General features: G+C 71.4%; 49 protein-coding genes and 2 tRNA genes (2 of these 51 only partly in view). 37 read left to right on the top strand and 14 right to left on the bottom strand.

Annotation, left to right across the window (positions count from 1 at the left end; translation table 11 throughout):
- The 6 genes from CGL27_RS17885 to obgE all read left to right on the top strand — a co-directional run.
- Window positions 1-1308, top strand: the 3' portion of a protein-coding gene (locus CGL27_RS17885; protein WP_078641409.1) for a TIGR03960 family B12-binding radical SAM protein. Its footprint begins 615 nt before the window's first position; 1308 of the gene's 1923 nt are visible here — the last part of the coding sequence; the start codon falls outside the window, past its left edge; its stop codon occupies window positions 1306-1308.
- A gap of 149 nt (window positions 1309-1457) precedes the next feature.
- Entirely contained in the window at window positions 1458-2234 is a 777-nt protein-coding gene (locus CGL27_RS17880) for a TIGR03936 family radical SAM-associated protein (protein WP_119988362.1), read from the top strand.
- A gap of 222 nt (window positions 2235-2456) precedes the next feature.
- Entirely contained in the window at window positions 2457-6527 is a 4071-nt protein-coding gene (locus CGL27_RS17875; protein ID WP_240450540.1) for an Rne/Rng family ribonuclease, read from the top strand.
- A 243-nt stretch (window positions 6528-6770) separates the two neighbouring features.
- Window positions 6771-7091: a 50S ribosomal protein L21 gene (rplU, locus tag CGL27_RS17870; RefSeq protein WP_078641406.1), complete on the top strand. Its 321-nt coding sequence runs from the start codon at window positions 6771-6773 to the stop codon at window positions 7089-7091.
- A gap of 14 nt (window positions 7092-7105) precedes the next feature.
- Entirely contained in the window at window positions 7106-7363 is a 258-nt protein-coding gene (gene rpmA, locus CGL27_RS17865; protein WP_014060683.1) for a 50S ribosomal protein L27, read from the top strand.
- Window positions 7364-7502: 139 nt separating this feature from the next.
- On the top strand, window positions 7503-8936 hold the full coding sequence (obgE, locus tag CGL27_RS17860) for a GTPase ObgE (protein WP_119988359.1): 1434 nt from the start codon (window positions 7503-7505) through the stop codon (window positions 8934-8936).
- 164 nt (window positions 8937-9100) lie between these two features.
- Here obgE and CGL27_RS17855 read toward each other — a convergent pair whose 3' ends face one another.
- A complete protein-coding gene (locus CGL27_RS17855; protein WP_119988356.1) occupies window positions 9101-11212 on the bottom strand; it encodes a hypothetical protein in 2112 nt (703 codons plus the stop codon).
- 343 nt (window positions 11213-11555) lie between these two features.
- Here CGL27_RS17855 and proB point away from each other — a divergent pair, with 343 nt between their 5' ends.
- The 5 genes from proB to CGL27_RS17830 all read left to right on the top strand — a co-directional run bounded on the left by proB (window position 11556) and on the right by CGL27_RS17830 (window position 16793).
- Window positions 11556-12734 carry a glutamate 5-kinase gene (gene proB, locus CGL27_RS17850; protein WP_119994437.1) on the top strand — a complete coding sequence of 393 codons (1179 nt, stop codon included), beginning with the start codon at window positions 11556-11558 and terminating at the stop codon, window positions 12732-12734.
- 272 nt (window positions 12735-13006) lie between these two features.
- Window positions 13007-13468, top strand: coding sequence for a hypothetical protein (locus CGL27_RS17845; protein WP_078641402.1), 462 nt, complete (start codon window positions 13007-13009; stop codon window positions 13466-13468).
- 91 nt (window positions 13469-13559) lie between these two features.
- Window positions 13560-14858, top strand: a complete 1299-nt coding sequence (locus CGL27_RS17840; protein ID WP_119988353.1) for a glutamate-5-semialdehyde dehydrogenase — start codon at window positions 13560-13562, stop codon at window positions 14856-14858.
- A gap of 106 nt (window positions 14859-14964) precedes the next feature.
- Entirely contained in the window at window positions 14965-15594 is a 630-nt protein-coding gene (locus CGL27_RS17835) for a hypothetical protein (protein WP_240450539.1), read from the top strand.
- A 116-nt stretch (window positions 15595-15710) separates the two neighbouring features.
- The gene (locus CGL27_RS17830; protein ID WP_119988349.1) at window positions 15711-16793 is read left to right on the top strand and encodes a hypothetical protein; all 1083 of its coding nucleotides are present in this window, start codon (window positions 15711-15713) and stop codon (window positions 16791-16793) included.
- A gap of 47 nt (window positions 16794-16840) precedes the next feature.
- Here the strand turns inward: CGL27_RS17830 and CGL27_RS17825 are convergent, their stop codons facing one another.
- On the bottom strand, window positions 16841-18091 hold the full coding sequence (locus CGL27_RS17825; protein WP_119988346.1) for a M48 family metallopeptidase: 1251 nt from the start codon (window positions 18089-18091) through the stop codon (window positions 16841-16843).
- Window positions 18092-18196: 105 nt separating this feature from the next.
- Here CGL27_RS17825 and CGL27_RS50100 point away from each other — a divergent pair, with 105 nt between their 5' ends.
- The 15 genes from CGL27_RS50100 to CGL27_RS17760 all read left to right on the top strand — a co-directional run bounded on the left by CGL27_RS50100 (window position 18197) and on the right by CGL27_RS17760 (window position 33161).
- The gene (locus tag CGL27_RS50100; RefSeq protein WP_156107794.1) at window positions 18197-18349 is read left to right on the top strand and encodes a hypothetical protein; all 153 of its coding nucleotides are present in this window, start codon (window positions 18197-18199) and stop codon (window positions 18347-18349) included.
- A gap of 98 nt (window positions 18350-18447) precedes the next feature.
- Window positions 18448-18615, top strand: a complete 168-nt coding sequence (locus CGL27_RS50095) for a hypothetical protein (protein ID WP_162953016.1) — start codon at window positions 18448-18450, stop codon at window positions 18613-18615.
- Between the two features lie 59 nt (window positions 18616-18674).
- Complete coding sequence (gene nadD / locus CGL27_RS17820; RefSeq protein WP_060944022.1) at window positions 18675-19286, top strand: nicotinate-nucleotide adenylyltransferase; 612 nt, start codon at window positions 18675-18677, stop codon at window positions 19284-19286.
- Between the two features lie 10 nt (window positions 19287-19296).
- Window positions 19297-21141 (top strand): LCP family protein, encoded by a 1845-nt coding sequence (locus CGL27_RS17815; protein ID WP_119988343.1) that lies wholly within the window; start codon window positions 19297-19299, stop codon window positions 21139-21141.
- Between the two features lie 177 nt (window positions 21142-21318).
- Window positions 21319-21759 (top strand): ribosome silencing factor, encoded by a 441-nt coding sequence (gene rsfS, locus CGL27_RS17810; RefSeq protein ID WP_078641396.1) that lies wholly within the window; start codon window positions 21319-21321, stop codon window positions 21757-21759.
- Window positions 21756-22409, top strand: a complete 654-nt coding sequence (locus CGL27_RS17805; protein ID WP_078641395.1) for a histidine phosphatase family protein — start codon at window positions 21756-21758, stop codon at window positions 22407-22409. The genes rsfS and CGL27_RS17805 overlap by 4 nt, the downstream gene beginning before the upstream one ends.
- 72 nt (window positions 22410-22481) lie before the next feature.
- Window positions 22482-22554 (top strand) — tRNA-Ala (locus CGL27_RS17800).
- Between the two features lie 446 nt (window positions 22555-23000).
- Window positions 23001-23195: a hypothetical protein gene (locus CGL27_RS17795; RefSeq protein ID WP_119988340.1), complete on the top strand. Its 195-nt coding sequence runs from the start codon at window positions 23001-23003 to the stop codon at window positions 23193-23195.
- Window positions 23196-23437: 242 nt separating this feature from the next.
- On the top strand, window positions 23438-23671 hold the full coding sequence (locus CGL27_RS17790; RefSeq protein ID WP_044575402.1) for a hypothetical protein: 234 nt from the start codon (window positions 23438-23440) through the stop codon (window positions 23669-23671).
- Window positions 23672-23772: 101 nt separating this feature from the next.
- A tRNA-Ala gene (locus tag CGL27_RS17785) sits at window positions 23773-23845 on the top strand.
- A gap of 278 nt (window positions 23846-24123) precedes the next feature.
- Window positions 24124-27000, top strand: a complete 2877-nt coding sequence (gene leuS / locus CGL27_RS17780) for a leucine--tRNA ligase (protein WP_119988337.1) — start codon at window positions 24124-24126, stop codon at window positions 26998-27000.
- 160 nt (window positions 27001-27160) lie between these two features.
- On the top strand, window positions 27161-27931 hold the full coding sequence (locus CGL27_RS17775; RefSeq protein WP_119988334.1) for a hypothetical protein: 771 nt from the start codon (window positions 27161-27163) through the stop codon (window positions 27929-27931).
- 167 nt (window positions 27932-28098) lie between these two features.
- Window positions 28099-28944, top strand: coding sequence for a DegV family protein (locus tag CGL27_RS17770; protein ID WP_014060664.1), 846 nt, complete (start codon window positions 28099-28101; stop codon window positions 28942-28944).
- Window positions 28945-29100: 156 nt separating this feature from the next.
- Window positions 29101-30357, top strand: coding sequence for a ComEA family DNA-binding protein (locus CGL27_RS17765; protein WP_119988332.1), 1257 nt, complete (start codon window positions 29101-29103; stop codon window positions 30355-30357).
- A gap of 116 nt (window positions 30358-30473) precedes the next feature.
- Window positions 30474-33161: a ComEC/Rec2 family competence protein gene (locus CGL27_RS17760; protein ID WP_119994436.1), complete on the top strand. Its 2688-nt coding sequence runs from the start codon at window positions 30474-30476 to the stop codon at window positions 33159-33161.
- A gap of 73 nt (window positions 33162-33234) precedes the next feature.
- On the opposite strand, the gene CGL27_RS17755 is transcribed toward CGL27_RS17760, so the two are convergent.
- The 5 genes from CGL27_RS17755 to CGL27_RS17735 all read right to left on the bottom strand — a co-directional run bounded on the left by CGL27_RS17755 (window position 33235) and on the right by CGL27_RS17735 (window position 37312).
- Window positions 33235-34017, bottom strand: coding sequence for an ABC transporter permease (locus tag CGL27_RS17755; protein WP_119988329.1), 783 nt, complete (start codon window positions 34015-34017; stop codon window positions 33235-33237).
- Window positions 34014-35000 (bottom strand): ATP-binding cassette domain-containing protein, encoded by a 987-nt coding sequence (locus CGL27_RS17750; protein WP_119988326.1) that lies wholly within the window; start codon window positions 34998-35000, stop codon window positions 34014-34016. Before CGL27_RS17750 ends, CGL27_RS17755 begins: the two co-directional genes overlap by 4 nt.
- Window positions 35001-35081: 81 nt before the next feature.
- Window positions 35082-35939 (bottom strand): DUF4097 family beta strand repeat-containing protein, encoded by an 858-nt coding sequence (locus CGL27_RS17745; RefSeq protein WP_119988323.1) that lies wholly within the window; start codon window positions 35937-35939, stop codon window positions 35082-35084.
- Between the two features lie 95 nt (window positions 35940-36034).
- Entirely contained in the window at window positions 36035-36565 is a 531-nt protein-coding gene (locus CGL27_RS17740; RefSeq protein ID WP_119988320.1) for a toxin-antitoxin system HicB family antitoxin, read from the bottom strand.
- A gap of 216 nt (window positions 36566-36781) precedes the next feature.
- On the bottom strand, window positions 36782-37312 hold the full coding sequence (locus CGL27_RS17735) for a GNAT family N-acetyltransferase (protein ID WP_078641371.1): 531 nt from the start codon (window positions 37310-37312) through the stop codon (window positions 36782-36784).
- 536 nt (window positions 37313-37848) lie between these two features.
- Between CGL27_RS17735 and CGL27_RS17730 the strand changes: the two genes are divergently transcribed.
- Window positions 37849-38553 (top strand): type 1 glutamine amidotransferase domain-containing protein, encoded by a 705-nt coding sequence (locus tag CGL27_RS17730; protein ID WP_119988317.1) that lies wholly within the window; start codon window positions 37849-37851, stop codon window positions 38551-38553.
- Here the strand turns inward: CGL27_RS17730 and CGL27_RS17725 are convergent.
- Both CGL27_RS17725 and CGL27_RS17720 read right to left on the bottom strand, forming a co-directional pair.
- Window positions 38528-39463 (bottom strand): polysaccharide deacetylase family protein, encoded by a 936-nt coding sequence (locus CGL27_RS17725; RefSeq protein WP_119988314.1) that lies wholly within the window; start codon window positions 39461-39463, stop codon window positions 38528-38530. The genes CGL27_RS17730 and CGL27_RS17725 overlap by 26 nt on opposite strands.
- A gap of 181 nt (window positions 39464-39644) precedes the next feature.
- Window positions 39645-39890, bottom strand: coding sequence for a hypothetical protein (locus CGL27_RS17720; protein ID WP_203348727.1), 246 nt, complete (start codon window positions 39888-39890; stop codon window positions 39645-39647).
- Window positions 39891-39977: 87 nt separating this feature from the next.
- Here CGL27_RS17720 and holA point away from each other — a divergent pair, with 87 nt between their 5' ends.
- Window positions 39978-40973: a DNA polymerase III subunit delta gene (holA, locus tag CGL27_RS17715; protein WP_078641367.1), complete on the top strand. Its 996-nt coding sequence runs from the start codon at window positions 39978-39980 to the stop codon at window positions 40971-40973.
- Window positions 40974-41035: 62 nt separating this feature from the next.
- On the opposite strand, the gene CGL27_RS17710 is transcribed toward holA, so the two are convergent.
- Window positions 41036-41848, bottom strand: coding sequence for a hypothetical protein (locus tag CGL27_RS17710; protein WP_240450538.1), 813 nt, complete (start codon window positions 41846-41848; stop codon window positions 41036-41038).
- A gap of 482 nt (window positions 41849-42330) precedes the next feature.
- Window positions 42331-42597 (bottom strand): 30S ribosomal protein S20, encoded by a 267-nt coding sequence (gene rpsT, locus CGL27_RS17700; protein WP_059147918.1) that lies wholly within the window; start codon window positions 42595-42597, stop codon window positions 42331-42333.
- 238 nt (window positions 42598-42835) lie between these two features.
- Here rpsT and lepA point away from each other — a divergent pair, with 238 nt between their 5' ends.
- The 4 genes from lepA to hemW all read left to right on the top strand — a co-directional run bounded on the left by lepA (window position 42836) and on the right by hemW (window position 50535).
- On the top strand, window positions 42836-44713 hold the full coding sequence (gene lepA, locus CGL27_RS17695; protein ID WP_119988311.1) for a translation elongation factor 4: 1878 nt from the start codon (window positions 42836-42838) through the stop codon (window positions 44711-44713).
- A 245-nt stretch (window positions 44714-44958) separates the two neighbouring features.
- The gene (locus CGL27_RS17690) at window positions 44959-46848 is read left to right on the top strand and encodes an AMP-dependent synthetase/ligase (RefSeq protein ID WP_119988309.1); all 1890 of its coding nucleotides are present in this window, start codon (window positions 44959-44961) and stop codon (window positions 46846-46848) included.
- A gap of 185 nt (window positions 46849-47033) precedes the next feature.
- Window positions 47034-49145, top strand: a complete 2112-nt coding sequence (locus tag CGL27_RS17685) for a SpoIIE family protein phosphatase (protein ID WP_119988306.1) — start codon at window positions 47034-47036, stop codon at window positions 49143-49145.
- Between the two features lie 157 nt (window positions 49146-49302).
- On the top strand, window positions 49303-50535 hold the full coding sequence (gene hemW, locus CGL27_RS17680; RefSeq protein WP_119988303.1) for a radical SAM family heme chaperone HemW: 1233 nt from the start codon (window positions 49303-49305) through the stop codon (window positions 50533-50535).
- Window positions 50536-50719: 184 nt separating this feature from the next.
- On the opposite strand, the gene CGL27_RS17675 is transcribed toward hemW, so the two are convergent.
- Entirely contained in the window at window positions 50720-51538 is an 819-nt protein-coding gene (locus CGL27_RS17675) for a DUF3097 domain-containing protein (RefSeq protein WP_119988301.1), read from the bottom strand.
- A gap of 85 nt (window positions 51539-51623) precedes the next feature.
- Window positions 51624-52346, bottom strand: coding sequence for an MBL fold metallo-hydrolase (locus tag CGL27_RS17670; protein ID WP_119988299.1), 723 nt, complete (start codon window positions 52344-52346; stop codon window positions 51624-51626).
- 164 nt (window positions 52347-52510) lie between these two features.
- Between CGL27_RS17670 and hrcA the strand changes: the two genes are divergently transcribed.
- The 4 genes from hrcA (at window position 52511) to CGL27_RS17650 (ending at window position 56679) form a co-directional block, all read left to right on the top strand.
- Entirely contained in the window at window positions 52511-53527 is a 1017-nt protein-coding gene (hrcA, locus tag CGL27_RS17665) for a heat-inducible transcriptional repressor HrcA (RefSeq protein ID WP_014060643.1), read from the top strand.
- Window positions 53528-54661, top strand: coding sequence for a molecular chaperone DnaJ (dnaJ, locus tag CGL27_RS17660; protein WP_078641360.1), 1134 nt, complete (start codon window positions 53528-53530; stop codon window positions 54659-54661).
- A gap of 186 nt (window positions 54662-54847) precedes the next feature.
- Entirely contained in the window at window positions 54848-55939 is a 1092-nt protein-coding gene (locus tag CGL27_RS17655; protein WP_119988296.1) for a nitronate monooxygenase, read from the top strand.
- Window positions 55936-56679 carry a 16S rRNA (uracil(1498)-N(3))-methyltransferase gene (locus CGL27_RS17650; RefSeq protein WP_119988293.1) on the top strand — a complete coding sequence of 248 codons (744 nt, stop codon included), beginning with the start codon at window positions 55936-55938 and terminating at the stop codon, window positions 56677-56679. The genes CGL27_RS17655 and CGL27_RS17650 overlap by 4 nt, the downstream gene beginning before the upstream one ends.
- A gap of 129 nt (window positions 56680-56808) precedes the next feature.
- On the opposite strand, the gene CGL27_RS50090 is transcribed toward CGL27_RS17650, so the two are convergent.
- Entirely contained in the window at window positions 56809-57096 is a 288-nt protein-coding gene (locus CGL27_RS50090) for a hypothetical protein (RefSeq protein WP_162953015.1), read from the bottom strand.
- Between the two features lie 485 nt (window positions 57097-57581).
- Between CGL27_RS50090 and CGL27_RS17640 the strand changes: the two genes are divergently transcribed.
- On the top strand, window positions 57582-57671 hold the 5' end (the start) of the coding sequence (locus CGL27_RS17640) for a histidine triad nucleotide-binding protein (RefSeq protein ID WP_078641357.1). 270 nt of this gene lie beyond the right edge of the window; 90 of the gene's 360 nt are visible here — the first part of the coding sequence; it begins with the start codon at window positions 57582-57584; its stop codon lies beyond the right edge, outside the window.

Below are 57671 nucleotides of genomic sequence, written 5' to 3'. Positions count from 1 at the left end.
AGCGTCTACGTCCCGAAGTTCTACGACGTGGAGTACCTGGCCGACGGGCGGATCGCGCGCGTCGTGCCGAACCGCTCGGGCGTGCCGTGGCGGGTGTCCAAGCACACCGTCATGGACCTCGACGAGTGGCCCTACCCGAAGCAGCCGCTGGTGCCGCTGGCCGAGACCGTCCATGAGCGGATGTCGGTGGAGATCTTCCGCGGCTGCACCCGTGGCTGCCGCTTCTGCCAGGCGGGCATGATCACCCGCCCGGTGCGCGAGCGGTCGATCACCGGGATCGGCGAGATGGTCGACAAGGGGCTGAAGGCCACCGGTTTCGAGGAGGTCGGCCTGCTGTCGCTCTCCTCCGCCGACCACACCGAGATCGGCGACGTGGCCAAGGGCCTCGCCGACCGGTACGAGGAGGACAAGATCGGCCTGTCCCTCCCGTCGACCCGGGTGGACGCCTTCAACATCGACCTCGCCAACGAGCTGACCCGCAACGGGCGCCGCTCGGGCCTCACCTTCGCCCCCGAGGGCGGCAGTGAACGCATCCGTAAGGTCATCAACAAGATGGTCTCCGAAGAGGACCTCATCCGTACGGTGGCCACCGCGTACGGCAACGGCTGGCGGCAGGTGAAGCTGTACTTCATGTGCGGTCTGCCCACCGAGACCGACGACGATGTGCTGCAGATCGCCGACATGGCGACCAAGGTCATCGCCAAGGGCCGCGAGGTGTCCGGCAAGAACGACATCCGCTGCACCGTCTCGATCGGCGGTTTCGTCCCCAAGCCGCACACCCCCTTCCAGTGGGCTCCGCAGCTGAGCGCCGAGGAGACCGACGCCCGGCTGGAGAAGCTGCGCGAAAGGATCCGCGGCGACAAGAAGTACGGCCGCTCGATCGGCTTCCGCTACCACGACGGCAAGCCCGGCATCGTCGAGGGTCTGCTCTCGCGCGGCGACCGCCGGGTGGGCGCGGTCATCCGCGCCGTCTACGAGGACGGTGGCCGCTTCGACGGCTGGCGTGAGCACTTCTCGTACGACCGGTGGATGGAGTGCGCCGAGCGGGCCCTGCCCCAGTTCGGCCTCGACCTCGACTGGTACACCACGCGCGAGCGCACCTACGAGGAGGTCCTGCCCTGGGACCACCTCGACTCGGGCCTCGACAAGGACTGGCTGTGGGAGGACTGGCAGGACTCGCTCGACGAGACCGAGGTCGAGGACTGCCGCTGGACCCCCTGCTTCGACTGCGGCGTCTGCCCGCAGATGCAGACCGAGATCCAGATCGGCCCCACCGGCCGGAAGCTGCTGCCGCTGTCGGTGAAGTAGCCGTCCGGCGGCCCTCCGCCACCGGGTTGCCCACAAAGTAGGCTGGAAGAGACCGGGGCCCTGCGGCCCTGGTGCTCGACCGCAAGGAAGTACAAGGAGACAGTCCCCTGGGCAAGCGACAGCCCGAAGGCCCGCCGCCCGCTCCCGCGGTGCAGCGCATCCGTTTGCGTTACACCAAGCGCGGCCGCCTCCGGTTCACCAGCCACCGCGACTTCCAGCGCGCCTTCGAGCGGGCGCTGCGCCGCGCCGAGGTGCCGATGGCCTACTCGGCGGGCTTCACCCCGCATCCGAAGGTGTCCTACGCCAATGCCGCACCCACCGGCACCGGCAGCGAAGCGGAGTACCTGGAGATCCAGCTGACCGAGACGCGCGACCCCGAGAAGCTCCGGGCGCTGCTCAACGAGTCGCTGCCCGCGGGGCTCGATGTGATCGAGGCCGTGGAGGCCCGCACCTCGGGGCTCGCCGACCGGCTGCAGGCATCCGTATGGGAGATCCGGCTCGACCAGGTCGCCCAGGCGGATGCCGAGCGTGCCGCCGCCGCCTTCCTCGAGGCCGACACGGTCGAGGTGGAGCGCCGGACGAAAAACGGGTTGCGAACCTTCGACGCCCGTGCGGCGGTGGCCCGGCTGGAGGTGCTTCCGCCTCGGGCCGATAGGCCCGGAGACGCTGGCTGTGCGATACTGCGGCTGGTGGTACGGCATCTGACACCTGCCGTGCGACCCGACGACGTCCTGTCCGGTCTCCGCGCTACGGCCGACCTGGCGCCGCCGGTCCCCGCAGCGGTGACCAGGCTGGCGCAGGGGCTGCTCGATGAGGAGTCCGGCACGGTGACCGACCCGCTCGCGCCCGATCGCGAGGCAGTTCAGGCCGCCCCAACCACGGCCGCCGAGCTGACCGCCGCGACGGCGCCGGGAGGTTCCGCGTAGGGCCGCCGTCGATGCGCCGCCGATGCACTTGGGAGCCACCCGGGTACGGCTGGCGCACTGACCAGGAGACTTTCGCCGGTCCCGACACATTCGGTCCCGGTGAGCGAGACGACAGCTCCCGTGCGGCGACCGCGCCCCGGGCGGCGGGACACGCGCACAGTGCGCGGGTGGCCGGCCGGAGGCAGGCGCGGCGCCCGGGAGCGTGACGGGAGAAACGCCCGCATGCTCGAACCAATTGAGCCGACCCAACCTGTCCAGCCCCTTGAGCCGTCCGCGCCGCGTGCCGCGGCGCCCGGGGATCCCATCGAGAGCACGCCCAGCGACACGCTGCCGCCGCGCCGCCGCCGTGCGGCCTCCCGCCCGGCCGGTCCGCCGGTCGGCGGAGTGAGCGGCGCCGAGGTCACCACGCCCTCATCGCCGGCCATACCGGCTGATCAGATCGTTGCCATCGCCGCGTCCGAGGCCGCTTCCGAGCCCGTCGCCGCCGGTGCCGCCGGGATCACCGCGAGCGGATCCACATCCGGGTCCGACACCGAATCCGCCGCTCCGCCCGCCCGTGCGCGGCGTCGGGTGGCGCGCAAGGCGACGGCTCCGGCGGGTTCGCCGGAGGCCGCGGAGACCGTGGTGACGGCCGATGCCGGCCATGGCGGCGAGGAGCCCCAGGCCGCCGCCGAGCCCGTGGCGGAAGCCGCCCCCGAGGCCGCTCCGCCCGCCCGTACGCGTCGCCGTGCGACCCGTAAGGCGACCGCTCCGACGGGTGCGCCCGCGGAGGCGGAGACCGTGGCGCCTGAGCAGGCCGAGGAGCCCGCTGCGGCTCCGGAGGCCGAGGCGGAGACCGCGCCCGCGGCCCCTGCCCGTACGCGCCGTCGTGCGAGCCGTAAGGCCACGGCCCCCGCGGGCCCGCCGCAGGCGGAGGCCGCCGACGCGGACGCGTCGTCTGCGGCGGCCGCTGGTGGCAGTGGTGACGAGGCCACGGCCCCAGCCGCAGTCGCAGCCGATGCCCCGGCCGATGAGGCCCCGGCCGACGAGGCCCCGCGTACCCGTGCGCGTCGTCGTGCGACCCGTAAGACCACCGCTCCGGCGGGTGCGCCCGCGGAGGCGGAGGTCGTGGAGCCGGAGGAGGCCGTGGAGGCCGAGGCCGAGGCGGAGACCGTGCCCCCGGCACCCGCCCGTACCCGTCGCCGTGCGAGCCGTAAGGCCACCGCCCCCGCCGGAACGCCCGCGGAGGCCGAGGCCGCCGAGGAGCCCGCCGCCGAGCAGCGGGGCGAGAGCGCCGAGGAGCCCGCCGGTGCGCAGGCCGAGGAGGCGCCGCGTAGCCGCGCCCGCCGGCGCGCCACCCGAGGCACCGCCGCCGAGGAGCCGAGCAGCGCTCCGGAGCCGCAGACCGCCGAGGCCGAGGCCCCGGCCGCCGAGGCCGAGCCCGCGCCCCGTTCGCGGCGCCGGGCGGTCCGCCCGCCGACGGCCGTGTTCCAGGCGCCGGTCTTCACCGAGCCGGTCTTCCAGACGCCGGAGAGCGCCGCCGCCGAGGCCGCCGCCGCGCTGGAGGAGACCGAGGAGGAGGAAGAGGAGCAGCCGACGGCCGAGGAAGCCACCGAGGTCGTCGAGCCCGAGGCGCCCACCGGCCGCCGTCGGCGCCGCCGCCGTGGCGGTGAGCCCGCCGAGGAGCAGCCGGAGGCCGAGGAGACCGAGGCCGTCGAGGCCGAGTCCGGTCAGTCCGAGGGCGAGCACGGCGATGAGGAGCAGGGCGACCGTCCGGCCCGTCGCCGCCGCCGGGGCGGACGTCGCCGTCGCCGGGGTGAGGCCGCCGAGGGCGAGGGCGCCGAGGGGCGCTCCGAGGCCGAGACCGGTGAGCGGTACGAGGACGAGTCGGCCGCCGAGGGCGAGAGCGCCGAGGAGCAGGGCGAGGGCCGGGACGAGGCGGACGCCGAGGCCGGTGAGCACGGCGGCGGCAGCGCCAGCAGCCGTCGTCGCCGTCGGCGCCGCCGTCGGAGCGGCGACGCGGTCGAGGCGGAGGCGGGCGGTGATGACCCGGAGCGTACGGTCGTCAAGGTCCGCGAGCCCCGGGAGCCCCGTGAGCGGCGCGGCAAGGAATCCGAGTCCAGCGCCGACGAGGTGCAGTCGATCAAGGGATCGACGCGTCTCGAGGCCAAGAAGCAGCGCCGTCGCGAGGGCCGTGAGCAGGGCCGCCGCCGCGTTCCGATCATCACCGAGGCCGAGTTCCTGGCCCGCCGCGAGGCGGTCGAGCGGGTCATGGTCGTCCGGCAGAACGGCGACCGTACCCAGATCGGCGTGCTGGAGGACAACGTCCTCGTCGAGCACTTCGTGAACAAGGAGCAGGCGACCAGCTACGTCGGCAACGTCTACCTGGGCAAGGTCCAGAACGTGCTGCCGTCGATGGAGGCCGCCTTCGTCGACATCGGCAAGGGCCGCAATGCCGTGCTGTACGCGGGCGAGGTGAACTTCGAGGCGCTGGGGCTCTCCAACGGGCCGCGCCGCATCGAGACCGCCCTGAAGTCCGGCCAGTCCGTCCTGGTGCAGGTCACCAAGGACCCGATCGGCCACAAGGGCGCCCGGCTGACCAGCCAGGTCTCCCTCCCGGGCCGCTATCTGGTCTATGTGCCCGAGGGTTCGATGACCGGCATCAGCCGCAAGCTGCCCGACACCGAGCGGGCGCGGCTGAAGCAGATCCTCAAGAAGATCGTCCCCGAGGACGCGGGCGTGATCGTCCGCACCGCCGCCGAGGGGGCGAGCGAGGAGGAGCTGTCCCGCGACGTCGCCCGGCTGCAGGCGCAGTGGGAAGAGATCAAGAAGAAGTCGAAGAGCGGTAACGCCCCGTCGCTGCTCTACGGCGAGCCCGATATGACCGTCCGGGTCGTCCGCGACATCTTCAACGAGGACTTCTCCAAGGTCATCGTCAGCGGTGACGACGCCTGGGAGACCATCCACGGCTATGTCTCGCACGTGGCGCCCGACCTCGCGGACCGGCTCCAGAAGTGGACCTCGGACGTCGACGTCTTCGCCACCTACCGGATCGACGAGCAGCTGATGAAGGCGCTGGACCGCAAGGTCTGGCTGCCCAGCGGCGGCTCGCTGGTGATCGACCGGACCGAGGCGATGGTCGTCATCGACGTCAACACCGGCAAGTTCACCGGCCAGGGCGGCAACCTGGAAGAGACGGTCACCAGGAACAACCTGGAGGCGGCCGAGGAGATCGTGCGCCAGCTGCGGCTGCGTGACCTCGGCGGCATCATCGTGATCGACTTCATCGACATGGTGCTGGAGTCCAACCGCGATCTGGTGCTGCGCAGGCTGCTGGAGTGTCTGGGCCGGGACCGTACGAAGCACCAGGTGGCAGAGGTCACCTCGCTCGGCCTGGTCCAGATGACCCGTAAGCGGGTCGGCCAGGGGCTGCTGGAGTCCTTCTCCGAGTCCTGTGTGCACTGCAACGGCCGCGGCGTGATCGTCCACATGGACCAGGCGTCGGCCGCCGGCGGCGGTGGCGGCAAGCGCAAGAAGAAGAAGTCGGCCGGTGGCGCCCAGCAGCCGGCCGAGCAGGAGCAGGCCGCCGTGACCGAGGCCGAGCCCGAGGACGTCACCGAGGCGGCGGCCGAGATCGCGGCGGAGGCCACTCACCCGAAGCAGGAGCCCGAGCCGGTCTTCGCGGCCGACGAGGAGCTGTACAGCAGCGCCGCGGAGGCCGAGGCCGCAGCGACCCGTGGGCGTACGCGCCGCCGTGCCACCCGTAAGGCGTCCGCCCCGGCGGGCGCGCCGAAGGCCGCCAAGGAGTCGGAGGGCTCGGTGGTCGTGGTGGCCGACGAGCCGAGGGAGGCGCCCAAGGCGGAGGCGGTCGCCGAGGCCCCCGCTGCCGCTCCCGTCGAGGAGCCGGAGCCCGCGGCACCGCTGGAGGCCGTTCCCGCGCCGCGTACGCGTCGTCGGGTGACCCGTAAGGTGACCGCCCCCGCGGGCTCGCCGACGGGCTCCGAGGAGGCGGCCGTGGTGGTCGTGAGCGCGTCTTCGGCGGAGTCGGAGCCCGAGCCGAAGGCGGAGGCGGCGCCCGAGGGCGAGGCCGAGTCCGAGGCGCCGGCGAAGAAGACCGCCCGTAAGGCCGCCAAGAAGGCCCCCGCCAAGAAGACGGCGGCCAAGAAGACCGCCGAGAAGAAGACGGCGGCGAAGAAGACGACGGCCAAGAAGACCACGGCGAAGAAGACGACCGCCAAGAAGTCGGCGACGAAGAAGACCGCGGCGGCGGAGCAGCAGACTCCGCGGTCGGTCTCGGCCGCCGCCGACGACTGACCTGGCCGTACGGCCGACCGGGGGCACCCTGTCACGTGGCAGGGTGCCCCTCCGGGCTCTGGTAGCCTTAACCTTCGGCGTCTATACGCCAAACCCCTGAGCACATCCCTTCCGCTTCGCCGGAAGAGGCCGTTCGGCCGATGGTGAATCGAAATGAATCACTCGGTTGTCACGACCCCTCGTGGGCCGTGTTGGGCGGCTGGCATCAGAGGTCCCGTTTTCTAGCGAGAGAGTGAGAACCGCGTGTACGCAATCGTGCGCACCGGCGGCCGCCAGCAGAAGGTGGCCGTGGGCGATGTCATCGAGGTCGACCGTCTGGCCACCAACAAGGTCGGCGACACCGTCGAGCTCTCGACTCTGCTCGTTGTCGACGGCGATGCCGTCACCAGCGACCCGTGGGTGCTGGCCGGCGTGCGGGTTCACGCCGAGGTCGTTGATCACCACAAGGGTGAGAAGATCGACATCCTGAAGTACAAGAACAAGACCGGTTACCGGAAGCGGATCGGCCACCGCCAGCTGCACACCGCGCTGAAGATCACCGGCATCGACTCGGCTGCGAAGTAAGGGACTGAGGAGAGATGGCACACAAGAAGGGCGCATCGTCCACTCGGAACGGTCGCGACTCCAACGCCCAGCGGCTCGGCGTCAAGCGCTTCGGCGGCCAGACCGTCAACGCGGGCGAGATCCTGGTCCGCCAGCGCGGCACGCACTTCCACCCGGGCACGGGTGTCGGCCGCGGCGGCGATGACACGCTGTTCGCGCTGGCCGCCGGTGCGGTGCAGTTCGGCACCAGCCGGGGCCGCAAGGTCGTGAACATCGTCCCCGTCGCTGAGTAATCAGCCCGGGCGATATCGCACAGCCTTTCCGAGGGCGGACCGCTCTTCCCGTGACGGGAAGCGGGTCCGCCCTCGGCGCGTTACGAGCGTGAGGCACATCAGAACACCCCTGAATCCGCATTAACTGGAGGCACCCGTCATGACCACCTTCGTGGACCGCGTCGAACTGCACGTCGCCGCGGGTAACGGGGGCCACGGCTGCGCCTCCGTGCACCGCGAGAAGTTCAAGCCGCTCGGGGGGCCGGACGGGGGCAACGGCGGCCGTGGCGGCGATGTGATCCTGGTCGTGGACCAGTCCGTCACCACGCTCCTCGACTACCACCACAGCCCTCACCGCAAGGCCACCAACGGCAAGCCCGGCGAGGGCGGGAACCGCTCCGGTAAGGACGGCACCGATCTGATCCTGCCGGTCCCGGACGGCACCGTCGTCCTCGACAAGCAGGGCAACGTCCTGGCCGATCTGATCGGGCAGGGCACCACCTACATCGCCGCCCAGGGCGGCCGCGGCGGCCTCGGCAACGCCGCGCTCGCCTCGGCCCGCCGTAAGGCCCCCGGCTTCGCGCTGCTGGGTGAGCCGGGTCACTCCGGGGACGTCGTCCTCGAGCTCAAGACCGTCGCGGACGTGGCCCTCGTCGGCTACCCGAGCGCCGGCAAGTCGTCGCTGATCTCGGTGCTTTCGGCGGCCAAGCCGAAGATCGCCGACTATCCGTTCACCACGCTGGTGCCCAACCTCGGTGTGGTCACGGCCGGTTCGACCGTCTACACCATCGCCGACGTCCCCGGCCTGATCCCCGGCGCCAGCCAGGGCAAGGGCCTGGGCCTGGAGTTCCTGCGCCATGTCGAGCGCTGCTCGGTGCTGGTGCATGTGCTGGACACCGCGGCCCTGGAGTCCGAGCGCGATCCGCTGACCGACCTCGATGTCATCGAGGCGGAGCTGGCCCAGTACGGCGGTCTGGACGACCGGCCGCGGGTCGTCGTGCTCAACAAGGTCGACATCCCCGACGGCCAGGACCTCGCCGACATCATCCGGCCCGAACTGGAGGCCCGCGGCTACCAGGTCCTCGAGGTCTCGGCGGTCGCCCATCTCGGCCTCAAGGAGCTGTCCTTCGCCCTGGCGCAGATCGTCGCGGAGGCGCGGGCGGCCAAGCCGCAGGAGGAGGCGACCCGGATCGTCATCCGGCCGAAGGCCGTGGACGACGCGGGCTTCAGGGTCGTCGCCGAGGAGGGCTTCTACCGCGTGCTGGGCGAGAAGCCCGAACGCTGGGTCCGCCAGACCGACTTCGCCAACGACGAGGCCGTCGGCTACCTCGCCGACCGCCTGGCGCGCCTCGGTGTCGAGGGAGAGCTGATGAAGGCGGGCGCCCACTCGGGCGACGAGGTCGTCATCGGCCCCGCGGACGACGCGGTCGTCTTCGACTGGGAGCCGAGCCTCGCGACCGGCGCGGAGATGCTGGGCCGCCGCGGCGAGGATCACCGCTTCGACGCCCCGCGTCCGGCCGCGCAGCGGCGGCGTGAGCGGGATGTCGAGCGGGACGAGGCGGAGCAGGAGTACGACGCGTTCAAGCCGTTCTGAGGGGTGCGTAGCCGCCCCCTGGCCCCTTTGTGGGCTCTGAACGGTCTGAGCGGGCGTCTCCGCGCCGCTTGGCAGGTGCCATGACGAAGGGGCCCGGGAGGGATCTCCCGGGCCCCTTCGTCGTCGCTCTCGGCGGTCGCGCTCAGCCGCGCGTACGGCCGGTCTCAGACCGTCGCGGTCTCCTCCGGCTCCGGCGAGCCGGACTCCAGCTCCATCTCCTCCGCCGCGTCCCGGGCCTCGCGCTGCGAGGGGATCTCGTCGGACAGCCGGGTGGCCATCCGGGCCCGGCGCTCATCGGCCTTGTCGCACAGCTCCTGCGTGGCCTGGTTGAAGCGCACCAGCGACGGCGGGTCGGACGGGCCGAGCAGATGCACCTTCAGCTCGGCGCGGGCGGCCGCGAGGGTGTCCTTCTCGGGGTCGCGGACAGCTTCCAGCAGTCCGGCCGTGCCCTTGGCCTCCGGCGTGAGGATCGTGGCGGCGCGCACCGTCGGGAAGCCCGCCCGGAACTCCTCCTCCGTCATCCCGCTGGTGTTCGCCACCGCGTACGGCTTCTCGCTCGTGAGGTAGTCCGAGACCACGCTGGAGACATCGCTGATCAGCACGTCGGCCTGGTTGAAGCAGGTGAAGATCGCCGGACGCGGGCCGGTGATGATCTGGTGCTCCCAGACCGGCAGCGAGGCCCAATAGGCGCTCTCCCAGGCGGTCGTGGCCGCGGTGACGGCCGCCGCGCGGTCGCCATCCGGGGCACCCTGGAGCTTCATGCGCTCGATCTCGTCCGCGCTGGGGCGGAAGGCGGTGCTGGTGAGCCGGTTGAGCTCATCGGCGCACCGGGCCAGCTCGGCGGCGGCCTCCGGGCCGGGGCGGTCGCCGGTGCGCTTGGTGTTCGCCTCGGCGATCATCGCCCTGATGCGGTCGTTGGCGCGGCCCGCGCGCGGGTCCACCGAACCGGTCATCGGGTGCGGCTTGTACAGCAGGCGCACCTTGGGGTCGGTGAGCAGCTCGCGGACGATGTTCTCACCGGCCAGGATCACCGAGGTGTTACCGGGGTTGCCGTCCCAGCCCTCCCAGGTCGGCGCGTACAGCACGGTGGTGAAGTGTTCCGTACCGGCTCCGCCGAGGGCGCCGGTGGGCACGCCCGCGTAGGGGCGGATGGGGGCAAGCTGCGGCCGGCCGACCTCCACGACGTCCTTGTCCTCGACGCCGATGTCGGCGAGCTGGTAGCGCTCGCGTGCCGCCGGGCCCGCGACCCACACCTCGTCGTACGCCTTGGCGTACGGGTTGCAGCTGGAGAGCTTGTCGCTCTCGCCGTGGTTGATGAAGGCGTGCTTGATCGAGGGGATGCGCAGCACCTGCGAGGTCTTGCCGGAGTTGGCCGGGTGCAGCAGCACCTTGAGCGTCGAGTGCTCCAGACGCATCAGATGCGCCACCTTGGGGAGGCAGACGACCGGCACGTCCGTCGCGTCGATCTTCTGCACCATGAACCGCTCACGGAGCACGATGATCGGCTTTCCGTCGAGCGCGGCGAGCGTGGAGAGCCACATGTTCGCCTGGTACGCCGAGGAGTTGCCGCCGGAGAAGTACATCCCCACGGTCGGCTGGTAGTCGGCCAGCCACTTGTCGAGCCACCGCAGGGCCGCGGCCTCGTTCGCCACGCGCTTGCGCGGCAGCATCCAGGAGGCCAGGTGCGCCGTGCCGCCGATGCCGATCAGCAGCGCGATCGCCAGACCGGCACCGCCCCAGACGGCGTCCTTGGTGCCGGCGGTGATCAGCAGACCGGCGGTGGCCGGCGCGGCCAGACGCAGCAGACGGCGCCCGTGCTGACGGGCGAACAGCCGCGGCGGGGCCTCACTCAGGCGCAGCGCGGACGCGTCGATGTTGCGCGTGACGAACGGCAGCTGCCGGCTCCGGCGGACCAGGATGGCCGCCGCCTGGCAGGCGAAGTGCACCAGGTAGAACAGCAGCAGTCCCACGGTCAGGGGCGCCTGCTCGTGCAGGGGATTGATGCCCTCGATGCGCAGCAGCCCGACCATGATGAGCATGTCGCGGAACAGCTGGCGCACCGTGACGTCAAGGCGGATCTTGCCCAGCAGCGACAGCAGACCGGGCTGCTTGTGCTGAAGGAAGAGATCGAGCGCGAGACCGCACGCCGAGGCGGCGATGAAAAGCGGTACGTTCGGAAGCACGGCGCCGACGAGCTGTGTGGCAAAGAACACGAGCATCGCGAGCAGCGCCGTCAGCTGTACGACCCGGCGTGGGGCGATTCCGGCAGAGGGCACGGGATGGGCTCCTGGCAGGAGGGCGAGGGGGACTGACGGGGGGACCCCTGACCGTATGCCGACGCCCCGCCCGGTGACAATCCGCGCCGGTGCCAACCGGTCGCAATCGGTGTCAATGGTCACCCGAGGAGGCCCGCGCGGTGCTCGCGCCGGTGCGTAAGGCGGTGTGCGCGGATGGTGTCCGGGGGCTGAAATGCCGAGGCGGGCCGGGCCTCGTCTGTCGTAGATTGCCCACTTGTCATGATGAGTGTGTAGGGCATGCGTTTCTTCGGGACGTGTGTGAGCCGGGGACGAGCAGGGGAGCGGCGTGGCGGAGCAGGACGGGTCGGCCGTACGGGACGAGGTGGCCGCCGCCCGGAGGATCGTGGTCAAGATCGGTTCGTCCTCCCTCACCACTGCGGCGGGGGGCCTGGACGCGGACCGTGTGGACGCGCTGGTCGACGTGCTCGCCAAGGTGCTCGACGGCGACGGTAAGGGCGACGGCGGCAGGGACGGCGACGGTAAGGGCGACGGCGGCAGGGGCGGCGGCAGGGGCGGCGCGAACGGTAAGGAGATAGTGCTGGTGTCCTCCGGCGCCATCGCCGCCGGACTGGCGCCGCTGGGCCTGGACCGGCGCCCCCGCGACCTCGCCCGCCAGCAGGCGGCCGCGAGCGTCGGACAGGGGCTCCTGGTGGCCCGCTACACCGCCTCCTTCGCGCGCTACGGGCGCCGCGTCGGCCAGGTGCTGCTCACCACGGACGACACCAGCCGCCGCGCCCACTACCGCAACGCCACCCGCACCCTGGACCAGCTGCTGGCCATGGGCGCGCTGCCGATCGTCAACGAGAACGACACGGTGGCCACGGACGAGATCCGGTTCGGCGACAACGACCGGCTCGCGGCCCTGGTCGCCCATCTCGTACGGGCGGATCTGCTGGTGCTGCTCTCCGACGTGGACGGCCTGTACGACGGGGACCCCAGGACCCCCGGCACCTCCCGGATCGACGAGGTCCGGGGCCCTGAGGACCTGGACGGCGTCTCCATCGGCAGCGCGGGCCGCTCCGGGGTGGGCACCGGCGGCATGGTCACCAAGGTCGAGGCGGCCCGGATCGCCACCGCGGCCGGGGTCCCGGTGGTGCTCACCTCCGCCAGCCGGGCCGGTGACGCCCTGCTCGGCCGCCATACGGGCACGTTCTTCCACCGCACCGGCCGCCGCTCCGCGAACCGGCTGCTGTGGCTCGCCCATGCCTCCGCGCCGCGTGGCGCCCTGACCCTGGACGACGGTGCGGTACGGGCCGTCGTGGAGCGGCGCACCTCGCTGCTGCCGGCCGGGATCGCGGCCGTGGAGGGCGAATTCACCGCCGGTGACCCGGTCGAGCTGCGGGACACCCAGGGCCGCCCCGTGGCCCGTGGGCTGGTGAACTTCGACGCCAAGGAGATTCCCCAGCTGATCGGCCGCTCGACCCGGGACCTGGCCCGGGAGCTCGGCCCGGCCTACGAGCGCGAGGTGGTCCACCGCGACGACCTCGTCCTCCTGGACTGAGCCGCTCCGGCGGCCCGAGCGCCCCGGCGGGGACACCTCCCGGCGGTAGCCGGAGGGAGAAGCGAGCCCGTGGAAAACACCCACCTCCGAAAAACCTCAAAAGCGCCCCGCGGGCGGGCGAGGGCTGGTCAACTTTGTTCAACGGGGTCGCGCGGGGCAGCGCGCCGGCTGTGGGAGACGCGGCGGAGACCGAGCGGAACGCCGCGGCCATGGCACCGTCACGAGTGCTCCGCCCGCGCGTGAGCGGAGCAGCGAGTTACAGGAGGCCGCCGGTGAGACGAGGGCGCCCGGGGGCGTCGCCCAGAGGGGCGGCGGAGCGCACCCTGACCAGTGTCGGAGCGGGCGACGCCGCGACCGGCGACGCCATGGCGCACGCCGCCGAGCGCGGCGAGGCGTCCCGGCTGTGGTACATCACCCTCAGCGTCTCGGGGAGCGAGGCGCCGCTGCGGGAGGTCCGCAGGGCTCTGGAGCAGCTGGCCCATGACCATCCGTTCCTGCTGACCAGCCGCTATGCGGTCGATCACGCCGAGATCCGCTACTGGGAAGAGGCCCGTGATCTGCACGACGCCGCGGCGGTCGCGCTGCGGCTGTGGGGCGAGCACCGGGCCTCGGCCAAGCTGCCGCCCTGGGAGATCGTGGGGCTCGAGGTCATCGACCGTGATACGTACCACCAGCGGGTCGCGGAGGGGTACGGGCCGCCACCGGCCTCCCCGGTGGGCGTGCATCCGTTCTGAGGATGGATGTGCGGCGCCGGGATATGAGAATGCCATCTCGAACTGCGGAATAGCGCGCGGCTTTCGCCCGTCGGCTCAGTACGCTTCGTGCATGACCAGCGCACCCACGTCGCCGCTCACCGACCCCTGGCCGAAGTCCCCGGTCCTCCAGGCCGCCTACCGGTCCCGGGCCGCGGCCGCCGATCTCGCGCCGCTGCCGCGCGCCGTCAAGGACGACGCGCTGCTCGCGATGGCCGACGCCCTGGAGGTGCGCACCAAGGAGATCGTCGAGGCCAACGCGGCCGATGTGGAGCGGGCCCGTGAGGCCGGCACCAGCGACGCCATCGTGGACCGGCTGACGCTCACCCCCGAGCGGGTGCGGGCCATCGCCTCCGATGTCCGCGATGTGATCGCGCTGCCCGACCCGGTCGGCGAGGTGGTGCGCGGCTCCACGCTGCCCAACGGGATCGACCTGCGCCAGGTGCGCGTTCCGCTCGGCGTCGTCGGGATCATCTACGAGGCCCGGCCGAACGTGACGGTGGACGCCGCGGCGCTCTGCCTGAAGTCGGGCAACGCGGTGCTGCTGCGTGGCTCCTCGTCGGCGTCCCACTCCAACGCCGTGCTGGTGAAGGTCCTGCGCGACGCCGTCGGCGGCGCGGGGCTGCCCGCGGACGCGGTGCAGCTGGTGCCGGGCGAGAGCCGGGAGTCGGTGCGCGAGCTGATGCGCGCCCGCGGCCTGGTGGACGTGCTGATCCCGCGCGGCGGCGCGTCCCTCATCCGGACGGTCGTCGAGGAGTCCACGGTCCCGGTCATCGAGACCGGCACCGGCAACTGCCATGTGTACGTGGACGCCGACGCCGACCTCGACATGGCGGTCGAGATCCTGGTGAACTCCAAGGCCCAGCGGCCGAGCGTGTGCAACGCGGCGGAGACGCTGCTGGTGCACCAGGACATCGCCCCCCGGTTCCTGCCCCGCGCCCTGGAGGCGCTGGCCGAGGCGGGGGTCACGGTCCACGCGGACGAGCGCGTCATGGCGCTCGCGGAGGGCTCCAAGGCCACGGTGGTCCCGGCGGTGATCGAGGACTGGGAGACCGAGTACCTCTCGTACGACATCGCGGCGGGTGTCGTGGACTCCCTGGACGCCGCGGTGAGCCACATCCGCCTGTGGTCCTCCGGGCACACCGAGGCCATCGTCACGTCCTCCCAGCAGGCCGCCCGCCGCTTCACCCAGCTGGTGGACTCCACCACGGTCGCCGTGAACGCCTCCACGCGGTTCACCGACGGCGGGCAGTTCGGCTTCGGCGCCGAGATCGGCATCTCCACCCAGAAGCTGCACGCCCGGGGGCCCATGGCGCTGCCCGAGCTGACATCGACGAAGTACATCGTCACCGGCGACGGCCACACCCGCTGACTCACCCGTTCGGGGGGTACCCGATTCCCGGCGGCGCTGGGGTGGATCTTCCCCCGAATACCATTTCACCCTGCCCAAAATGACCCGTCCGGTCTACTCTGAATGGGTGCCGGACGACGTGGGGGGCAAGCCGTTCCCGGACGGCGACGAGCCCGACGAGCGCAGCCACGGCGAGACGAACGACGAGTTCGCCGCCGTGGTCTTCGACGAGGACTTCGTGCGGTCGGCCCCGATCCATGAGCCCACCGCCATCGAGCGGATGCTGGCCGCCGCCGAGGCCCGTGCCGAGGCCGAGGCGTCCCGGCGCCGCAGGGCCGGTGTGCCTCCCGAGGACGAGCTCTTCGAGGACGGCTACGGCCAGGAGGCCGAGTTCTACGGCGTGGACGACGCCGACGGGCGCTTCGGCCCCGGACGGGACGCGGACGACGCCTATGGCCCCTATGGGCGCTACGGCAGCGCGGGGCGTCCTTACCGCGGTCATGCCCGCTGGCACCGCCCAGTGGCCTGGCTGCTGGCCATCCTGATGGGCATCGGCGTGGTCGCCCTGGCCTTCACGGCCGTCTACCGGGGCGCATCGGGCAATCGCCAGGACCCCGCTCCACCGCCCGCCACCAGCGGTGTCGACGGCTCGCCCAGCGGACAGCCGCGCCTGGAGCCGTCGGGGTCGGAGTCGGCCGCGCCGGAGCCGACCGGGTCCAAGGGGTCGCCCGCCTCCGCCGTACCGCCGTCGCGGTGACCACCTCGCGCATCGCTAGCACGTCGTGGCGTATGGGGCGTTTCCTCCTCACTCGCCTCCCAAGTTGTGGAGTATCACCGCGTTTACCGTCGCCCCTGGCGACCTACTCTTGAGATATGACCGGGCGTGGAGACCCTCCCGAGGGGACACCCGAGGGCGTCCCGGGAGGTGGTGAGGACGAGTACCGCTCCGTCGTATTCGACGAGTCGTTCGTCCGTGCTGCCCGGCTCCAGGAATTCTCCGCCCAGGAGCGCATGGGCGAGCACGCGCGGGCGGTGCGCAGCCGGCACGCCTGGGCCAGGGCCGGGGCGTCGCGCCAGGCCGTCGCGCTGGTCCTGCTGATCGCCATCGCCTTCGCCGCGGCCGTCTACATGGGAGTGCGCCACCCGTACCAGACGCCGCAGCCGCAGACCGTGGAGCCGCTGCACAGCAGCGTGGTGCCGCTCGCACCGCGCGGTGAGGTGCCCGGAGGGCCGCCGGACCGGCTGTTCCGCAGCAGCCCGGCCGCCGAGTTCCGCACCGGCGCCGAAGGGGTCACGGTGCCCGGCGCCCGCCGCACCCAGAGCTTCTCCGAGAGCCAGGTGATGACGGCGCTCACCACCGCCAAGGAGTATCTGGTCAAGTCCGCCATCGACCCGGGTGTGCTCACCGGCGGCCCGGTGCAGGCCGTAAGGCTGTTGCTGGATCCGGCCCAGCAGACCCAGTTCGACCGGAGCTTCGCCCATCCGGTCGACGACGGACGGCATGCGGCCACCGGCTGGCTGACCCGCTTCAACCCGGCCGAGGTGACCCTGGCCGACACCCCGGTGCGGGTCCGCGGCACCCTTACGGTCATCGAGCGCAGCCCCGCGACGCTGGAGGTCGCCGCCGACCACGTCTTCGTCTACGCGGTCCAGCGGGCCCATGATCGCGGACCGGACCATGCCTCGCTGTTCACCGTGCGCCGGGAGGCGCGGTTCCGCTTCGACCGGAACGATCTGCGCGACCACCATCTGGAACTGGTGCAGAGCACCGCACTGGCGGGCCCGCAGGCATGTGCCGCGAACGCCTCCGGCTATCTGCGGCCGATGCTCGCCGGACAGAGCGCCAAGGGCGACGCCCCCACGGGCACCGACCCGTACACCACGGGCCGCACCGCGGTCTCGCTGTGCGGCGTCCTGGCCCCCGGAACCCAGCCCGCCCTCAACGGACCTTCCTGAGCGCCTTGGGCAGTCCTGAGGGCCTCCAGGGGCCGCCTCGGCCGGTCTCAGCGCTGTGGCGGGGTGTCTCCGGGCCCGTCGTCGTCGTTCCCCGGCCGCTCTCCCGGTCCGTCCCCGGGCCGCTGGTCCTGAGCCCTGTCAGTCCCGTCCCCGGGCCGCTGGTCCTGAGTCCCGTCAGTCCCGTCCTGGGGCCCGTCCCCGGGCGTGGCGCCCTCCTCGGGGGTCTCCCCACCCTGCTTGCCCCCGCCGCCGGTGAACCGGTCGCGCAGCTTGCTGCCCAGGTCCCCGGCGCCGCCTGCCACGTCCCTGACGAAGGCGAACAGCGGATCCTTGCTGTTGCGGACCGACTCCGCGTAGTGGGTCGCGGATTCCCGGATCGAGTCGCTGACCGAGGCGTCCCCGTCCTCGTCGCGACGCGGGTAGTGGCCGTCCATGAGCCGCTGGTAGTCGCGGGTCGCGGCCCACTTCTTGAGCTCGGCGGCGCGCACGGTGGTGAACGGATGGCTGCGCGGCAGCATGTTCATGATCTTGAGGACGGAGTCCCGCAGATCGCCGCTCGACTCGTACTCCTCCGCCTGCTCCAGGAAGGCGTCCACGTTCATCTCATGGAGGTGGTGGCCGCCCGCGAGCTTCATCAGCCCGCGCATCGATGCCCGCAGATCCTGCCCGACCAGCAGCCCCGCCCGGTCCGCCGACAGCTCCGACTTGCGGAACCACTCCCGCAGCGCCGTCACCAGCGCCAGCACCGCCACATTGCCGAGGGGGATCCAGGCGACCTTCATCGCGAGGCTGGTGAGGAACAGCAGTATCGTCCGGTAGACCGAGTGTCCCGACAGCGCATGGCCCACCTCATGGCCGATGACCGCCCGCATCTCCTCCTCGTCGAGCAGCTCGACCAGACCGGTGGAGATCACGATGATCGGCGCGTCCATGCCGATGCACATCGCGGTCGGCTGCGGGTTCTGGGTGACGTACATGGCCGGGACCCGCTCCAGGTCCAGGATGTAGCAGGCGTCCCGCAGCATGTCGTGGAGATGGGCGAACTGCCGGTCGCCGACCCGCACCGAATCGGACAGGTAGAGCAGCCGCAGACTCCGCTCGGGCAGCAGACCGCTCATCGCCTTGAAGACCGTGTCGAAGCCGGTCAGCTTGCGCAGCGCGACCAGCGCCGAGCGGTCCGCCGGATGTTCGTACGCCCGTGAGGAGATCCCGGGGAACCGCCGCCGCTCCCGGCTGGGCACATGCTCCCGGGCGTCTCCCGTCCCGCTTCCGCCGCCGGTCTCATGAGTGTCGCTCATCTGGCCCCCTCGGTCGATTGCCCGCTCGACGGGGCGCCCGGTCCGGGCCCCTCGTCCGGCGGCCCCCAGCCTAGGCCCTGAGCGTCCGAGGGTTAGCGTGGAGACATGCCCGATATGACTGGCCTCACCGAAGCCCTCGCCGCCACCTCCCACAGCAACGACGGCCCGGGAGCGCTGCTGCGCATCGTCATCGTGGTCGGCGTGGTGGGCGCCGCCCTGCTCGCCTGGTTCCTGCTGCGCGGATACAAGCAGGACTGAGCGGATACCGGCAGGACGGACAGCAGGACCGAAAACCGGCTCGCATACGATGTGGCCGACGTGTTGTGTCGCCTAGACCCGGATAGGTACTGCCTGCGATGACCGCTATCAGCACCGCACATGCTGCCCTGACCACGCTCGCGGCCGAGGGTGGTGAGCACACCGACACCCACCCGACCATCAGCCCCTACATGACCGGCGGTGCGGCCCTGGTGATCCTCTTCCTGCTGCTGTGGATCACCACGCGCTTCAACCGGGACCGCTGAGCTGGGCGATCGCCCCTATGGGCCCCGGCTCCGGGCCGGGCCCAGTAGGGTCTGCACGCATGGAAGAGCAGAAAGGGTCCGGCAAGCGGCGACTAGGCGTGATGGGCGGGACGTTCGACCCGATCCACCACGGTCACCTGGTCGCGGCGAGCGAGGTGGCCTCGCAGTTCCACCTCGATGAGGTGGTGTTCGTGCCCACCGGTCAGCCCTGGCAGAAGAGCCACAAGAAGGTCTCCCCGGCCGAGGACCGCTATCTGATGACGGTCATCGCGACCGCGTCGAATCCGCAATTCTCGGTCAGCCGTATCGACATCGACCGCGGCGGCCCCACCTACACCACCGACACGCTCCGGGAACTACGCGCGCTCAACGGTGACGCGGATCTGTTCTTCATCACCGGGGCCGACGCACTCGCCCAGATCCTCACCTGGCGTGACGCCGAAGAGCTCTTCTCGCTGGCCCACTTCATCGGGGTGACCAGACCGGGGCACATACTGGCCGACCCGGGGCTGCCGGAGGGCGGGGTGTCGCTGGTGGAGGTTCCGGCACTGGCGATCTCGTCATCGGACTGCCGGGCGCGGGTCGCTCATGGCGACCCCGTCTGGTACCTGGTGCCGGACGGCGTGGTGCGCTACATCGACAAGCGCGAGCTGTACCGGCACGACTGCTGAAGGGGTACCGGTGAACGACCGGCAGGATCCGTACGACCCGTACGCACAGGACCCGTATGGCCAGGAGCCGCAGATCTACGGCTATGACGCCTATGGGCGTCCCGTCTACCAGCCGCAGGCGGCACAGCAGCAGAGTTACGACCCGTACGCCCAGCAACAGCCGCAGCAACAGTACGGGGAGCAACAACAGCAGGACGGGTACGGCTACGACCCCTACGCCCAGCCGCAGCATCACCAGTCCCACCAGCCTCAGCAGCAGCACACCCAGACGCAGAGTTACGACCCGTACGCCCAGCAAGAGCAACAGCAGCATCAGCACCAACAACAGCGGTACCAGCAGCCGCAGCAGTACCACCAGCACCAGCAACAGCAACAGCAACAGGGCTACGGTTACGACGGCTACCCACCGGCCGCCGCCCCTGCCGCCGTCCCCCCGCAGCGCGAGCCCAACCCCTACGAGGAGCTGAGCCCGGAGCAGTTGCGCGGCGGGCCCGAGGCGCCTCCGGCCGAGGAGCCCCGGTCCGCGGGGCCCCGTCCCGCGCAGCCGAAGCGGCCCGGGGGGCCCGGGGGCCCCGGGGATTCCGATGAGGAGGAGTACCACACCGAGCAGTTCTCCTTCGTCGAGGAGGAGGACGAGGAATCCGACGATGTCATCGACTGGCTGAAGTTCGCCGAGACCCGTTCCGAGCGCCGTGACGAGCGCCGCCGTAAGGGCCGCAACCGCGTCATCGCGCTCGTCGTGGTCCTGGTCATCGCCGCGGCGGGCGGTGTCGGCTACCTCTGGTACGCGGGCAAGCTCCCGGGGCTGTCCGACAGCGCCGAGGACCAGGCGGCTGCGGGCGGCCCGCAGAAGCGCGATGTGATCGTCGTCCATCTGCGCGAGACCAAGGGCGGCGGCACCTCCACGGCCCTGCTGGTGGACAACGAGACCACCAAGAAGGGCACCACCGTCCTGCTGCCGAACTCGCTGTCCGTCTCCACCGAGGACGGCGCCTCCACCACGCTCGGCAAGTCGGTGACCGACGAGGGCTCCGACTCCACCCGGGATTCCCTGAGCACCCTGCTGGGCTCGAAGATCCAGGGCACCTGGCGGCTGGACACGCCGTATCTGGAGAACCTCGTGGAGCTGGTCGGCGGGATCACCCTCGACACCGACGCGACCGTTCCCAGCCCGCAGAAGGGCGAGGATCCCCTGGTCAAGCAGGGCAAGGACCAGATCCTGAGCGGCCAGGCGGCCGTGGCGTACGCCACTTACCGCGGGCCCGGTGAGGCACAGTCCAAGCAGCTCGCGCGGTTCGGGCAGGTCATGCAGGCGGCGCTGAAGAAGGTCTCCAGCGATACGAAGGGCGCCACCAGCACCGTGGAGTCGCTGGCCCAGATCCCCGACCCGTCGCTGTCCGAGCAGCAGCTCGGCGCGTCGCTGGCGAAGCTGGCCGGGCAGGCCAAGAGCGGTGCGTACGACACCGCCATGCTGCCGGTCCAGTCGGACGGGACGCTCAGCAGCCAGGCGACCGACCATGTGGTCAAGGACATCCTGGGCGGCACGGTCAAGAACACCGACAAGAACACCGCGCCCCGGGTCAGCGTGACCAACGCCGGAGGCCCCAAGGACGGGTCGGGTGCCGCGCGGGTCGCGCTGGTCAATGGCGGCTTTACGGTCGTCACGGCCACCGAGGGCGGCGGTACGCCGCAGTCGGCCTCGCGGGTGACCTACGCGGACGCCGCACAGGCGGGCCAGGCCAAGGAGGTCGCCAAGACGCTCGGGCTGCCGGAGACGGCGGTGCGGAAGGGCAAGGGCGCGGCCAACGCGGACATCACGGTCCTCCTCGGCTCGGACTACGACGCCACGGGCTGAGCCGTGCCGCTCGGGCGCCCCGTTCCTCCGGGCGCCCCGGGCGTTCCCCCGGGGTACTCCCGGCGTTCTCCCCGGGCACGCCGGGCGGCCGAGGAACGGCCACCCGGCGTGCCGGTGGGGCGTGAGATCCTGGGGGAAGCCAGACCTTCGAGGTACCACCGACCGAAAGCTTTGCCTGTGACCGCCACGGACCGCTCCCTCGAGCTCATCAACGCCGCCGCCCAGGCGGCCGCCGACAAGCTCGCGCACGACATCATCGCGTACGACGTCAGCGATGTGCTTTCCATCACCGACGCCTTCCTGCTGGCCTCGGCCCCCAACGACCGCCAGGTCAAGTCGATCGTCGACGAGATCGAGGAGCGGCTGACCAAGGACCTGGGCGCCAAGCCGGTGCGCCGCGAGGGCGACCGTGAGGCCCGCTGGGTGCTGCTGGACTACGTGGACATCGTGGTGCACGTCCAGCACAGCGAGGAGCGGGTGTTCTACGCCCTGGAGCGGCTCTGGAAGGACTGCCCGCAGCTGGAGCTCCCGGCCGACGCCAAGGCCACCCGCGGCAAGGGGCAGGAGTACGCACAGGCGCAGGCCGCGGACGGCGGCGTGGGTGGTGAGCTGAGCTGAACGGCACGCAAGGCGGCCGTGGCCGCCGCATCGTCCTGTGGCGCCACGGCCAGACCGCCTGGAACATAGAGCGGCGTTTCCAGGGCTCTCTGGACATCGAGCTCACCGACACCGGTGTCGCGCAGGCGCAGCGGGCGGCCCGGCTGCTGGCCGCCCTGAAGCCGGACGCGATCATCGCCTCCGATCTGAAGCGGGTGGCGGCCACGGCCGCCGAGCTGTCCGCCGTCACGGGGCTTTCGGTCACGCATGACGCGGGGCTGCGGGAGACCTACGCGGGCGCCTGGCAGGGGCTGACCCACGAGGAGATCATCGAGAGCTTCGGCGAGCAGTACGCGGCGTGGAAGCGCGGCGAGCCGGTCCGGCGCGGTGGCGGTGAGCTGGAGACCGAGGTCGCCGACCGGGCGGCGCCGGTGGTGCTGGAGAGCGCCGACAAGCTGCCGGACGACGGCACGCTCGTGGTGGTCAGCCACGGCGGCACGATCCGCACCACCATCGGCCGGCTGCTCGGTCTGGAGCCCCGGACCTGGGAGGCGCTGGGCGGCCTGTCCAACTGCTGCTGGTCCGTTCTGGGCGAGGGCGCGCGGGGCTGGCGGCTGCTGGAGCACAACGCCGGATCGCTGCCCGAGCCGGTGCTCGGCGACGACGACTGAGCGGATTTCCTTTTCCGGCAGGTCACCGGCTATGCTCCTTCTCGTTCGAAGCGCTTCGGCGCCGAGAAGAGCGGGGCTATAGCTCAGTTGGTAGAGCGCCTGCATGGCATGCAGGAGGTCAGGAGTTCAATTCTCCTTAGCTCCACAGATCCACGATCCCGTCTCCCTCACAGGGAGGCGGGATCGCTGCTTTCTGCGCCGCTTCCGGCGGCTCTCGCCGCCGGGACCGTCTCTTTGGCCGCGGCTCGTGCCGAAACCCCTGCAGGTGCAGGGCGGGCTCGGCTACAGCCCATTGCGGGCGGGCCTCTCGTTCGCCCCCACGGCGGTCGCGTTCGGCGTCGTGGGCCTCAACTGGCAGCGGCTGCCCGGGCGCTGGCAGTCCGTGGCCGTACCGGGCGGATTCCTGCCGGCGGCAGCCTCGTTCGCCGGGACCGGCCTAGGTGCTGCGCGAGGGAACGGACGGCGGCCCCTGGCTCCTCGTCGCCCTTACGGCCTCCGGCGCGGGGCTCTCGTTCGCCTACCGTCCCCTGCTCACGCGGACGTTGGCGACCGTAAGGCGGCAGGACGCGGCGGACGCCGACGGGAGTTCTGGTGACAGCGGTTCAACTCGGCCTGCTCACCGGCGTCGCGGTCTTCGGGGCCGTGTTCCTGGGCGCGACGGACGGTACGGTGCCCAGTGCGGGTACCTCCGCGGACGCACTGTGGGTGACCTGCGGCGCCTTGGCCGGGGCCGCGCTGTGCGGAGTACTGATGAGTCTGGTGAGACGAGTGGGGAATCTCCGCTGACCTGCGCGTCGTCCCGTGGCAGAATCGGACGGCCGGAGGGGGATGGGGCCGACACGTCCGATGGGGAGGGCAGGTGGGATGCGGACCAGCATCCTCGATGCGATCGAGGACCCGTCCCGCAGGGCACGAGCGGGCATCGTGTGCCCGTCCTGCGGCTCCGCGCATGTGGCCCAGGTCCTCGGTGACAACGGTGGTGTTTCCTACGTGTGTACGGCCTGTGGCCATAGCTGGAGCTGAGTGAGATGGGAGCCCACAGCCGGAAGTGCGACTGGTGCGGCACCGGCACACCGATCGTCCGCGACATGGAGCCGCTCAACTCCGACTACCAGTATTGGTGTGCGGAGTGCGCGCGGGCGCTGATCATCAGGGGTGATCCCATCGAGACCTACCGCGAGCTCGAAGGGGAGCCGATCTATGGTCGGCTCCTCGACGATCACTGCACGCTGAAGCGTTTCTATTCGTTCGCGACGGCGTAACGGGGCTCTGCTCCGGCCCCCGGGTAATCGATTTGGCGGAAGGCCGGGGCGTCCGTGTAATGTAGGCGTCGCCGCCAGGGAAACCGGGCGGAGCGAGACCTGGGGCTATAGCTCAGTTGGTAGAGCGCCTGCATGGCATGCAGGAGGTCAGGAGTTCAATTCTCCTTAGCTCCACATCAAAGAGGCGGGCCGTCCGGCAAGGACGGCCCGCTTTTCGTCGTGCGTGACGGGGCTCACCTCCGTGCGGGCCGTCAGTGCCCTGCGGTAACCTGACTCCATGCGTGCCGTACGCCTTCTGCTTAGCGGGCCGCGCTGACCAGCACCGACCGAGAACAGCCCCGGTCGGCATCAGCGCGGCGTCCCCTCCTGTGCGAGGGGTCTTTTTGTTTCGGAAGCGTGAGGGATCCGCTGCGTTGCCGCAGGCAGAGACGACCGATGGAGCTTTGAGGACCATGAGCGAGACCAATGCCGCGGCCGAGGTGGCCGCGCCGCACCGCTACACGGCCGCCTTGGCCGCCGACGTCGAAGCCCGCTGGCAGGACTTCTGGGACGCGCACGGCACGTATGAGGCGCCCAACCCGAGCGGCGACCTGGCCGGCGACGCCGAGGCCGTCGCCCGGCCCAAGAAGTTCGTCATGGACATGTTCCCGTACCCCTCGGGTGCGGGGCTGCACGTGGGCCATCCGCTGGGCTACATCGCCACCGATGTGTTCGCCCGGTACCACCGCATGACGGGCCACAACGTCCTGCACACCCTGGGCTTCGACGCCTTCGGCCTGCCCGCCGAGCAGTACGCGGTGCAGACCGGCACCCACCCGCGGGTCAGTACCGAGGCCAATATCGAGAACATGCGGCGGCAGCTGCGCCGTCTGGGCCTGGGCCACGACCAGCGCCGCTCCTTCGCGACGATCGACCCGGACTACTACCGGTGGACGCAGTGGATCTTCCTGCAGATCTTCAACTCCTGGTACGACCCCGAGGCGAAGACCGCGCGCCCCATCGACACCCTGGTCCAGCAGTTCGCCTCGGGTGAGCGCCCGACCCCCGACGGCCGCCCCTGGGGCGAGCTGACCGAGTCCGAGCGCGCCGACATCCTGGGCGAGTACCGGCTGGCCTACGCCTCGGACGCGCCCGTCAACTGGTGCCCCGGCCTGGGCACCGTGCTGGCCAACGAGGAGGTCACCGCGGACGGCCGCTCCGAGCGCGGCAACTTCCCGGTCTTCAAGGCCAAGCTGCGCCAGTGGAACATGCGCATCACCGCCTACGCCGACCGGCTGCTGGACGATCTGGACGAGCTGGACTGGCCCGAGGCCATCAAGCTGCAGCAGCGCAACTGGATCGGCCGCAGCGAGGGCGCCCGGGTCGACTTCCCGGTGACCGGCCACGCCGACGCCAAGATCACGATCTTCACCACCCGCCAGGACACCCTGTTCGGCGCCACCTATATGGTCCTGGCGCCCGAGCACGGCCTGGTGGACGAGATCGTCCCGGACGCATGGCCCGAGGGCACCCGCGACGCCTGGACCGGCGGGCACGCCACCCCGGCCCAGGCCGTCGACGCCTACCGCAAGCAGGCCGCGGCCAAGTCCGACGTCGAGCGGCAGGCCGAGGTCAAGGAGAAGACCGGCGTCTTCACCGGTGCGTATGCCGTCAACCCGGTCAGCGGCGAGCAGGTGCCGGTCTTCATCGCCGACTACGTCCTGATGGGCTACGGCACCGGCGCGATCATGGCCGTTCCGGCGCACGACAGCCGCGACTTCGCCTTCGCCCGCGCCTTCGAGCTGCCCATGCGCTGCGTCGTCGAGCCGTCCGACGATCGGGGCACGGACCCGTCCACCTGGGACGACGCCTTCGCCTCGTACGACGCGAAGATCGTCAACTCGACGGGGGAGTCCGTATCGCTGGACGGGCTGGGCGTCGTCGAGGCCAAGGCGCGCATCACCGAGTGGCTGGAGTCCCGCGCCATCGGTGAGGGCACCGTCAACTACCGGCTGCGCGACTGGCTGTTCAGCCGGCAGCGCTACTGGGGCGAGCCGTTCCCGATCGTCTACGACGAGGAGGGTGTGGCCCACGCCCTGCCCGAGTCGATGCTGCCCCTGAAGCTGCCCGAGGTCGAGGACTACTCGCCGCGCACCTTCGACCCGGACGACTCCGACACCTCCCCGGAGACCCCGCTGTCCCGGAACGAGGACTGGGTCAACGTGGTGCTGGACCTGGGCGACGGGCGCGGGCCGCGGCCGTTCCGCCGCGAGACCAACACCATGCCCAACTGGGCCGGATCCTGCTGGTACGAGCTGCGCTACCTGGACCCGCACAACAGCGAGCGGCTGGTCGACCCCGAGACCGAGCGCTACTGGATGGGGCCGCGCGAGGGTCAGCCGCACGGCGGTGTCGACCTGTACGTCGGCGGCGCCGAGCACGCGGTGCTGCATCTGCTGTACGCCCGGTTCTGGTCCAAGGTGCTGTTCGACCTGGGGCATGTCTCCTCGGTCGAGCCGTTCCACAAGCTGTACAACCAGGGCATGATCCAGGCGTACGTCTACCGGGACAGCCGCGGTATCGCCGTCCCGGCCGCCGAGGTCGAGGAGCGGGACGGGGCCTACTGGTACGAGGGCGAGCAGGTCACCCGGCTGCTGGGCAAGATGGGCAAGTCCCTGAAGAACGCCGTCACGCCGGACGAGATCTGCGCCGAGTACGGGGCCGACACCCTGCGGCTGTACGAGATGGCCATGGGGCCGCTGGACGTCTCGCGGCCCTGGGACACCCGCGCCGTGGTCGGCCAGTACCGGCTGCTGCAGCGGCTGTGGCGCAATGTCGTCGACGAGGGCACCGGAGAGGTCACCGTCGTCGACACCGAGCCCGACGAGGCCACGCTGCGCGCACTGCACAAGGCGATCGACGGCGTCCGGCAGGACATGGAGGGCCTGCGCTTCAACACCGCCATCGCCAAGATCACCGAGCTGAACAACCACGTCACCAAGGTGCGCGAGGTGCCCCGCTCGGTGGCCGAGGGCCTGGTGCTGCTGATCTCGCCGCTGGCCCCGCATGTCGCCGAGGAGCTGTGGCGCAGGCTGGGCCACTCCACGTCCGTCGTCCACGAGCCCTTCCCCGTCGCCGACCCGGCGTATGTCGTGGACGAGACCGTCACCTGTGTGGTCCAGGTCAAGGGCAAGGTCAAGGCCCGACTGGAGGTCGCGCCCTCGGTCTCGGACGAGGAGCTGGAGGCGCTGGCGCTGGGTGACCCGGCGGTCGTGGCGGCGCTGAACGGCGCGGGCATCCGTAAGGTCATCGTGCGGGCGCCGAAGCTGGTCAACATCGTTCCGGCGTGATGCGGGGCGGGGACGGGGCCGCGCTGTAAGGGCCGTCCCATCCGCGGAGTGCCACATGCGGGCGGGTTGGGGGTTCGTCAGGAACCTCTGGCCCGCCCGGCGCGTTTACGCTGAGAGGACGACCGCCACCGTGCCGTGACCGCCGCCCCAAGGAGCGCACATGGAAGCCATCTGGATCCTGTTGCTGCTTTTCGTCCTGATCATGCTGGCGGGGGTCTATGCGGCCGTTCGCGCGGTCAGGGCGGCGAAGCGCGGCATCGACCGCACCGTGCATCAAGCCCGTCGCACGGTGGAGGACACCAGACTCCGGGCCCGGCAGCTCGCGCAGCCGGGCGCGGCCGGTGAGCTCGCCCAGCTGCGGCTCTCCCTGCGCGGCTCGATGCGCGCCACCAGCCAGGCGCTGCAGGCGGCCGCCCCGCAAGACCAGTCACTGTCGGAGTCGTTGGTCCTGTTCCAGCGGCTGAGCGCCCATGCGCAGGATCTGGAGGCGGATCTGAAGCGGCTGGAGCAGGAGCCCGACAGGGCCCGTCTCACCGCCCTGCTGCCCGACCTGCGGCAGCGTACGGAGCGGATCACCCACTCCGCCGACTCGCTGCGCTGGGCGGTGCGGGACCGGACGCAGCGGTTCGCGCATGACGACCTGGACTCGCTGAACCGCGAGATCGAGATGGAGGCCGGGGCGCTGCGGCACTGGACGGCGGTGGAGCCGGAGGAGCCGCGGACGGATGCGGGGTCGTGGCCGGCGCCCGAGGCGGGAACTCGGACGGCGCCCGGGGCGGGGACGCGGCCTGAGGCGGGGGCGCGATCGGGGCCCGAGGCGGGGCAGGAGCCGGAGCCGCCGCGGCCGTCGCTCGGGGCGAGGCCCCAGACGGAGCCTCAGGCGTGGCAGAAGCCCTGGCAGCAGTCCCGCCGTCCCGAGAACACGGCCTGAGTGCCACCATCCGGCCCGGGAGCCCACACCCCCGGCCTGAGACCCCGGAACCCGGCCCGAGAACCAGGATCTGAGCCACGTCTGAACAGGGCATGATGGGTAAGGCAATTGATCATCCGCTGGGGTCGCGCTGTCGGCAGGCTCCATCCCCCGATAACCTCCCAGTCATGTCCCGCCATGTCGCGATCGTCACCGATTCAACGGCTTACTTGCCGCAGGATGCGATGGAGCGCCATCGCATCACCGCGGTGCCGCTGACGGTCGTGCTCGGAGACCGGGCCCTGGAAGAAGGCACCGAGATCTCGGCCCGGTCCCTCGCGCAGGCGTTGCAGAAGCGGAAGCCGGTGACGACGTCCCGGCCCAGTCCGGCAATGTTCGCCGCCGCCTATCGGGCCGCCGCCGAGGAGGGCGCGACGGGCATCGTCTCCCTGCATCTGTCGGCCGAGTTCTCCGGCACCTACGACGCGGCGGCGCTCGCGGCACAGGACGCGCCCGTTCCGGTGCGGGTGGTGGACAGCGGAATGGTCGCGATGGCGCTGGGCTTCTGCGCGCTGGCGGCGGCCGAGACGGCGGAGGGTGGCGGCACGCTGGACGAGGCCGTGGCGGCGGCGGAAAAACGGGCCGACGGCACCGCCGCCTATTTCTACGTCGACACCCTCGACTATTTGCGGCGCGGCGGCCGCATCGGCGCGGCCCAGGCCCTGCTCGGCTCGGCGCTCGCGGTCAAACCGCTGCTCCAGCTCGACGAGGGGCGGATCGAGCTGCGGGAGAAGGTCCGCACCGCTTCGAAGGCCATCGCCCGGCTCGAGGAGATCGTGGTGGAGCGGGCCGGCCGGAGCCCGGTGGACATCGCGGTGCAGCACCTGGCGGCGGGCGAACGGGCGGCGGCGCTCGCGGAGCGGCTGCGGGACCGGGTGCCGGGGCTGGCGGAGCTCTATGTGAGTGAGGTGGGCGCGGTGATCGGGGCACACACCGGGCCGGGGCTGCTGGGAGCGGTGGTCTCTCCGCGGTAGCGGAGGGTGGACGGTACTTGGTCGGGCGGGCGGTACTTGGTTGGCCGGGCAAGGTCCGCGCTCGACGGAGTGACGGAGTTATCCACAACCTGGGGGTTATCCCCGGGAATTGAGGCGGATCGGCGCGATCGGCCGCTTGTGTCTACCGTCGGGTGCATGAGGACACGATCACGCACAGTAACCACGGGTCCAGGGCGTGGCCGCCATCGCGACGGCGGGGCGGGCCGCCGCCCCCGCCCGCCGTCCGGCACTGGTTCGTCCCGCGCCGGAAGCCACCACCGCACCGCCGACCGCCGGGCCCACCCCACCGCCCCCGCACGCGCCAGCCGCGTGGCGGCGCTCTTCTCCACACCGTCGGCGCCCCCGATCGCGGTCGGGTCGATCGCCCTGGGCAGCCGGGACGGGCCGAGGGGCGTGGCGAAGGCCCGGGACGAGGAGCGCCTGGCCAGGGAGGCGTCGGCTGCGGGGCCGGAGGAGGTACGGAGCGGGGAGGTAAGGAACGAGTGGCCCCTCAGGGGCGAGCCCGAGGAGCAGCCCCGAGCCGCGAGCGAGGGGCCGTTCGGGGACGAACCCGAGGGGCCGCCCGGGGACGCGCGTAATGGGTCGTCCGAGGAGGCGTTTGAGGGCGCGCCCGGGGGCGGGCCGCTGCGCCGACGCGACCGGGTAAGGCTCGCCCTGCGCGAGCGGCTGCCGGTGTGGCTTCAGTTGCGCTGCGGTATGGAGCTGAGAACGGTAGCCGCCCTGGCGGTCGCCCTGCTCGCCGCGGTGGCCTTCGCGGCGTATCACTTCTGGACCGGCCGTCCCCAGACCGTGCGCGCACCGGATCCGGAGCCCCCGCGCGCCGCGCCCTCCGAACCCGGTCCGATGCCCAGGGGGCGGCTCACCCCATCCGGCGGGGGTCGCACGGTCGTCGTGGATGTGACCGGCAAGGTCCGCCGTCCGGGGCTGCGGAAGCTGCCGCCCGGGGCGCGGGTCGCCGACGCCCTCGAAGCGGCGGGTGGAGTACGGCCGGGCGCCGACCTGAGCGGGCTGAACCGGGCCCGGCCACTGGTGGACGGGGAGCAGATCGTCGTCGGCGCCCCCGCGGGCGGTTCACCCGCACCGGGTGCGGCCGCAGATCCGGCCGCTGGCGCACCGAACGCACCCAATGGCCCGAACGCACCCAGTGACCCGAACGTGGCCAACGGCGCGAACGCACCGGCCGGCCCCGGGGCGCCCGGTGGCTCGGTCAGCCTCAACTCCGCGACCGCCGAACAGCTCGACACCCTCCCGGGAGTCGGCCCCGTCCTGGCCCGGCACATCATCGACTACCGCACCCAGCACGGAGGTTTCCGCTCCATCGATGAACTCCGCGAGGTGAACGGCATCGGCGAGCGCCGGTTCGCCGACCTGCGCCCGCTGGTCCGGCCATGACGGTCGCGAGGCCCCCGCGGACCCGCGCCCCGGTCCATGCGGCGGCCGTGTCCCCGCGCGGTGCGTCACAGCCACGCCAGGAGGGCCCACCCGACCTTCGCCTCGTGCCCCCGGCCCTGGCCGCTTGGGCAGCCGCGGCGCTCGCCCTGGACGCACCGGCCCGCATGGTGGCCCTCGTCTGCACGGTTGCCTCCCTAGCGGCGGCCGCGCTGCTCATCGGGGCCCGCCGACGAGCACCGACACCCGGTGGACGACGGCGCGGCGCACCCCGTCCCCGGCGCGAGCCGGACACGCCCTCGCCGGTACCCCTCCCGGACGGCCGACGGGCGCTCGGGCCCGCCCCGTCGGACCCGGCCCCGGCGCGGCCACGCGGCGCCGAGCCTCGGCAGTGGGAGCGGAAGGCACGGCCGTCAACGGCCGGCCGCTCGCCCGGTGTCGCGCCCAATGCCGCACCCGGGGCCCGCGTCCGTCCGGGCGCGGGCGAAGGCCACAACGTGACGCGGCAGCAGGACACTTCGCCACCGCCCCGCCGCGTCGCGTGGCGTGGGCGCCGTACGGCAGGAGCGGTGGCGGCCGTGCTGTTGTGCGGGGCCGCCGCGGGGGCGGTCGCCGGACTGCACGCGGCGGACGTACGCCGTGGCCCGGTGCCCGCGCTGGCCCGGGAGTACGCCGAGGCCACCGCCGAGGTGACGGTCGCGGGGGACCCACGGCTCACCCGGCCACGCGTGCGGGGCGCGGCGCTCGCGCCCGCGTCCGTGGTCCTGGAGGCCGAGGCCGGCCGGGTCACCGGCCCCGACGGCACCACGACCACCACCCGCACCCCCGTCCTGGTGACGGTCCACCCGAGGGCCGGTAAGGAGCGGACGGCCTGGCTCGGGCTGCTGCCGTCCACCCGTCTGCGTGTCCACGGCCGCCTGGCGCCGCCGCTGCGCGACGGGGACCGCATAGCGGCCGTAGTGCGCGTGAACGGCGGCGGACCCCCGCGGGTCACGGGCCCGCCCAGCGCGGTCCAGCGGCTGGCCGGGCGGCTGCGCGCCGGGCTGCGCACCGCGACCGACGGACTCACCCCGGACGCGCGGGCGTTGCTCCCGGCGCTGGTCGTGGGGGACACCTCACGGGTGCCGCCCGAACTGGACGAGGCGTTCCGGGCCACGGACATGCTCCATCTCATGGCCGTCTCCGGCAGCAATCTGACGCTGGTGCTCGCCCTGCTCACGGGTCCGCCGCGGCTGGCCGGGCGGGCCGAGCGGCGCGGTCTCGCGGGCGCGCTCGGCATCCGGCTGCGGACCACCGCCCTCCTCGGCGGCGGGCTCACGCTCGCCTTCGTCATCGTCTGCAGACCCGAGCCCAGTGTGCTGCGCGCCGCCGCCTGCGGGCTGATCACGCTGCTCGCCCTCGGCACCGGCCGCCGCCGCTCCCTGCTCCCGGCCCTGGCCGCCGCCGTCCTCGCGCTGGTGCTCTATGACCCCTGGCTCGCCCGGAGCTACGGCTTTCTGCTCTCCGCGCTGGCCACCGGCGCCCTGCTCACCATCGCACCGGGATGGAGCGCGGCTCTGCGGCGCCGTGGCGTACCGCCCCGGCTCGCCGAGGCGCTGGCAGCCGCCGCCGCGGCCCAGGCGGTCTGCGCACCGGTCGTGGTGGCGATGGCCGCGCGGGTGAGCCTGGTGGCGATTCCCTGCAATCTCATCGCCGAGGTGGCGGTCGCCCCCGCCACCGTCCTCGGGTTCGCCGCGCTCGCGGTGGCCGCCGTCGCGCCGCCGCTCGCCGAGTGGATCGCCTGGCCGGCGGGCTGGCCCGCCGGATGGATCGCCCAGGTGGCCCGTACCGGCGCGGCGCTGCCCGGGGCCGAGGCGGACTGGCCGGACGGCTGGACCGGCGCGCTGCTGCTGGCCGTCGCCACCTTGGTCGTGATCCTGGTCGGCCGCCGACTGTTGCGGCACCGCCTGCTGTGTGCCGTGTGCGCTCTGCTGGTGCTGCTGGCCGTCGTACGGCCGGCGCCCCTGGCCCGGATCATCACCGGCTGGCCACCGCCCGGTTGGCGAATGGTGGCGTGCGATGTCGGCCAGGGCGACGCCCTCGTCCTGGCCGCGGGGCCCGGTACGGCCGTCGTCGTGGACACCGGGCCCGAGCCGCGGGCCGTCGACCGCTGTCTGCGTTCGCTGGGCGTCGTCCGGATCCCGCTGCTGGTTCTGACCCACTTCCACGCCGACCATGTGGCCGGGCTGACCGGCGCGTTACGCGGGCGCGCGGTCGGCGCCATCGAGACGACCGGTCTGGAAGAGCCGCCCGGCCAGGCCGAGTTCGTACGGCGCGGGGCCCGGTCGGCGCATGTCCCGGTCGTCGCGGCGGTACCGGGGGAGCGGCGCCGCTTCGGCCCGCTGGCCTGGGAGGTCCTGTGGCCCGCGCCGCCGCCCGCCCCGGCCGGGGCCGAGGGGCCGAACGACGCGAGCGTCACCCTCCTCGTCCGCACGGCGGGCCTGACCCTGCTCCTCCTGGGCGACCTGGAGCCCCCGGCCCAGCTGGCCCTGCGGACGGCGTACCCCACTCTCCCCGAGGTCGATGTCCTCAAGGTGGCCCACCACGGCTCCGCCTACCAGGACCCGCACCTGCTCCGACGCCTCAGCCCCCGCCTCGCCCTGATCTCCTGTGGAGCTGACAACCCCTACGGCCATCCGTCGCCCCGCACCATCGCCGCCCTGCGCGCCCAGGGAGCCGCCGTGCTGCGGACCGACACCGATGGGCCGATCGCGGTGATACGAGATCCGGGGCTGCGCGCGGTGCTCGGAGGCCATGGTGGGCCCTGAGCGCGGACACACCCGGGCGGGGTGGTCACTCCCTGCCGGTGAGTGGGCACCCCGCCCGGGTGTGTTCCGGTGTTCAGCGCGTGGTGTTGTTGTTGAAGAGGGAGCGCGACCAGACGTAGCCGACCAGGGCGATACCAGCGCACCAGGCGAGCGAGATCCAGCCGTCGTTGCCGATCTCCGAGCCGGAGAGCAGGCCGCGCAGTGCCTCGGTCATCGGTGTGAACGGCTGATACTCGGCGAACCAGCGCAGACCCGGCGACATCGACTCGGCCGGCACGAACGCGGAGCCGAGGAACGGCAGGAACTGGACCAGCAGCGGCTTGTTGCTCGCGGACTCCACCGTCTTGGAGATCAGGCCGAGCGCGCACGACAACCACGTCACGGCGAACGCGATGGCCGTGAGGAGGCCGGCGACGGCCAGCCACTCCAGCGGATTGGCGTTCGGCCGGAAGCCGATGGCGAGGGCGACGCCCACCACCAGGACGAGGCTCACCATCGTCGTGAGGACGCTGCCGACGACATGGCCCGTCATGAACGACGAGCGCGTGATGTTCATGGTGCGGAAGCGGTTGATGATGCCCTCGGTCATGTCGGTGCAGACCGCGACCGAGGTCGACATCGAGCCGGCGGCCACCCCCATGATGATGATGCCGGGCGTCAGATAGTTCAGATACGCGTCCCGGCCACCGCCCATGCCGGAGCCGATCGAGTCGCCGAAGGCGTACACGAACAGCAGCAGCATCATGATGGGCATCATGGAGGCGCCCAGCGATACGCCCGGATAGCGCAGCGCGTGCTTGATATTGCGCCGCAGCATCGTCATCGAGTCGTGCACGGCGTAGGTGAGCGTGCTCATCGCAGGGTCTCCTTCACGTGGAGCGCTGTGTTGGTGCTGCCGTCGCCGGTCAGGGCGAGGAACACGTCGTCGAGGTCGGGGGTGTGCACGGAGAAGTCGGCGGCGCGGATACCGGCGGCGTCGAGCCGGTCGAACAGGGCGCGCAGCGCGTCGAGATCGCCGTCGCCCGCGACGCGCAGGGCGAGCTGCTCATCGTCCCGGGCCGCGTCGGGGAAGGCGGCCGCCGCGCGCTCGTACTCGTCGGGGTCGGTGAACCGCAGGCGTACATGGCTGCCGGGGATCTGCGCCTTGAGCTCGTCGGCGGTGCCCTCGGCGACGATCCGGCCGCCGTCGAGCACGGCGATCCGGTCCGCCAACTGGTCGGCTTCTTCCAGGTATTGGGTGGTGAGGAAGACGGTGACACCACCGGCGACCAGTGAGCGCACGGTCTCCCACATGGTGCGGCGGCTGCGCGGGTCCAGCCCGGTCGTCGGCTCGTCGAGGAAGATCACCTGCGGGTCGCCGACCAGTGTCATGGCGAGGTCGAGCCGGCGCCGCATACCGCCGGAGAAGAACGCGGCGCGCTTGTGCCCGACGTCCGCGATGTCGAACCGCTCCAGCAGTTCCTTGGCCCGCCTGCGTCCTTCGCGCTTGCCGAGGCGCAGCAGGTCGGCCATGAGGAGCACGTTCTCCTCGGCGGTGAGCAGGTCGTCGAGTGCGGCGAACTGCCCGGTGACGCCGATCGCGGCGCGTACCCCCTCCGGTGAGGTGGCGACGTCGTGGCCCGCGACCTGGGCCTGGCCGCCGTCGGCCGCGAGCAGCGTGGACAGGATCTGCACGGTGGTGGTCTTTCCGGCGCCGTTCGGCCCGAGCAGCGCGAACACGGAGCCGGATGGGATGCGCAGATCGATGCCGTCGAGGACGGTCTTGTCGCCGTACGACTTGCGCAGATCCGCGGTGGAGACGGCGGGCGGCTGCTGGCCGCCGTGCCTGGACGTGGGCATGACAGATGAAGGCACGGGGCCCTCCCCTTCGAAGGCGTGGTGAGCGGTGAAGTGATCTCGGTTGTCGGGAGATGGAGCGGATCAGGCCCGGGTACGACGGATGTTGATGTTGCCGAAGCGGGTACGGGCCCTGACCTCGGCGGTGTCCTCGGACTTGTCCGGGCTCTCGGACGCGGTGAGCGCGTTGATCACCTGCCCGGCGCTCGAGCTGACGTCGAGCCAGGCGGCGGTGCCCTCGCGGATGCCGACATCGATGGCGCCGTAGGAAGTCTCCAACTGGACCGTGCCGCGCGCGACCTCATCGAGGCGGACGGCGCCGTGGGCGGTGGTGGCGGTGACCGAGCCCTCGGCGTGCTCGATGAAGATGTCGCCGTTGGCGCCGCTCACCCGCAGATCGCCCAGGGCGTCGCCGACGGTCGTGGTGCCGTGGGAGTTCTTCAGGACGGCCACGCCGTCGATGGCGCCGACGCGCAGGCTGCCGGAGCTGGTGGTGATCTCGGCGGGCCCCTCGACGCGGTCCACGGTGATGGTGCCGTGGGAGGCGATCAGGTGCAGCGGCCCGGTGGTGTCGAGGCGGACATCGCCCGACGAGGTTTTCACCCGGACCTCGCCGAGCCGCCCCTCGCCGTGCACCTGGGCCCAGGCGCCGGTCATCTCCACCTGCGAGCCGGTGGGCAGCTCGACCGTCACATCGACGGTGCCGGTGCGCCCGATGAGATAGCGCTGCTTGGGCGTCCTGATGGTCAACAGGCCACTGGCGTAGCGCACTTCGCTCTGCTCCGCCGCCCGTACGTCCTGGTCCTTTTTCGGGTCGCGGGGCCGCACGTCGACGAGGGTGTCGAGCCGGTCGGCGGCGATGAACCGGATGGATCCGGCCTCCACGTGGGCGGTGACCGAGATCGGTTGGGGAGTGGCGAAAGGCGCGTCGAAAGAAGGCATGGCTGTCCCGTCCTCTTGGGTCGTCGTGGCGTCCCTGCTGGTGGGACGCGGTGTGGGTGAGGTGGCGCGGGTGAGGTGGCGTAGGCGGGGCGCGGTCAGCGCACCCAGCCCGTGAAGCTCTGTCCGACGGTGCGGGTGGTGCGCGGCTGCTCCGTCGTACGTGACGGGGCGCCGCCGTCGACCGCGGCCGACACGGCGCGTACCAGCCACGCGTTGACCGACAGGCCCTCGCGGTTCGCGGCCTCCTCGGCGCGCGCCTTGAGGTGGGCGGGCAGCCGCAGATTGACGCGGGCGGTGCCACCGTCGTCGCCGTCGGCGGGCGCCGGGGCCGGTGCCTTGAGCGGCTCGGCGGGTCCGCTCCTGTCCTCGTACGCCTCGCCGCCCGCCGGCCGTGTCACCACGAAGTCGGGGTCGAGCCCGCGCAGCCGTACGTCGACCGAGCCGGGGGCGAGCTCGCGGGTGATCTCGTCCATCGCGGCGGAGAGCACATTGAGCATCGTCAGCCGGGTCGCCGACTCCAGGGGAGCGGTGAGCCGGTCGGCCAGCTCGCGGGCTTCTTCGCCGCCGGCTTCGGCGGCCACCGCGAGTTCGCGGCGAAGGTTGTCGACATACGGCGTCAGGTCCATGACGCCATAATGGCACCGCAATGGTGCCACGCGCAAGACGGTAAGGGTGGTGGTTACGGCGCGAGGTGCGTCAGACGGCTCTGGCCTGCGGAAACGTCTTGGTGTCGGATTGTGTCAATGCGGTGCCACGTGGGGCCTCGGCCGCCATGGTGCCGCTGGTGGTGCCACGTGATGCCACTGTGGCGGCGCCCTGCTCCGCCCTGCCTGCCCGTGCCGTCAGTCGACCCGCCGGGCCAGCACCTGTCCGGGCCAGGATCCGGACAGGAAACGGTCGGTGGCGGTGAAACCGTTGCGCTCGTAGAACGCGACCAGTTCGCCCCCGCCGCCCGCCCAGCAGTCGACCCGCAGCAGCCCCACGCCGGCGCGCCGGGTCTCCTCGACGGCATGTGCCAGCAGCGCCGCCCCGATGCCGAGGCCGGCGTGTTGTCGGTCGGAGACCAGCAGCCGGACGTACCGCTCGGGTTCCCCGGCCGGTGCGATCGGCACCTGCGGGCTGGGCCCGGAGTCCAGCACCATGGCTCCGACGGGCGTTCCGTCCAACTCCGCGATATACGGGGCATTCACGGTCGTGTACCGCTCGACCCGCGCCACCCCGCCTGTCTTCTGCGAATACGGCGTCGTGCCCCACTGCTCGGTGTTGCCGCGATCGTTCATCCAGGCCACCGCGGAGTCGAGCATGTCCAGGATGGCTGGTGCGTCGGCCAGGCTGCCTGGTCTGACGCGTATGCCAGGTGTCGTGTCGTCCACGGCGAAAGCTTAGGCACTGTCGGGCCGGTCACGGCCGCTTGGCGTCCGCGCCGGTGAGTCGCGACGCCTCTGACGCCCAACTACCGATCATCTCGCTTCGGTTGTACTTTTGAGTCTGTCACCACGGACGAGGTGTGGTTCCTCACCGCCATCAGGTCGGCCTGACCCCGAAGGGGGAGGGACGGGCCTACCGCAGCGGGCGGTGGGTGGAACCCCTAGGAGGTGGTGATGGTGGTCGGCTTTTTCAGGTCGTCCGTCAAAAAGGGAAAAAGGTGGCGCGGCAGTCTCGTGGAGCGCTTCGCGGTGTCCCTAGCGGCGCGAGCCGTCTGGGCAGCGATCGTTGAGGCTCTACGTCACGGCTAAGCGGCTCGGCCGCGGGTAGGGCGCCAGAGGTCTTTCCTTTACTCTGGCGCCTCACCCATGTCTGTAGCGCTCCTGTCGAGTTGCAGCCCCCAGCACGCCCGCCCACACTTGCTGCATATGTTCAATCCCGGACGCAGCCCCTTTCCAGGGCAACGGCTTCAAAGGAGCGTCCCATGGCCAAGATCCTGTGTGTGCTGACCGGCGCGAGCTATTGGACCCTGAAAGACGGACATCGGCGCCCCACCGGGTACTGGGCCGAGGAATTCGTGGCGCCCTATAGCGTATTCACCGGCGCCGGACACGAAGTTACCGTGGCAACTCCGAATGGGGTCGTCCCGGTTGTCGACACGATGAGTCTGGAACCCCGTATGGCGGGCGGCGAGGAGAACGCCCTTCAGGAGGAGGCCGTCATCGAGTCGGCGGATGAGCTGCGGCACCCCATCTCCCTCAAGGACGTGCACCTCGAGGACTATGGCGCGATCTACTACCCCGGAGGGCACGGCCCGATGCAAGACCTCTCGGTCGACGCCGACTCCGGGGAACTGCTGCGGAAGGCACTCGCTTCCGGCAATCCGCTCGCCATTGTCTGCCACGCCCCCGCCGCTCTCCTCGCCACTCGTGACGCGAACGGCGACACACCCTTCGCCGACTACCGTCTGACGGGTTTCTGTAACGAAGAGGAGGCCGGCGTCGGTCTCGCCGACAAAGCCAAGTGGCTGCTGGAGGACGAGCTGAAGACGCTGCCCACCCAGTACTCGCGAGGTCCCGCCTGGGAGCCCTATACGGTCGTGGACCGCAACCTTTTCACCGGGCAGAATCCGGCTTCCTCGGGCCCGCTCGCGAAGGAACTCGTCAAGGCCCTGGCACAGGGCGAGTGAAGGCCTCGGCGGGCTTTTCCGGCGTCACAGCCATGCCCCAGACGCGCTGGATGGTCCGGTAATCGATCACGGCTATGTCCTCCTGCTGGAGAACTTCACGGGCCTGCGCCGACATCAGGAACTCGTAGTCCGTCCGGCGCACGCGCCAGCCATCGTCGACGGCCCGCGACTCCTTGTTTCCCACACTCGGGTGCACCGCCCATTCATTGAGCCCGGCAGGCAGGTCGCGCAGCATCTGAACGTATTGGGCCGCTTTTCCTTCGATGGCGAGCGAGAAACTGTCCAGGAAGTCGTTGTCGGTGACCGGCAGCCCGCGGTGCCGCATCCTCTGGCGCCCGGGTTCGAGCCAGACCCGGACCGCGAGGCCGTACTCCGCGGCCAGCCCTACCGTCAGCTCGAGGATGTCGTCGCGGCCGCCATCGGCCAGGCAGTGGAAGTCCAGATGGGTCGGCGTGAGCCCGGCGTCGGCGACGGCATTGATCTGGGCGCGGAACTCGAGCTCCATTTCATCGAGCCGGGCCTTGCCGAGCAGGGCGGCCCGTCCGGCCGGCGTCGGCGGGAACAGTTCACCCGCGGGGTCCAGGAGTGAGGGAACTCGTTCCCTGGCGGTGATCGGCCCCCATCGGCAGTCGGGCATCTCGCACACCAGGGTGAGATGGATTCCGAACGGGATCCGCGGCCGTCGGCCGAGCAGTTCCATGGCCTGCGGTGCCGCGGGGCACGGGACCATCAGACTGCATGAACTGGCGATGCCCTCTTCGATCGACTCGATCACCGCGGTGTTGATCGCTGGATACATGCCGAAGTCATCGCAGTTGACGATCAGCAGCCGCGCATCGGGCGGATGCCCCAGTAGCTCACTCGACTGCTGTGCGGGCGTGACGGCCGCGGGGCCGGTGGTTTCCTCCATGCGCGCAGTGTGGGGCCCGGCCAGATGTCGCGCACGGGAATATGAGCGCCTTCGGAACGGACGCCTTCGGAACGGACGCCTCCGGCCTTGCGCACGATGTTCCCGGCCTCATCGCGACCGACGACCCGCTTCGACCACCTTCAGTGACCACGATGAGCCATGACCCTGGCCATCGGCCAGGTTATTCGGCCTCCAGCCAGCCGTCGTACTCGTCCGCGAACGCGTCCAGCGCCGCCGGATCCAGGCCCCTGGCCGGGTCCTCGATCACCACCAGCCACTGGGCGTCCTCGGCGTCGTCCTCGCCCGCCAGCGCGTCCCGCACCAACTGGGGCTCCTGGGCGATGCCGAAGCGCTCCGGCAGGGCCTCGGCGACCTCCTCCGCGGCGTCGCGGTCGGGCAGCACCAGGATGTGCCGGGCGCCGGTCAGTCCTTCATCGATCACCGGAACATTGTCGGACATCCGGACGGCAGCACGCGGCGGGGTTGTCGGTGGTCCGTGGGATGCTGGACCGCGATGGCCAGGAAGACGACGACCGACGATCCGCTCGCCCCCGTGACGCTCGCCGTGGGCCAGGAGGACCTGCTGCTCGACCGCGCCGTGCAGCAGGTGGTGGCGGCTGCCCGCGCGGCCGACCCCGACACCGATGTGCGCGACCTGACGCCCGACGCGCTCCAGCCCGGCACCCTCGCCGAGCTCACCAGCCCCTCGCTCTTCGCCGAGCGCAAGGTGGTCGTGGTGCGGAACGCACAGGATTTGTCGGCCGACACGATCAAGGATGTGAAGGGCTATCTCGGCGCCCCCGCCGAGGAGATCACGCTCGTCCTGCTGCACGCGGGCGCGGCCAAGGGCAAGGGGCTGCTCGACGCCGCCCGTAAGGCCGGGGCGCGCGAGGTCGCCTGCCCCAAGATGACCAAGCCCGCCGACCGACTGGCGTTCGTGCGCTCGGAGTTCCGCGCCACCGGCCGGTCCGCCACCCCCGAGGCATGCCAGGCCCTGGTCGACGCCATCGGAAGCGATCTGCGCGAGCTGGCCAGCGCGGTCTCCCAGCTCGTGGCCGATGTCGAGGGCACGATCGACGAGGCCATCGTCGCCCGCTACTACACCGGCCGCGCCGAGGCGTCCAGCTTCACCGTCGCCGACCGCGCCGTCGAGGGCCGGGCGGCCGAGGCGCTGGAGGCGCTGCGCTGGGCCGTCTCCACCGGGGTGCCGCCGGTGCTGATCACCAGCGCCCTGGCCCAGGGCGTCCGCGCGATCGGCAAGCTGGCCTCCGCGCCGCGCAACGCCCGCCCCGGCGATCTCGCCCGTGAGCTGGGCATGCCGCCGTGGAAGATAGACCGGGTGCGGCAGCAGATGCGCGGCTGGTCGGCGGATGGAGTGGCGGTCGCGCTGCGCGCCGTCGCCGAGGCCGACGCGGGGGTCAAGGGCGGCGGAGACGATCCGGCGTACGCCCTGGAGAAGGCCGTCGTCACGATCGTCCGCGCCGCCCGGGCGGGCCGAGGCCAGCCCTAGGCCCCGTCGAGCGGCGGAGCCCTGGGCCCCGTCGAGCGGCGGCCCGGGAGCGGCCCCGCGAGTCACTCCTTCATCTTCTCCAGCGTCGTCTTGGCGCTCTTCTTCAGCAGCTCGGTGGCTTCCTCGGGCGTCTTGGCCGAGCCGCTGGACGAGGACGACACATACTGCGACCAGGTCGACTGATAGGTCATCCAGCCGTCCCGCACGGCGAGGATCACATAGGCGCCGGTGTTGGAGCTGCTGCTGTTGTGCTGCTTCACCACATACGCCTCGTCGCCCAGCCCGCTGACCGGGCTCACCTCGTAGCTGTAGCTGGACGTCTTCTGGTCCTCGTACGACCGGTACTGGGCCTCGAACTCCGGCCCGGGGTTGGTCTTCTTGTGCAGCGACGCCGTGGTGTAGAGCCAGACCGAGGAGTAGTCGCTGCTGCTCGAGCCGCTCGGCTCGAAGTCGATATTGCAGGTCATCGAGTCCAGCGCGGTGTTCTCGGAGCTGCTGTGCTGCGGGTTCGACGGCGATGTCGTTGACGACCCGCTCTCGTCCTTCTGCTGGTACCCGGCGTCCTCGAAGGGCTGGGTATCCGTCGGGGTGCACAGATTGGTCCGATAGCGGTAGCCCGCGAGGTCGGCCTTCGTCCCGTCCTCGAACCCTCCCGTGGCGAACAGCACCCCGGCCCAGACCGCCGAGGCGACGACGGCCCCGCCCAGCCCCCACAGCCAGCCCTGGCCGCCGCCTCCGCCTCCGGAGCCCGTGGGCGGCGCCCCGGGCGGCATGCCCATCGGCCCGTACCCACCACCGCCCAGGGGGATGGACGGCATCGTCGGCTGGGCGTACGCGTACGGAGAGTGCTGGGACGGCTGGGGCTGGGGCGGCACCTGACCATACGGGCCGGGCGGCGGCGCGCTCGGCGGCGGCCCCTGCGGTGATCCCTGGGGCCCCTGCGACAGAACCTCCGGCGGGCTCTGCTGCCCACTCTGCGGCGGGCTCGGCGGAGGGTTCTGCGGCGGACTCTGCGGCGGAGTCTGCTGAGGTGGCTGAGGGGGTTGGGGCGGCTGCGGCGGGCCGTACGGATTGGGTGTTTCCCCCGGTGTCGACATGACGTGAACATACCCGAATCAAAGGCGAAAGCCCCGCGCTGCCCTTAGGGAAAGGACAGGCGCGGGGCCTTCGTGTCGATCATGTGCGCCGCACCCGCGTGGCGAACGCAGGCCGCGTGCGGCGCGGTGCCGCTGAGAGAGCTGAACAAGCTCTCGGCTGCCGGTCGGAGCGGGTGAGAGGGACCGCTGTGCCCAAACCGGCGGCGGGGTGGGGCGGTGTGCCCCGGAAGGGTCAGCCTTCGAGATCGGCCGGGAGGGTGTCAGCCCTTGAGGCCGGCGACCTGCTGGGCGATCGCCGACTTCTTGTTGGCGGCGTTGTTCTTGTGCAGAACACCCTTGCTGACGGCCTTGTCGAGCTTGCGCGCGGCGGCGCGGGCGGCTTCGGTGGCCTTCTCGGCGTCACCGGCGGCCACGGCCTCGCGGGTGCGGCGGATGGCGGTCTTCAGCTCGGACTTGACCGCCTTGTTGCGCTGGCGCGCCTTCTCGTTCGTCTTGTTCCGCTTGATCTGGGACTTGATGTTCGCCACGTAGAAAGCCTTCGCAGGTTCGTTGGGTTTCGCTTGCTTTGGTGTGCGTCCGTGCCCGCGGAGGTGTCCATGAGAGTCCATGGAGCTGTCCGTCAGCGAGGGGCATGAGACACAGTCGGCCAGGTTACCAGCAGGGTGCATGGCGTCCCAAACCCGGAAGAGGTCGCCATTCATGGGACCATGGACGGGACTGACCCATTCCCATGACACCGCGTCCCGCCTAGACACAGGACCCTGCGTGCCCGCGACCCCTACCAATGTGCCGGAGCCTAGCCGTACCGATCCGGCTCTGATCCGTAACTTCTGCATCATCGCGCACATCGACCACGGCAAGTCGACGCTCGCCGACCGCATGCTCCAGCTGACCGGTGTGGTTGATCAGCGGCAGATGCGCTCGCAGTACCTCGACCGCATGGACATCGAGCGCGAGCGCGGCATCACGATCAAGTCCCAGGCGGTCCGGCTGCCCTGGGCGCCGACGAAGGACGAGGGCGGCGAGCCGGCCACCCATATCCTCAACATGATCGACACCCCCGGCCATGTGGACTTCACCTATGAGGTCTCGCGCTCCCTCGCCGCCTGCGAGGGCTGCGTCCTGCTGGTCGACGCGGCCCAGGGCATCGAGGCCCAGACCCTCGCCAACCTCTATCTGGCGATGGAGAACGACCTCACGATCATCCCGGTCCTCAACAAGATCGACCTGCCCGCCGCCCAGCCCGAGAAGTACGCCGCCGAGCTGGCGCATCTCATCGGCTGCGACACCTCCGACGTGCTCAGGGTCTCCGCGAAGACCGGTGAGGGCGTGGCCGAGCTGCTGAACCGGGTCGTCGAGCTCGTACCGCCCCCCGTGGGCGTTTATGACGCACCCGCCCGCGCGATGATCTTCGACTCCGTCTATGACGCCTACCGGGGCGTCGTGACCTATGTGAAGGTCGTCGACGGCACGCTCAGCAAGCGCGAGCGGATCAAGATGATGTCCACCGGCGCCGCCCATGAGCTGCTGGAGATCGGCACCAACTCCCCGGAGATGACCCCCGCCGACGGGCTGTCCGTGGGCGAGGTGGGCTATCTGATCACCGGTGTGAAGGATGTCCGCCAGTCCAAGGTCGGTGACACGATCACCCAGGTCACCCGCGGTGCGCAGGAGGCGCTGGGCGGATACAAGGACCCGAAGCCGATGGTGTTCTCGGGGCTGTATCCGCTGGACGGCTCCGACTACCCGGAGCTGCGCGAGGCCCTGGACAAGCTGCAGCTCAACGATGCCGCGCTGGTCTACGAACCGGAGACCTCGGCCGCCCTCGGCTTCGGCTTCCGCGTCGGCTTCCTCGGGCTGCTGCACCTGGAGGTCATCCGTGAGCGCCTGGAGCGCGAATTCAATCTCGACCTGATCGCCACCGCACCCAATGTGGTCTATCGGGTGGAGATGGAGGACGGCAGCGAGCACACGGTGACCAACCCGAGCGAGTTCCCCGTGGGCAAGATCGACACGGTGCACGAGCCGGTCGTCCGGGGCACGATCCTCGCCCCGAGCGAGTTCATCGGCGCGATCATGGAGCTGTGCCAGAACCGCCGCGGGGTGCTGCTCGGTATGGACTACCTCTCCGAGGACCGGGTCGAGATCCGCTACACCCTGCCGCTGGCCGAGGTCGTCTTCGACTTCTTCGACCAGCTCAAGTCCAAGACCCGCGGCTATGCCTCGCTGGACTACGAGCCCACCGGTGAGCAGACCTCGGAGCTGGTCAAGGTCGACATCCTGCTGCACGGCGACAAGGTGGACGCGTTCTCGGCGATCACCCACAAGGACAAGGCGTACGCGTACGGCGTCCGGCTGGTCGCCAAGCTGCGCGAGCTCATCCCGCGGCAGAACTTCGAGGTGCCCATCCAGGCGGCCATCGGCTCCCGGGTCATCGCCCGTGAGACGGTCCGTGCCATCCGTAAGGACGTCCTCGCCAAGTGCTACGGCGGTGACATCTCCCGTAAGCGGAAGCTGCTGGAGAAGCAGAAGGAAGGCAAGAAGCGGATGAAGATGGTCGGCAACGTGGAGGTCCCGCAGGAGGCCTTCATCGCGGTGCTGTCCTCCGACTCCGACGGTAAGGACGCCAAGGCGAAGAAGTAGGAGCCGCCCCGGGCGGGCGCGGAGCCCTGGCGAAGGTGAGGGCGGAGCCCACGGAACGGGTGTGGTCAGCGGGCCTGGCGTGATGGATGCGCTGGGCCTGCTGCGTGCGGGGGAACCTCTTGGGCATCTCGTGAGAACAACGTGACGCTCACCCCTTACGCAGTAAGGATTCGGCCCCTACCCTGATCACCACTCGAAGGTTACTCGCGAGTCACCAAGCAATGAGGCGGGCCCCGGAGGATGCCGTGACCGACACACAGATCTTGCTCGAGAACCGGCCGCCGTCCTTGGCGACGCATTTCCTCCAGCGCGTCGAGGCGACACCGGACGGGGAGGCGTACCGCTATCCGGTGCCTCCCGCCTCGGGCACCGGCCCCGACGACTGGCGGCCGCTGACCTGGCGGGAAAGCGCGGATCGGGTCTTCGCCATCGCCGCCGGGCTGATCGAACTGGGCATCCGCCCCGAGGAGCGGGTGGCGCTGGCCTCCTCGACCCGCGTCGAGTGGATCCTGGCCGACCTCGGCGTGCTGTGCGCGGGCGCGGCCACCACCACGGTCTACCCGACGACCAATGCCGACGAGACCTCCTTCATCCTCTCCGACTCCGGCAGCCGGGTGCTGATCGCCGAGGACGCGACGCAGCTCGCCAAGGTGCGGGCGCAGCGCGATGAACTTCCCGAGCTGGCCCATGTGGTGGTGATCGAGGCCGGGGACGCGGTCCCCGCCGCGGACGACCCCGAGGGCTGGGTGCTCTCGCTCGCCGAGCTGGAGAAACGGGGCGCGGCCCGTCTGGAGCGCGAGCCGGACGCCGTACGGGAGCGGATGGACGCCCTGCGCGGCGATCAGCTTGCGACGCTCATCTACACCTCCGGTACCACCGGGCGCCCCAAGGGCGTACGGCTGGCGCATGACTCCTGGTCGTACATGGCCATTGTGATCGGCACCCAGGACGGGCTGCTCTACCCCGACGATGTGCAGTACCTGTGGCTGCCGCTCGCACATGTCTTCGGCAAGGTGCTGACGGCGGGGCAGATCTACGTCGGCCACACCACGGCGGTGGACGGCCGGGTCGACAAGATCATCGACAATCTGCCGGTGGTCCGGCCGACCTATATGTGTGCCGTGCCGCGGATCTTCGAGAAGGTCTACAACGGGGTGGCCCAGCGGGCGCGCGAGGGCGGCGGGGCCAAGTACAAGATCTTCCAGTGGGCGGTCGAGGTCTCCCGGGATTACGCCAGGACTTCGCAGGATTCCTTCCGCCGCACCGGCATCGCCTCCGTGCCCTTCGCCCTCAAGGCCCAGCACGCGGTGGCCGACAAGCTGGTCTACGGCAAGCTGCGCGAGGCGTTCGGCGGCCGGCTGCGGGCCGCGGTGTCCGGTTCCGCCGCGCTCGCGCCCGACATCGGCTACTTCTTCGCGGGCGCCGGGATCAACATCCTGGAGGGCTACGGCCTGACCGAGTCCAGCGCCGCCAGCTTCCTCAACCCGGCGGACTACCGCACGGGCACGGTCGGCAAGGCGTTCCCCGGCCTGGAGGTGCGCTTCGCCGACGACGGCGAGGTGCTGCTGCGCGGGCCCGGCATCATGCAGGGCTACCACGGGCTGCCGGAGCTGACCGAGCAGGTGCTGGAGTCCGACGGCTGGTTCCATACCGGAGACATCGGCGAGTTGTCCCCCGACGGCTATCTGCGGATCACCGACCGCAAGAAGGACCTGATCAAGACCTCGGGCGGCAAGTACGTCGCCCCGGCGGAGGTCGAGGGCCAGTTCAAGGCGGTGTGCCCGTTCGTCTCCAACATCCTGGTGCACGGCGCCGACCGCAACTACTGCACCGCGCTGATCGCCCTCGACGAGCCGACGATCATGAAGTGGGCGGCCGAGCACGGCCTCGGGGGCAAGTCCTACGCGGAGGTCGTGGCCACCGATGAGGCACGGAAGCTGATCGAGAGCTATGTGCTCCGGCTCAACGAGGGGCTGCAGCGCTGGCAGACGATCAAGAAGTTCCGGCTGCTGCCGCGCGACCTCGACGTGGAACACGGGGAGTTGACGCCCAGTCTGAAGCTGAAGCGGCCGGTGGTCGAGCGTGAGTACAAGGCTCTGATCGAGGACATGTACGCGGGAACGCGGGAGGTTTAACGGGCAAGGATACGACCCCGCACCGGATTTCAGGTTGACCGGCCCGCCGGACACATGAATTTTCCCCTTATCGCGGTTCACTTGCGTAACCCGGTGCATATGAGGGCGGTCCGTCTGTCACTCTGTCCGTGCCGGATACGGTTACGGATACGGCGTTATGACGGAGCTTCTTCAGGAGCCGCACAGTGGGGACGTCATCTTCTGCCACTTCTGGTGGGTCGGTTGAGGGCGGTGGGGTTGTTCTACCGGTCGGGGGTGGGGTTGGCCCCGTTCGTACCAGTGCCTCGGCACGCGTCAGCCTGCCCGGCACTCCGCTCGCGGCCTCGGCCGCCCGCCGGTTCGTCCGTGCCGCCCTCGCCGACTGGGCCGCGCTCGAGGTCCCGGCCGCCGACCGGGTCACCGACCGGGTCGCGGACGAGGCCATACTGCTGGTGAGCGAGCTGGTCACCAACGCGGTGGTGCACGCGGGCACCGCCGTCGAGGTGAGCTGCGCGCTCGATGTGTCGGACCGCGAGGGCGAACCGCCGTCCCTGGTCGTGGAGGTGACCGACCACCATCCCACCCGGGTGGTGCGCGGCGATCCGCCGGATCCGGACGAGGGGCCGGAGTACGCCGGTGGCCACGGGCTACGGCTGGTGGCCGAGATCGCCGAGTCCTGGGGGACGACCTACCGGCGGGCGACCAAATCGGTGTGGTTCCAGATGGCGGTGGCGCCCACGGGCTCGGCCGCCGCGGGGGCGGGCGCCATGGGCTCGGGCTTCATGGATGCCGCGGCCGCCATGGACCCGGCGACCGCGACCGCGACCGCCACCGTGCCCGAGCCCGAGGGCGGGTTCGGGGCGGGGGCTGCCCCCGAGGGCCCGGGCTCCGTTCCTGAGGGCGCGGGAGTCGTCCGTGAAGGCCGTAAGGAGGCCGTCGAGATCGTCGCGCCCGCGCAGGGCCGCGCCCCCGTCCGCCTCGACCCCGACTGGATCCAGCGCGGCGCGCTGTCCTTCCTCGCCGAGGCGTCCGACCTGCTGGCCGGGCAGTTCGACGAGGACATGGTGACCTCGCTCGCCGGCCAGCTCCTGGTGCCCCGGCTCGCCGACTGGTGCGCGATCTGGCTCGACTCCACGAGCGGCCCGCCCCGGCTGGCCCGGGTCTGGCACGCCAGCGAGGGGCGCATCGAGGGCCTGCGGCGGGTGCTGGAGAAGGAGCCGCCCCAGGTGCCCGCCGCCGTCCGCGGCAGCGCCGTGGCGTGGCCCTGGCCGGCCGACCCCGCCGCGTACGGGCCCGGCGGCGCGGCCCTCGCCTGCCGGCTGGTCGCGGGCGGCCGCGCGCTCGGCACGCTGCTGCTGGGGCGGGCCGGGCTGGTGCGGATGCCGGACGAGGCGGTCGGCCTGGTCGAGGACTTCGCCCGCCGCGTCGCCCTGGCGCTCGCCTCCGCCCGCCGCTACACCCGGCAGGCGACCATCAGCCGGGTGCTGCAGCGCGGGCTGCTGCCGTCCGTGATCCCGCGCATCCCCGGCGTCGAGTCGGCGGTCGTGTACGAGCCGACCGGCGACATCTCGGCCGGGGGCGACTTCTACGACGTCTTCCCGGCCGGTGACGGCCGCTGGTGCTTCGTCCTGGGCGACGTCTGCGGAAACGGCCCGGAGGCGGCCGTGGTGACCGGCCTCGTCCGGCCCTGGCTGCGGCTGCTCGCCCGCGAGGGATACGGCGTGGGAGAGGTCCTGGACCGGCTCAACCAGCTCCTGGGCGAGGAGGCGGTGGAACAGGCGGTCGAGGGCGCCGCGGAGGCCGTGGCGGCAGGTGTGGAGGCCGCGGGAGGCGCCGCCGGGGTCGTGGAGCTGATGGACGGCGGCCTGGTCGGCACGGGGCTTCCGGCGGGCGGCGGGGTCGCACGGTTCCTGTCGCTGCTGTACGGGGAGCTGGAGCCGCTGGGCGAGGGCCAGGGGGTGCACTGCACGCTGGCCAGCGCGGGGCATCCGCTGCCGCTGGTGCTGCGGCCCGAAGGCGAGGTGCGGACCGTCGCGGCGCCGCAGATACTGCTGGGCGTTGTGGACGATGTGACGTACGAGAGTGAATCGTTCGATCTGGCGCCCGGGGAGACGCTGCTGTGTGTGACGGACGGGGTGACGGAGCACCGATCCGGCGACCGGCAGTTCGACGACGAGGACGGCCTGGCGGCGGCGTTCGCGCTGTGCGCGGGGCTGAGCGCGCGGGAGGTCGCGGAGCGGGTGCGGCAGGCGGTGGACGAGTTCGCGGCGGAGCCGCCGGACGACGACCTGGCGATGCTGGTCCTGAAGGTGGTCTAGGCCAGGTCTAGGCCAGGTCTGGGCCCCATCCGGCGAGGGCCGCTCCGCTGACGATCCGCGGGACAGGCCCAGACGGGTCCTGGGCCCCGGGCCCCGGCCCCGGGGGCCCCGCGCCTCGTGGTCCCGGGCGGCGCGGGCCGTGACGGACAATGGGGGCATGCCTTCCGTACTGCCAGATGGTGAGCCCATGCCCGAGGACGGCGCACTGCCCGCGACCGCTTTGGCGGGGGCGGAGCGGCGGCCGCTGGGGTTCTATCTGCATGTGCCGTACTGCGCCACCCGCTGCGGCTACTGCGACTTCAACACCTACACCGCCAGTGAGCTGCGCGGCTCCGGCGGTGTGCTCGCCTCGCGGGACAACTATGCCGAGCAGGTCGTCGAGGAGGTGCGGCTGGCGCGGAAGGTGCTGGGCGACGACCCACGGCCCGTGGAGACCGTGTTCGTCGGCGGTGGGACCCCGACCCTGCTCGCCGCGGCGGATCTCGGGCGGATGCTCGGGGCGGTCCGGGAGGAGTTCGGGCTGGCCGAGGGGGTCGAGGTCACGACCGAGGCGAATCCGGAGTCGGTCGATCCGCGCTATCTGGCGGAGCTGCGGGAGGCGGGGTTCAACCGGATCTCCTTCGGGATGCAGAGCGCCCGGCAGCACGTCCTGAAGGTGCTGGACCGTACGCACACCCCGGGGCGGCCGGAGGCGTGCGTGGCCGAGGCGCGGGCGGCCGGATTCGACCATGTGAACCTGGACCTGATCTACGGGACGCCGGGGGAGAGCGACGCTGACTGGCGGGCCTCCCTGGAGGCGGCGCTCGGGGCGGGGCCGGACCATGTGTCGGCGTATGCGCTGATCGTGGAGGAGGGCACCCAGCTGGCGCGGCGGATCCGGCGCGGCGAGGTCCCGATGACCGACGACGATGTGCACGCCGACCGCTATCTGATCGCCGAGGAGACCCTGTCGGCCGCCGGGTTCGCCTGGTACGAGGTCTCCAACTGGGCCACCTCGCCCGCCGGGCGCTGCCGGCACAACGAGCTGTACTGGCGCGGCGCCGACTGGTGGGGCGCCGGCCCCGGCGCGCACAGCCACGTGGGCGGCGTGCGGTGGTGGAACGTGAAGCACCCCGGGGCGTATGCGCAGGCCCTGGGCGAGGGCAGGTCGCCCGGCGCGGGCCGGGAGCTGCTGACCGCCGAGGAGCGCCGGGTGGAGCGGATCCTGCTGGAGCTGCGGCTGGCCGAGGGCTGCCCGCTGGAGCTGCTGCGCCCGGCCGGGGCGGCGGCCGCGGCACGGGCGCTGGAGGACGGCCTGCTGGACCCGGAGCCGTATGGACGGGGGCAGGCCGTGCTCACGCTGCGCGGGCGGCTGCTGGCGGACGCGGTGGTGCGCGACCTGGTGGACTGACCGGGCACATCCCCGCGTGGTGCGCGACCTGGTGGACTGACCGGGCACATCCCCGCCGGCGCGGGGACCACGACCTCCTGGGGAGTGTGGACGAGCTGATCGACCTGATCGACGGAGCACCGCCGCGGTGGCGGAGCGAAGCGGCCGGCCCACCACCGTGTCAACGGGAGGACGTGGGCAGGGGTTACCGCCCTGCGGTTACGTGATCGATCAATTCCTCCACCCGCCCCAGGAGCTCCGGCTGGAGGTCCTTGTAGGAGTGGACCGAGGACAGGATCCGCTGCCAGGCGGCCCCGGTGTTCTCCGGCCAGCCCAGGGCGCGGCAGACGCCCTTCTTCCAGTCCTGGCCGTGCGGCACCGTCGGCCAGGCCGGGATGCCGACGGATGACGGCTTCACGGCCTCCCAGATGTCGATATAGGGGTGGCCGAGGACCAGCACATGCTCGCCGGTGACCTGTGCGGCGATACGGGACTCCTTGGAGCCCGTCACCAGATGGTCGACCAGGACGCCGAGCCGGGCGTCCGGGCCGGGGGAGAAGTCATCGACGATGGCGGGCAGGTCGTCGACGCCCTGCAGGTACTCCACGACGACGCCCTCGATGCGCAGATCGTCGCCCCAGACCCGCTCCACCAGCTCCGCGTCATGGCGCCCCTCGACATAGATGCGCCCCGCACGGGCGACCCTCGCGCGCGCTCCCGGAACGGCGATCGACCCCGAGGCCGTGCGCTGGGGCGCGCTGGGCGCCGCCGCGCGCGGGCGTACGAGGGTGACGACACGCCCTTCGAGCAGAAAACCGCGCGGCTCCATGGGGAAGACACGATGTTTTCCGAAGCGGTCCTCCAGAGTGACCGTGGGTCCCTCGGCGGTCTTCTCGCAGCGGATCACGGCGCCGCAGAAGCCGGTGGTGACCTCCTCCACGACGAGGTCCGGTTCGGCGGGGACCTCGGGGGCGGGCCGCTGCCGCTTCCAGGGCGGGGTCAGGTCCGGGTCGTACTGTCGCATCCGGATGACGATAGCGCGCGCCGACCGCCCACTCCTGAAGTGCGGACAACTAGGTGGACGCCTAGTTGGGCGGCTAGGTGGACGCCTAGAGAGACGCGCCGAAGCGGGCCGCCAGTTCGTCGCGTTGGGCCCGGACGAACCCGGCGTCCACGACCGAGCCGTGCCCCGGGACGTACCGCGCGTCCGGGCCGCCGAGGGCGAGCAGCCGGTCGAGGGCGGCGGGCCAGCGGCCGGGGATCGCGTCGGGCCCGGCCTGCGGCGTGCCGGACTCCTCCACCAGATCGCCGCAGAAGACCACCTCGGGCCGGCCGGGCACCAGAACGGCCAGGTCATGGGCGGTGTGGCCGGGCCCCACATTGGCCAGCAGCACCGGCCGGTCGCCCAGGTCGAGGGTGAGCTCCCCGGAGACCAGGTGGTGCGGGCCGACCAGATGGTCCACGGCCTCGGTGGCGGCGTCCCGGTCCACTCCGTGGCGGATCGCGTCCTCGCGCAGCGTCTCCCGCTCACGGCGCAGCAGCTCGTCCATGCCCGTGGCCCCGTACACCTCGCAGCCCGCGAAGGCGGCCGAGCCCAGGACGTGGTCGAAGTGCGGATGGGTGAGCGCGATCCGGGTGGGGCGGCGGCCGGTCAGCCGGGTGATCAGGGCGCGCAGCTCGGCCCCGGCGCGCAGGGTCGCGCCGGTGTCCACGACGAGGATGCCGGTCCGGCCGACGACCACGCCGACCGTCTCGTCCCACTCCGGCATCCGACGGCGGGCCACACCGGGTGCGAGCCGCTCCCAGCCTGCCTCTTCCCAACACGTCTCCATACCGCGACGCTAGCTCAACGGGGATGGGGGAGAGTTGCTGCCAGCGGCGGCTCTTGCCCATGCCACCGCACCCCGCCGTACACTGGCAGAGGGGTTCTGGCACTCGTGCCCGGTGAGTGCCAGGCGGACGACCTGATGAGACCGCTGGACTGGAGGTGCGCGGGGTGCTCAGCGAACGCAGACTCGAGGTGCTGCGTGCCATTGTCCAGGACTATGTGGGGACGGAGGAGCCGGTCGGCTCCAAGGCGCTCACCGAGCGGCACCGGCTGGGGGTCTCCCCGGCCACGGTGCGTAACGACATGGCCGCTCTGGAGGACGAGGGGTTCATCGCCCAGCCGCATACGAGCGCCGGGCGGATCCCCACGGACAAGGGCTATCGCCTCTTCGTGGACAAGCTGGCGGGAGTGAAGCCGCTGTCCAGCCCGGAGCGGCGGGCCATTCAGAACTTCCTGGACGGCGCGGTCGACCTCGATGACGTGGTGGGCCGCACGGTCCGGCTGCTGGCGCAGCTGACCCGGCAGGTGGCGGTGGTGCAGTATCCGTCGCTGACCCGTTCGACGGTGCGCCATGTGGAGCTGCTGCCGCTGGCCACGGCCCGGGTGATGCTGGTGCTGATCACGGATACCGGCCGGGTGGAGCAGCGCATGGTGGACTGCCCCACCCCGATCACCGAGGACTCGCTGGCCGATCTGCGCGCCCGGCTCAACAGCCGGGTCGTGGGTCGGCGTTTCGCGGATGTGCCGCAGTTGGTGCAGGATCTTCCGGAGTCCTTCGAACAGGAGGACCGGGGGACCGTCTCGATCGTGCTGTCGACCTTGCTCGAGACGCTTGTGGAGGAGACCGAGGAGCGGCTGATGATCGGCGGCACCGCGAACCTCACGCGTTTCGTGCATGATTTCCCCCTGACGATCCGGCCCGTCCTGGAGGCACTCGAGGAGCATGTCGTCCTCCTCAAGTTGCTGGGCGAGGCCAAGGACTCGGGTATGACCGTGCGGATCGGGCATGAGAATGCTCACGAGGGGCTCAACGCCACCTCGGTCGTCGCGGTCGGCTACGGTTCCGGCGACGAGGCGGTCGCCAAACTCGGCGTGGTCGGACCGACCCGCATGGACTACCCCGGAACGATGGGAGCGGTACGCGCAGTGGCACGTTACGTCGGACAGATCCTGGCGGAGTCGTAAGTGGCGACGGACTACTACGCAGTCCTGGGCGTGCCGCGTGATGCCTCGCAGGACCAGATCAAGAAGGCATTCCGCCGGCTCGCACGCGAGCTGCATCCGGATGTGAACCCGGATCCGAAGACCCAGGAGCGGTTCAAGGAGATCAACGCCGCTTACGAGGTCTTGTCGGACCCACAGAAGAAGCAGGTCTACGACCTGGGCGGGGACCCGATGTCCGGGGCGGGCGGCGGTGGTGCCGGCGGCTTCGGAGGGGGCTTCGGCAACTTCTCCGACATCATGGACGCGTTCTTCGGGACCGCCTCGCAGCGCGGTCCGCGCTCCAGGACCCGGCGCGGTCAGGACGCGATGATCCGGCTGGACGTGGAGCTCAGCGAGGCCGCGTTCGGGACCACCAAGGACATCCAGGTCGACACCGCGGTCGTCTGCACCACGTGCAGCGGCGAGGGCGCGGCGCCGGGCACCTCGGCGCAGACCTGTGACATGTGCCGTGGCCGCGGTGAGGTCTCCCAGGTGACGCGGTCCTTCCTGGGCCAGGTCATGACCTCGCGGCCGTGCCCCCAGTGCCAGGGCTTCGGCACCGTGGTGCCGACTCCGTGCCCGGAGTGCGCGGGCGACGGCCGGATCCGCTCGCGGCGCACCCTGACCGTGAAGATCCCCGCCGGTGTGGACAACGGCACCAGGATCCAGTTGGCCGGTGAGGGCGAGGTCGGACCGGGCGGCGGCCCGGCGGGCGACCTGTACGTGGAGATCCACGAGGTCCCGCACCCGGTCTTCCAGCGGCGCGGTGACGATATGCACTGCACGGTGACCATCCCGATGACGGCGGCGTCGCTGGGCACCAAGGTTCCGCTGGAGACGCTGGACGGCATGGAGGAGGTCGACATCCGGCCCGGCACCCAGTCCGGCCAGTCGATCCCGCTACACCAGCGCGGCGTCACCCATCTGCGGGGCGGCGGCCGGGGCGATCTGATCGTGCATGTCGAGGTGACCACCCCGACCAAGCTCGACCCGGAGCAGGAGGAGCTGCTGCGGCGGCTGTCGAAGCTGCGTGGCGAGGAGCGCCCGATCGGCGAATTCAAGCCGGGGCAGCAAGGGCTGTTCTCGCGACTGAAGGATGCGTTCAACGGACGGTAGGCGCTCCGGCCGGGGGTACGGGGGTTGTCCCCCGGGGGAGTGCGGTAAGCCGGGGCAGCAAGGGCTGTTCTCGCGTTTGAAGGATGCGTTCAACGGACGGTAGGCGCTTCCGGGCCGCGATACGGCCCGTAAGGGCGCCACTGATCCGGTGGTGGGCTCGTGTGGAGGGCATGGCACGATGTGGCCATGTCCTCCGCGCTGACCGATCTTTACCGGTACCCGATCGTGCAGGCGCCGATGGCGGGTGGAGCCTCCTGCCCGCAGCTCGCCGCCACTGTCTCCGAGGCCGGTGGCCTCGGTTTCCTCGCTGCCGGCTACAAGACGCCGGAAGCGATGTATGAGGAGATCAAACAGCTGCGAGGGCTGACCGGCCGGCACTTCGGTGTCAATCTGTTCATGCCGCAGCCGTCCAACGCCGACACGGCCGCCGTCGGGGCCTACCGGGCGCGGCTCACGGGCGAGGCGGCCTGGTACGAGACTCCGCTGGGCGACCCGAACGCGGGCTCGGACGACGCGTACGACGCCAAGCTCGCCGTACTCCTCGACAACCCGGTTCCGGTCGTCTCGTTCACCTTCGGCTGCCCGACCCGCGCGGTCCTCGACGCCTTCGCCAAGGCCGGCACCCGCACGATCGTGACCGTGACCTCGCCCGTCGAGGCGCAGACCGCCCAGTGGGCGGGCGCCGACGCCGTCTGTGTGCAGGGCGTGGAGGCCGGCGGCCACCAGGGCACGTACAGCAATGACCCGGCCGTCGACGGGATGGGCGCCGGGCTCGGTCTGCTGTCGCTGATCACGCTGGTCCGTGAGTACGTCCAGATCCCGATCATCGCGGCGGGCGGGATAATGCGCGGTTCGCAGATCGCCGCGGCGCTGGCCTCGGGCGCGGTCGCGGCCCAGATGGGGACCGCGTTCCTGGTGTGCCCCGAGTCCAGGGCGAACGCCCTGCACAAGCAGGCGATGACGGATCCGCTGTTCGGCCGGACCGAGCTGACCCGCGCCTTCTCCGGCCGCCCGGCCCGGGGCCTGGTCAACCGCTTCATGCGCGAGCACGGCCCGCACGCGCCCGCCGCCTACCCCCAGCTGCACCACATGACGTCCGGCCTCCGTAAGGCGGCCGCCAAGGCGGGCGATCCGCAGGGGATGGCGCTGTGGGCCGGGCAGGGGCACCGGCTGGCGCGTGAGCTGCCCGCCGCGCGGCTGGTGGAGACGCTCGCGGCGGAACTCGACGCCGCGCGGGCCGAGTTGGGTCTTCAGTCCCAGCGGGGTGCGGTGTCGTGACCGCCCCGGTGTTCGTGGCCGACTCTCTGGCGGGTGCGGCCGCGGGGGCCCGGGTCTGGCTGGAGGGCCCGGAGGGGCGCCACGCGGTGTCCGTAAGGCGGCTGCGCGTCGGTGAGCCCGTGGTGCTGACGGACGGTCACGGTACGGGCGTCCAGGGCACCGTGGCGGCCGTCGAGGGCAAGGACCGGCTGCAGATCGCGGTGGACGAGGTGCGCCAGGAGGCGGCCCCGGACCCGAGGATCACCGTCGTCCAGGCGCTGCCCAAGGGTGACCGGGGCGAGCTGGCGGTGGAGACCATGACGGAGACCGGTGTGGACGCCGTCGTTCCGTGGTCGGCGTCCCGCTGTATCACCCAGTGGAAGGGCGAGCGCGGCCTCAAGGCGCTCGGCAAGTGGCGGTCGACCGCGCGCGAGGCGGGCAAGCAGTCCCGTCGGCTGACCTTCCCCGAGGTCCCGGACGCGATGACGACCAAGCAGGTTGCCCGGCTTCTCGCCGAAGCCGCGTTCGCGGCCGTGCTCCACGAGGAGGGCGGCGAACCGCTCGCGACGGCACAACTGCCCGCGAGTGGCGAGATCGTGCTGGTCGTCGGGCCCGAAGGGGGCGTGTCCGCCGAGGAGTTGGCGGCCTTCGCGGAGGCGGGCGCGCGGCCGTACCGGCTGGGCCCGAGCGTGCTGCGCACCTCCACGGCCGGAACGGCGGCCGCCGCGCTGCTGCTCGGCCGCACCGGCCGCTGGGGATGAGAGAGGCCCCTCTGGGATGTGCGGGCCCCTCTGGGGTCTCTTCGCGCTTCTGTGCGCCCGTACCTGGCCGAGGACGGCCTTCCGATAGGCGCCGGCCGATGGGAACCTATCCCCTATGGGGGTATTGAGTCAGGCAAGGCGGAGACGGACGCTCTTGTCCGTCGCGGCGGTCGGCGCGGCGGTCGCGGTGACGGCGTGTGAGCCGACGGGCGGCGGCATCAGCTCCGTGACGGTCGCGATCACCACGGACCAGGTCGTCACGGAGGCGCTGGAGCGGGGCGGCGTCGGCGTCCGCTGGATGAGCTGCAACGCCGAGTTCAAGAACGGCCGTACGGCCGGTGCTTCGCCCTCGCGGAGCGAGCGGTCCGGGGAGACCGACGCGCGGGTGGACTGCCACGGCAGGACCGACAACGACAAGGACATCAGGATCAAAGGCCGGGTGACCTACGTACGGGCGGATCACTGCGTCCGGGGCGATGTGACCGGCGAGGTGGACGGCCGGAAGGTCTTCGAGGCGCAGGTGATCGGGGAGTGCCAGGGCGGCGGCCCGGACACCGACAGCCCCCGGCCGACCTTCAGTCACTCGTGGGACCGCCCGAGCACGAAGAGCCCCCAGCCGACCCGCAGCCACCCCTGGGACCACCGGACCACCGAGGCCCCCAGCCGACCCGCAGCCACCCGTGGGACCGCCCGACCACGGACCGCCCCCAGCCGACCCGCAGCCACCCCTGGGACCACCCGACGACCGCAGGCGGCGCCGGTCAGTCCGGTACCGGGGACAGCGCCGGTAAGGGCGGTACCGAGGGCGGTAGTCAGGGCGAATAGGCCGCGATCTCTCCCGTCGGCAGAGGCTCCCGGTACCATCCGGACCGTATGTGCCGACGATCCGTAAGGAGCCACCGGTGGCGGGAGAACCGCAGGCCGACTGCCTGTTCTGCAAGATTGTCTCGGGGGAGGTGCCGGCCACCGTCGTCCGCGAGACGGACACCACC

Origin of the sequence: Streptomyces sp. 11-1-2, assembly GCF_003595545.1 — a bacterium.
Taxonomy (GTDB): Bacteria; Actinomycetota; Actinomycetes; order Streptomycetales; family Streptomycetaceae; genus Streptomyces; species Streptomyces hygroscopicus_B.
This window is presented reverse-complemented; position numbering and strand designations above follow the sequence as displayed.

Bases quoted from the DNA above. Each gene is read 5' to 3' on its own strand.
- CGL27_RS17875 (WP_240450540.1), top strand. From the start codon at position 2,457: ATGCTCGAACCAATTGAGCCGACCCAACCTGTCCAGCCCCTTGAGCCG.
- rpmA (WP_014060683.1), top strand. From the start codon at position 7,106: ATGGCACACAAGAAGGGCGCATCGTCCACTCGGAACGGTCGCGACTCC.
- obgE (WP_119988359.1), top strand. From the start codon at position 7,503: ATGACCACCTTCGTGGACCGCGTCGAACTGCACGTCGCCGCGGGTAAC.
- CGL27_RS17840 (WP_119988353.1), top strand. From the start codon at position 13,560: ATGACCAGCGCACCCACGTCGCCGCTCACCGACCCCTGGCCGAAGTCC.
- CGL27_RS17830 (WP_119988349.1), top strand. From the start codon at position 15,711: ATGACCGGGCGTGGAGACCCTCCCGAGGGGACACCCGAGGGCGTCCCG.
- CGL27_RS17825 (WP_119988346.1), bottom strand. From the start codon at position 18,091: ATGAGCGACACTCATGAGACCGGCGGCGGAAGCGGGACGGGAGACGCC.
- CGL27_RS50100 (WP_156107794.1), top strand. From the start codon at position 18,197: ATGCCCGATATGACTGGCCTCACCGAAGCCCTCGCCGCCACCTCCCAC.
- CGL27_RS50095 (WP_162953016.1), top strand. From the start codon at position 18,448: ATGACCGCTATCAGCACCGCACATGCTGCCCTGACCACGCTCGCGGCC.
- nadD (WP_060944022.1), top strand. From the start codon at position 18,675: ATGGAAGAGCAGAAAGGGTCCGGCAAGCGGCGACTAGGCGTGATGGGC.
- CGL27_RS17790 (WP_044575402.1), top strand. From the start codon at position 23,438: ATGGGAGCCCACAGCCGGAAGTGCGACTGGTGCGGCACCGGCACACCG.
- leuS (WP_119988337.1), top strand. From the start codon at position 24,124: ATGAGCGAGACCAATGCCGCGGCCGAGGTGGCCGCGCCGCACCGCTAC.
- CGL27_RS17775 (WP_119988334.1), top strand. From the start codon at position 27,161: ATGGAAGCCATCTGGATCCTGTTGCTGCTTTTCGTCCTGATCATGCTG.
- CGL27_RS17770 (WP_014060664.1), top strand. From the start codon at position 28,099: ATGTCCCGCCATGTCGCGATCGTCACCGATTCAACGGCTTACTTGCCG.
- CGL27_RS17765 (WP_119988332.1), top strand. From the start codon at position 29,101: ATGAGGACACGATCACGCACAGTAACCACGGGTCCAGGGCGTGGCCGC.
- CGL27_RS17755 (WP_119988329.1), bottom strand. From the start codon at position 34,017: ATGAGCACGCTCACCTACGCCGTGCACGACTCGATGACGATGCTGCGG.
- CGL27_RS17750 (WP_119988326.1), bottom strand. From the start codon at position 35,000: ATGCCCACGTCCAGGCACGGCGGCCAGCAGCCGCCCGCCGTCTCCACC.
- CGL27_RS17745 (WP_119988323.1), bottom strand. From the start codon at position 35,939: ATGCCTTCTTTCGACGCGCCTTTCGCCACTCCCCAACCGATCTCGGTC.
- CGL27_RS17740 (WP_119988320.1), bottom strand. From the start codon at position 36,565: ATGGACCTGACGCCGTATGTCGACAACCTTCGCCGCGAACTCGCGGTG.
- CGL27_RS17730 (WP_119988317.1), top strand. From the start codon at position 37,849: ATGGCCAAGATCCTGTGTGTGCTGACCGGCGCGAGCTATTGGACCCTG.
- CGL27_RS17725 (WP_119988314.1), bottom strand. From the start codon at position 39,463: ATGGAGGAAACCACCGGCCCCGCGGCCGTCACGCCCGCACAGCAGTCG.
- holA (WP_078641367.1), top strand. From the start codon at position 39,978: ATGGCCAGGAAGACGACGACCGACGATCCGCTCGCCCCCGTGACGCTC.
- hemW (WP_119988303.1), top strand. From the start codon at position 49,303: ATGCCTTCCGTACTGCCAGATGGTGAGCCCATGCCCGAGGACGGCGCA.
- CGL27_RS17675 (WP_119988301.1), bottom strand. From the start codon at position 51,538: ATGCGACAGTACGACCCGGACCTGACCCCGCCCTGGAAGCGGCAGCGG.
- CGL27_RS17670 (WP_119988299.1), bottom strand. From the start codon at position 52,346: ATGGAGACGTGTTGGGAAGAGGCAGGCTGGGAGCGGCTCGCACCCGGT.
- CGL27_RS17655 (WP_119988296.1), top strand. From the start codon at position 54,848: ATGTCCTCCGCGCTGACCGATCTTTACCGGTACCCGATCGTGCAGGCG.